Source organism: Burkholderia arboris (assembly GCF_038723655.1).
Lineage (GTDB): Bacteria > Pseudomonadota > Gammaproteobacteria > Burkholderiales > Burkholderiaceae > Burkholderia > Burkholderia arboris.
Genome location: NZ_CP109822.1, coordinates 1,021,767 through 1,077,456, shown reverse-complemented (window position 1 = coordinate 1,077,456; position 55,690 = coordinate 1,021,767). Strand labels below are relative to the sequence as shown.

The 55,690-nt window shown below is 67.3% G+C and carries 53 protein-coding genes and 1 pseudogene (2 of these 54 only partly in view); 24 read left to right on the top strand and 30 right to left on the bottom strand.

All coding sequences use genetic code 11. From position 1 onward, the window contains the following. Positions 1-163: the start of an SDR family oxidoreductase gene (locus OHZ10_RS22180; protein WP_174992814.1), read on the bottom strand. Its footprint begins 584 nt before the window's first position; 163 of the gene's 747 nt are visible here — the first part of the coding sequence; it begins with the start codon at positions 161-163; the stop codon falls past the left edge of the window. A gap of 236 nt (positions 164-399) precedes the next feature. Here OHZ10_RS22180 and OHZ10_RS22175 point away from each other — a divergent pair, with 236 nt between their 5' ends. Further along, positions 400-1,485, top strand: a complete 1,086-nt coding sequence (locus OHZ10_RS22175; protein WP_342705801.1) for a DUF1176 domain-containing protein — start codon at positions 400-402, stop codon at positions 1,483-1,485. 140 nt (positions 1,486-1,625) lie between these two features. On the opposite strand, the gene OHZ10_RS22170 is transcribed toward OHZ10_RS22175, so the two are convergent. The 5 genes from OHZ10_RS22170 to OHZ10_RS22150 all read right to left on the bottom strand — a co-directional run bounded on the left by OHZ10_RS22170 (position 1,626) and on the right by OHZ10_RS22150 (position 7,248). Then, positions 1,626-3,086, bottom strand: a complete 1,461-nt coding sequence (locus tag OHZ10_RS22170; protein ID WP_342705800.1) for an amidohydrolase family protein — start codon at positions 3,084-3,086, stop codon at positions 1,626-1,628. Positions 3,087-3,188: 102 nt separating this feature from the next. Continuing rightward, positions 3,189-4,667: a sodium:solute symporter family protein gene (locus OHZ10_RS22165; RefSeq protein ID WP_174992817.1), complete on the bottom strand. Its 1,479-nt coding sequence runs from the start codon at positions 4,665-4,667 to the stop codon at positions 3,189-3,191. Continuing rightward, positions 4,664-4,876 carry a DUF3311 domain-containing protein gene (locus OHZ10_RS22160; protein ID WP_059237520.1) on the bottom strand — a complete coding sequence of 71 codons (213 nt, stop codon included), beginning with the start codon at positions 4,874-4,876 and terminating at the stop codon, positions 4,664-4,666. The genes OHZ10_RS22165 and OHZ10_RS22160 overlap by 4 nt, the downstream gene beginning before the upstream one ends. 39 nt (positions 4,877-4,915) lie before the next feature. After that, positions 4,916-6,040, bottom strand: coding sequence for a porin (locus tag OHZ10_RS22155; protein ID WP_155627294.1), 1,125 nt, complete (start codon positions 6,038-6,040; stop codon positions 4,916-4,918). Between the two features lie 302 nt (positions 6,041-6,342). After that, positions 6,343-7,248 (bottom strand): IclR family transcriptional regulator, encoded by a 906-nt coding sequence (locus OHZ10_RS22150; protein ID WP_342705799.1) that lies wholly within the window; start codon positions 7,246-7,248, stop codon positions 6,343-6,345. 294 nt (positions 7,249-7,542) lie between these two features. On the opposite strand from OHZ10_RS22150, the gene OHZ10_RS22145 reads away from it, so the two are divergent. Genes OHZ10_RS22145 through OHZ10_RS22115 form a run of 7 tightly spaced genes read left to right on the top strand, consistent with a single transcriptional unit; the run spans position 7,543 to position 14,364 of the window. Then, positions 7,543-8,625: an ABC transporter ATP-binding protein gene (locus OHZ10_RS22145; RefSeq protein WP_174992819.1), complete on the top strand. Its 1,083-nt coding sequence runs from the start codon at positions 7,543-7,545 to the stop codon at positions 8,623-8,625. Beyond that, on the top strand, positions 8,626-9,609 hold the full coding sequence (locus OHZ10_RS22140; RefSeq protein WP_342705798.1) for an ABC transporter permease: 984 nt from the start codon (positions 8,626-8,628) through the stop codon (positions 9,607-9,609). After that, positions 9,606-10,400 carry an ABC transporter permease gene (locus tag OHZ10_RS22135; protein ID WP_174992821.1) on the top strand — a complete coding sequence of 265 codons (795 nt, stop codon included), beginning with the start codon at positions 9,606-9,608 and terminating at the stop codon, positions 10,398-10,400. The genes OHZ10_RS22140 and OHZ10_RS22135 overlap by 4 nt, the downstream gene beginning before the upstream one ends. Further along, entirely contained in the window at positions 10,400-10,747 is a 348-nt protein-coding gene (locus OHZ10_RS22130) for a (2Fe-2S)-binding protein (protein WP_174992822.1), read from the top strand. Before OHZ10_RS22135 ends, OHZ10_RS22130 begins: the two co-directional genes overlap by 1 nt. Further along, entirely contained in the window at positions 10,744-12,177 is a 1,434-nt protein-coding gene (locus tag OHZ10_RS22125) for an NAD(P)/FAD-dependent oxidoreductase (RefSeq protein WP_342705797.1), read from the top strand. Before OHZ10_RS22130 ends, OHZ10_RS22125 begins: the two co-directional genes overlap by 4 nt. Further along, positions 12,170-13,321 carry an NAD(P)/FAD-dependent oxidoreductase gene (locus OHZ10_RS22120; RefSeq protein WP_059237527.1) on the top strand — a complete coding sequence of 384 codons (1,152 nt, stop codon included), beginning with the start codon at positions 12,170-12,172 and terminating at the stop codon, positions 13,319-13,321. Before OHZ10_RS22125 ends, OHZ10_RS22120 begins: the two co-directional genes overlap by 8 nt. Further along, a complete protein-coding gene (locus tag OHZ10_RS22115; protein ID WP_059237528.1) occupies positions 13,318-14,364 on the top strand; it encodes an ABC transporter substrate-binding protein in 1,047 nt (348 codons plus the stop codon). Before OHZ10_RS22120 ends, OHZ10_RS22115 begins: the two co-directional genes overlap by 4 nt. A gap of 108 nt (positions 14,365-14,472) precedes the next feature. Here OHZ10_RS22115 and OHZ10_RS22110 read toward each other — a convergent pair whose 3' ends face one another. The 7 genes from OHZ10_RS22110 to OHZ10_RS22080 form a co-directional block, all read right to left on the bottom strand. Further along, positions 14,473-15,813: a serine hydrolase domain-containing protein gene (locus OHZ10_RS22110; RefSeq protein ID WP_059237529.1), complete on the bottom strand. Its 1,341-nt coding sequence runs from the start codon at positions 15,811-15,813 to the stop codon at positions 14,473-14,475. A 47-nt stretch (positions 15,814-15,860) separates the two neighbouring features. Then, a complete protein-coding gene (locus OHZ10_RS22105; protein WP_256086705.1) occupies positions 15,861-16,271 on the bottom strand; it encodes a BON domain-containing protein in 411 nt (136 codons plus the stop codon). A 40-nt stretch (positions 16,272-16,311) separates the two neighbouring features. Beyond that, entirely contained in the window at positions 16,312-17,370 is a 1,059-nt protein-coding gene (locus tag OHZ10_RS22100; RefSeq protein WP_342705796.1) for a porin, read from the bottom strand. A 110-nt stretch (positions 17,371-17,480) separates the two neighbouring features. Further along, complete coding sequence (locus OHZ10_RS22095; protein ID WP_059237531.1) at positions 17,481-18,779, bottom strand: MFS transporter; 1,299 nt, start codon at positions 18,777-18,779, stop codon at positions 17,481-17,483. Between the two features lie 44 nt (positions 18,780-18,823). After that, positions 18,824-19,987, bottom strand: coding sequence for a CoA transferase (locus OHZ10_RS22090; RefSeq protein WP_342705795.1), 1,164 nt, complete (start codon positions 19,985-19,987; stop codon positions 18,824-18,826). Beyond that, positions 19,984-21,171 carry an acyl-CoA dehydrogenase family protein gene (locus OHZ10_RS22085; protein ID WP_059237532.1) on the bottom strand — a complete coding sequence of 396 codons (1,188 nt, stop codon included), beginning with the start codon at positions 21,169-21,171 and terminating at the stop codon, positions 19,984-19,986. The genes OHZ10_RS22090 and OHZ10_RS22085 overlap by 4 nt, the downstream gene beginning before the upstream one ends. 13 nt (positions 21,172-21,184) lie before the next feature. Beyond that, entirely contained in the window at positions 21,185-22,738 is a 1,554-nt protein-coding gene (locus OHZ10_RS22080; RefSeq protein WP_059237533.1) for an AMP-binding protein, read from the bottom strand. A 101-nt stretch (positions 22,739-22,839) separates the two neighbouring features. On the opposite strand from OHZ10_RS22080, the gene OHZ10_RS22075 reads away from it, so the two are divergent. After that, entirely contained in the window at positions 22,840-23,730 is an 891-nt protein-coding gene (locus OHZ10_RS22075) for a LysR family transcriptional regulator (RefSeq protein WP_059237534.1), read from the top strand. 145 nt (positions 23,731-23,875) lie between these two features. Next, positions 23,876-25,213, top strand: coding sequence for an MFS transporter (locus OHZ10_RS22070; protein ID WP_340625274.1), 1,338 nt, complete (start codon positions 23,876-23,878; stop codon positions 25,211-25,213). 11 nt (positions 25,214-25,224) lie between these two features. On the opposite strand, the gene OHZ10_RS22065 is transcribed toward OHZ10_RS22070, so the two are convergent. Both OHZ10_RS22065 and OHZ10_RS22060 read right to left on the bottom strand, forming a co-directional pair. Beyond that, the gene (locus OHZ10_RS22065) at positions 25,225-26,235 is read right to left on the bottom strand and encodes a 3-hydroxybutyryl-CoA dehydrogenase (RefSeq protein WP_342705794.1); all 1,011 of its coding nucleotides are present in this window, start codon (positions 26,233-26,235) and stop codon (positions 25,225-25,227) included. Then, positions 26,232-27,338: an NAD/NADP-dependent octopine/nopaline dehydrogenase family protein gene (locus OHZ10_RS22060; protein WP_059237537.1), complete on the bottom strand. Its 1,107-nt coding sequence runs from the start codon at positions 27,336-27,338 to the stop codon at positions 26,232-26,234. Before OHZ10_RS22060 ends, OHZ10_RS22065 begins: the two co-directional genes overlap by 4 nt. A 149-nt stretch (positions 27,339-27,487) precedes the next feature. Here OHZ10_RS22060 and OHZ10_RS22055 point away from each other — a divergent pair, with 149 nt between their 5' ends. Both OHZ10_RS22055 and OHZ10_RS22050 read left to right on the top strand, forming a co-directional pair. Further along, positions 27,488-28,456, top strand: coding sequence for an AraC family transcriptional regulator (locus OHZ10_RS22055; RefSeq protein ID WP_342705793.1), 969 nt, complete (start codon positions 27,488-27,490; stop codon positions 28,454-28,456). Continuing rightward, positions 28,453-29,490 carry a LysR family transcriptional regulator gene (locus OHZ10_RS22050; RefSeq protein WP_059237539.1) on the top strand — a complete coding sequence of 346 codons (1,038 nt, stop codon included), beginning with the start codon at positions 28,453-28,455 and terminating at the stop codon, positions 29,488-29,490. Before OHZ10_RS22055 ends, OHZ10_RS22050 begins: the two co-directional genes overlap by 4 nt. Before the next feature lie 26 nt (positions 29,491-29,516). Here OHZ10_RS22050 and OHZ10_RS22045 read toward each other — a convergent pair whose 3' ends face one another. Next, positions 29,517-30,635, bottom strand: a complete 1,119-nt coding sequence (locus OHZ10_RS22045) for a porin (protein WP_342705792.1) — start codon at positions 30,633-30,635, stop codon at positions 29,517-29,519. A 410-nt stretch (positions 30,636-31,045) separates the two neighbouring features. On the opposite strand from OHZ10_RS22045, the gene OHZ10_RS22040 reads away from it, so the two are divergent. Further along, entirely contained in the window at positions 31,046-32,443 is a 1,398-nt protein-coding gene (locus OHZ10_RS22040) for an MFS transporter (protein ID WP_342705791.1), read from the top strand. Between the two features lie 150 nt (positions 32,444-32,593). Beyond that, positions 32,594-33,583 (top strand): PDR/VanB family oxidoreductase, encoded by a 990-nt coding sequence (locus tag OHZ10_RS22035; protein ID WP_256086711.1) that lies wholly within the window; start codon positions 32,594-32,596, stop codon positions 33,581-33,583. Positions 33,584-33,608: 25 nt separating this feature from the next. Here OHZ10_RS22035 and OHZ10_RS22030 read toward each other — a convergent pair whose 3' ends face one another. Then, a complete protein-coding gene (locus OHZ10_RS22030) occupies positions 33,609-34,529 on the bottom strand; it encodes a LysR family transcriptional regulator (RefSeq protein WP_174992835.1) in 921 nt (306 codons plus the stop codon). A 139-nt stretch (positions 34,530-34,668) separates the two neighbouring features. Here OHZ10_RS22030 and OHZ10_RS22025 point away from each other — a divergent pair, with 139 nt between their 5' ends. From OHZ10_RS22025 to OHZ10_RS22015, 3 genes are all read left to right on the top strand, one after another. Beyond that, on the top strand, positions 34,669-35,952 hold the full coding sequence (locus OHZ10_RS22025; protein ID WP_342705790.1) for an aromatic ring-hydroxylating dioxygenase subunit alpha: 1,284 nt from the start codon (positions 34,669-34,671) through the stop codon (positions 35,950-35,952). Next, complete coding sequence (locus OHZ10_RS22020) at positions 35,949-36,452, top strand: aromatic-ring-hydroxylating dioxygenase subunit beta (protein WP_059237543.1); 504 nt, start codon at positions 35,949-35,951, stop codon at positions 36,450-36,452. The genes OHZ10_RS22025 and OHZ10_RS22020 overlap by 4 nt, the downstream gene beginning before the upstream one ends. Before the next feature lie 65 nt (positions 36,453-36,517). Next, positions 36,518-36,904: a tautomerase family protein gene (locus OHZ10_RS22015; RefSeq protein ID WP_059237544.1), complete on the top strand. Its 387-nt coding sequence runs from the start codon at positions 36,518-36,520 to the stop codon at positions 36,902-36,904. 44 nt (positions 36,905-36,948) lie between these two features. Here OHZ10_RS22015 and OHZ10_RS22010 read toward each other — a convergent pair whose 3' ends face one another. Next, positions 36,949-38,502 carry a sensor histidine kinase gene (locus tag OHZ10_RS22010; RefSeq protein ID WP_342705789.1) on the bottom strand — a complete coding sequence of 518 codons (1,554 nt, stop codon included), beginning with the start codon at positions 38,500-38,502 and terminating at the stop codon, positions 36,949-36,951. Between the two features lie 173 nt (positions 38,503-38,675). On the opposite strand from OHZ10_RS22010, the gene OHZ10_RS22005 reads away from it, so the two are divergent. From OHZ10_RS22005 to OHZ10_RS21985, 5 genes are all read left to right on the top strand, one after another. Further along, positions 38,676-39,869, top strand: coding sequence for an acyl-CoA dehydrogenase family protein (locus OHZ10_RS22005; protein ID WP_059237546.1), 1,194 nt, complete (start codon positions 38,676-38,678; stop codon positions 39,867-39,869). 100 nt (positions 39,870-39,969) lie between these two features. Next, positions 39,970-40,347: a hypothetical protein gene (locus tag OHZ10_RS22000; protein WP_011356094.1), complete on the top strand. Its 378-nt coding sequence runs from the start codon at positions 39,970-39,972 to the stop codon at positions 40,345-40,347. 8 nt (positions 40,348-40,355) lie between these two features. After that, positions 40,356-40,877: a nuclear transport factor 2 family protein gene (locus tag OHZ10_RS21995; protein WP_059237547.1), complete on the top strand. Its 522-nt coding sequence runs from the start codon at positions 40,356-40,358 to the stop codon at positions 40,875-40,877. A 31-nt stretch (positions 40,878-40,908) separates the two neighbouring features. Further along, positions 40,909-42,033 (top strand): amidase, encoded by a 1,125-nt coding sequence (locus OHZ10_RS21990; RefSeq protein ID WP_342705788.1) that lies wholly within the window; start codon positions 40,909-40,911, stop codon positions 42,031-42,033. A gap of 59 nt (positions 42,034-42,092) precedes the next feature. Then, the gene (locus OHZ10_RS21985) at positions 42,093-42,836 is read left to right on the top strand and encodes an SDR family NAD(P)-dependent oxidoreductase (protein ID WP_342705787.1); all 744 of its coding nucleotides are present in this window, start codon (positions 42,093-42,095) and stop codon (positions 42,834-42,836) included. Between the two features lie 241 nt (positions 42,837-43,077). On the opposite strand, the gene OHZ10_RS21980 is transcribed toward OHZ10_RS21985, so the two are convergent. From OHZ10_RS21980 to OHZ10_RS21930, 11 genes and pseudogenes are all read right to left on the bottom strand, one after another. Beyond that, entirely contained in the window at positions 43,078-43,296 is a 219-nt protein-coding gene (locus tag OHZ10_RS21980; protein ID WP_342705786.1) for a hypothetical protein, read from the bottom strand. Beyond that, positions 43,297-43,533, bottom strand: a complete 237-nt coding sequence (locus tag OHZ10_RS21975) for a hypothetical protein (RefSeq protein WP_342705785.1) — start codon at positions 43,531-43,533, stop codon at positions 43,297-43,299. A 102-nt stretch (positions 43,534-43,635) separates the two neighbouring features. Next, positions 43,636-43,782 carry a PAAR domain-containing protein gene (locus OHZ10_RS21970; protein WP_230950461.1) on the bottom strand — a complete coding sequence of 49 codons (147 nt, stop codon included), beginning with the start codon at positions 43,780-43,782 and terminating at the stop codon, positions 43,636-43,638. Between the two features lie 54 nt (positions 43,783-43,836). Then, positions 43,837-43,893: pseudogene (locus OHZ10_RS21965) on the bottom strand (PAAR domain-containing protein); the annotation flags it as partial. Between the two features lie 261 nt (positions 43,894-44,154). Then, positions 44,155-45,030 carry a DUF6708 domain-containing protein gene (locus tag OHZ10_RS21960; RefSeq protein WP_342705784.1) on the bottom strand — a complete coding sequence of 292 codons (876 nt, stop codon included), beginning with the start codon at positions 45,028-45,030 and terminating at the stop codon, positions 44,155-44,157. 4 nt (positions 45,031-45,034) lie between these two features. Further along, positions 45,035-45,889, bottom strand: a complete 855-nt coding sequence (locus OHZ10_RS21955; protein ID WP_342705783.1) for a DUF6708 domain-containing protein — start codon at positions 45,887-45,889, stop codon at positions 45,035-45,037. A 4-nt stretch (positions 45,890-45,893) separates the two neighbouring features. Continuing rightward, positions 45,894-46,796 carry a DUF6708 domain-containing protein gene (locus OHZ10_RS21950; RefSeq protein ID WP_342705782.1) on the bottom strand — a complete coding sequence of 301 codons (903 nt, stop codon included), beginning with the start codon at positions 46,794-46,796 and terminating at the stop codon, positions 45,894-45,896. Further along, positions 46,753-49,746 (bottom strand): T6SS effector BTH_I2691 family protein, encoded by a 2,994-nt coding sequence (locus OHZ10_RS21945; RefSeq protein WP_342705781.1) that lies wholly within the window; start codon positions 49,744-49,746, stop codon positions 46,753-46,755. Before OHZ10_RS21945 ends, OHZ10_RS21950 begins: the two co-directional genes overlap by 44 nt. Further along, the gene (locus OHZ10_RS21940; RefSeq protein WP_342705780.1) at positions 49,739-50,689 is read right to left on the bottom strand and encodes a DUF4123 domain-containing protein; all 951 of its coding nucleotides are present in this window, start codon (positions 50,687-50,689) and stop codon (positions 49,739-49,741) included. The genes OHZ10_RS21945 and OHZ10_RS21940 overlap by 8 nt, the downstream gene beginning before the upstream one ends. Further along, a complete protein-coding gene (locus OHZ10_RS21935) occupies positions 50,686-52,812 on the bottom strand; it encodes a type VI secretion system Vgr family protein (RefSeq protein WP_342705779.1) in 2,127 nt (708 codons plus the stop codon). The genes OHZ10_RS21940 and OHZ10_RS21935 overlap by 4 nt, the downstream gene beginning before the upstream one ends. A gap of 562 nt (positions 52,813-53,374) precedes the next feature. Continuing rightward, positions 53,375-53,779, bottom strand: coding sequence for a hypothetical protein (locus tag OHZ10_RS21930; RefSeq protein WP_155627218.1), 405 nt, complete (start codon positions 53,777-53,779; stop codon positions 53,375-53,377). 11 nt (positions 53,780-53,790) lie between these two features. Here OHZ10_RS21930 and OHZ10_RS21925 point away from each other — a divergent pair, with 11 nt between their 5' ends. Next, positions 53,791-54,123, top strand: coding sequence for a hypothetical protein (locus OHZ10_RS21925; protein ID WP_059237557.1), 333 nt, complete (start codon positions 53,791-53,793; stop codon positions 54,121-54,123). Between the two features lie 373 nt (positions 54,124-54,496). On the opposite strand, the gene OHZ10_RS21920 is transcribed toward OHZ10_RS21925, so the two are convergent. Then, entirely contained in the window at positions 54,497-55,132 is a 636-nt protein-coding gene (locus OHZ10_RS21920; protein WP_174992842.1) for a response regulator transcription factor, read from the bottom strand. A 353-nt stretch (positions 55,133-55,485) separates the two neighbouring features. Between OHZ10_RS21920 and hpaC the strand changes: the two genes are divergently transcribed. Next, a protein-coding gene (gene hpaC / locus OHZ10_RS21915) for a 4-hydroxyphenylacetate 3-monooxygenase, reductase component (RefSeq protein ID WP_059240803.1) crosses the window boundary here: on the top strand, positions 55,486-55,690 show its beginning. 341 nt of this gene lie beyond the right edge of the window; 205 of the gene's 546 nt are visible here — the first part of the coding sequence; the start codon lies at positions 55,486-55,488; its stop codon lies beyond the right edge, outside the window.

The window sequence follows — 55,690 nt, the reverse complement described above, 5'->3', positions numbered from 1 at the left end:
CGATCGCGTTCTCGCCAAGCTCGGCCTTCACATGCTCGAACACGGCCTCGTCGCGGCCGGTAACCGCTACCCGGGCGCCCTCTGCGATGAACAGCTTCGCCGTTGCGAGGCCGATGCCGCTCGTGCCACCCGTGATCAACGCTGACTTGTTCTTGAGCCTCATCTTCCGTTCCTTTTCATGTCGTGAATGGATCAGCCGAACGTTCACAACGCAATCGCGTTTGTGCGCTGTCCCGGCTTGATCTGCCACTGAAGTATGGAACGTGAGGCAAATGGCTCAAAGGTCGTATAACCCTCGAAAAACGCCACCCGATTCGAATGGACGCCGCATCGACCTGCTTCATCTCCGGTACGCCACTTGCGTTACGATGCGCTTCATCCTCAACTCCGCAGCAGGACATGAGCACTCGTTCCATCAAGGCACGCGCCGCATTCATGGTTTTTATCGCGATTGCAACTGTCCCGCTCGTCGCCGTCGCAACGCCGCCTCGGGAAGGCAACTCACCGAGCTACGACACCTACAAATCGTGGCTGGTCGCCTGCGACAACGGACTGACCTGCGAGGCGAAGGGTTTCGCGAGCGGCGGCGAAGCCCGCGCAGACTTGCGCTTCATTCGCGCGGCCGGGCCAAACGGCTCGCTCGAAGCACGTCTCTATATCGAAACCAACGCGAGTATCGATCCGGATGAGCTGCGTGTTGACGGGGCGCCGCTGCGGCTGGACGCGTCGGCCTGGAACGTGAACACCGACCTTGCCAACAACCTGGCGACTTTGTCGGTCACGCAGCCTGCGGCCGTCGCCGCATTCGTGTCACGACTTCGCAACGGCACGAAGCTTCAGGTCGGCTCGGATGCAAGCGCCTTTGTTCCCCTCGACGGCATGGTCGCCGCCCTCTTGCGCATCGATGACCGGCAGGGACGTATCGGCGGTGTGACCGCATTGATCCGCAAAGGCCCTGCACCCGCCTCCCAAGTCCCGCTCGCACCGTCGCTGCCGCTCGTACCGACACGGAAGATCACTTCGCGGCTATCCGGGCAGGAGGAACAGAACCTGATCGCGCGCACGAAACGTGTCCGGGACGCCAGCAGCTGCGAAGAGAATGCGTCACCGCATCTCGAAGAGGCCGCGTATGCCCTCGACGCACGCAAGGCGCTGGTTTTCCTACCCTGCATTCAAGGCGCGTACCAGGGATCGTCGAACGTGTTCATCGCCCCGCGCACGGGTGGCGGCGCACCGGAGCCCGTCAAGCTGAACGATGCTGCGGAGGGCGCTTCGGACGCGTTGCTGTTCGAACCGAACTTTGATCCGGCTACCGGCACCCTGTCGACTTTCGGCAAAGGGCGCGGGCTGGCCGATTGCGGCTTTCGGACCGAATGGATCTGGGATGGCCACGCGTTTCAGATGTCGTCGGCAGCCCGGCAAGAAACGTGTGGCGGCGTTGCGCCGGGTGACTGGCCCACCCTCTATCGGTCGCGAAAGAAGTAAGGCAATAATCGCCTTCGATGACGGGCGCGGCCGAACCGGCGACCGCCAGACCGGCCCCGTATCGACCTACGGCGGCCCGATTGCGCTGCGGCCGCCGCATGCCGGATCCGGCGATACGCCAGCCGCGCCGGCGTGACCGCTCAGTAGTGGCTGCGCCCCCACAGCGTCTTCGGCTCGTCGAGCAGATGACGCAAGCCGCTGCGCTCGATCATCGTTTCCGCAACTTCGTTCACGCGCTCGAGAATCTCGCCTTCATCCACCGACAGCACGCGACGGTCCTCCATCAGCACCCTGCCGCCGACCATCGTCATGCACACGTCGGCCGCGTTCGCGAAGCACGTCACGCGATACACGGGCATGTTCATCGGCATCATGTGCGGCCGGAACAGGTCGACGAGAATGATGTCCGCGAGCTTGCCGGTTTCGAGCGAACCGATTTCGTGATCGACCGACAGCGCCTTCGCCGCATCGATCGTCACCATCTCCAGCACCTTGCCGTGCGGCAGCACGTCCGGATCGCGGAAATGCCGGCGGTGATAGTGCATGCACTGCCACATGTGGCGGAACATGTCGTAGCCGCGATCGGGCGCCGCGCCGTCCGACGCGATCGCCACCGTCACGCCCGCGTCGATCAGCTCGGGCACCGGGCAGCGCCCGATGATCGACATGATCGCGCTCGGGTTGTGGATGATCGCGGTGCCCGTCTCCACGCATGCCGCGATGTCGTCGTCGGTCAGGTCGATGCTGTGCGACATGAACGACGTCGGCCCGAGCAGCCCCAGCTCGCGATGCGCGAACGCGAGCGTGCCCGCGCGGTGGCCATCCTGCGTGAACGTCAGCCCGCGCCCGCGCGCAAGCGCACCGTAGCGCGCGGCCTGGTCGCGGAAGTCGCGCTCGTACTGCGCAAGTTCCGGGTCGTGCTCGGGACCGTACACGGGCAGCGTCAGCGCGATCCGGATCCGGCCGTCGGCATCGCCGTGGCATTCGTCGACGATGCGCTCGCACACGTCGTACATCGTGTCGAAACCGATGTCCCGCGTCTCGCTGCCGTCCGGCGTGTGGCGCGTGTACGCGCGCGGCGCGGGCGGACGCGACGGGCCGACCGCGACGATCGAGCGCGTACCGGTGCGCACGACTGCGTCGCAATGGCGTCGCGCATAGACCGGATCGTCGACGCGCATGATCGAATTGCCGCCGCCGAGCAGCGACACGCCGGTCGTCACGCCGGCCTTCAGCCGTTCGAGCGCGGCGAGATGCGATTCGGTTTCCCAGAATGCCTCGTCCGACGCGCGCGTGTAGATCGTCTCGGCCGCGGCCGACCACGCATCGCCGTCCGCGCCGCCAATCGTGCGCAGCATCGCGTGGCCCGCGTGCGCATGCGCATCGATCAGGCCCGGCAGCACGGCCTTGCGGCGTGCGTCGATCGTGCGCGTCGCACGGTAGCGCGCCTGCAGTTCTTCGGTGCTGCCGACGGCGACGATGCGATCGCCCTCCACGGCAACCGCGCCGTTCTCGATCACGCGCCGCTGCGGGTCCATCGTGATCACGCAGCCGTTCGCGATCAGCGTGTCGATCGCTACGCGCTTGTCTTCGGTCGTCATGACGTGTAGTCCTGTTGTCGTTCGATTGAGCGGGGCGCCGTCAAACGGCCAGGCCGCCGGGCGGCTGCCCGGCGGCCTGACCGCGAAACGGCGAAGCAACTGTCACGCGGAGCGCACCGGCGCCGCGACACGGGCCTTCAGCTTGCGCTGCACCGTGCTGATCGCGATGAACACCACCGCGTTCACGGCGAGCGCGACGAGCCCGGGGTTGATCGACGTGAACGTGCTCGACGCGCCGGGGAACAGCGACGCGAGCGTCACGCCGTAGTAGTTGGTCATCGCGATCACGATCGCACCGGCGACGATGCCCGCGAACGCGCCCTCGCGCGTGCCGAACGGCCGCTTCAGGAAGCTCGATGCGAGCATCGGCACGAGCTGCGTGAGCAGGCTCGACGAGAAGATCGCGAGCGTCACGAAGGTTGCGCCGCCGCGCAGCACGAAGTAGACGACCACCAGCGTGAAGATCGGCAGCGCGATCCGCGCAACGCGCGTCACTTCGCGGTCGGTCGCATTCGGCGCGAAGCCTTCGCGATAGATGTTGCGCGCGATCGTCGTCGATGCGTTCAGCATGATCAGCGAGCCCGGCACCAGCGCGGTCAGCAGGCCCGTGCCGCCGACGACGCCGACGAACCATGCGGGGAACGTCTGCTTCACGAGGCGCAGCAGCGCAAGATCGGTCTGCGCGCCTTCGAGCCCGTGCACCGTCATCACGGCCGCGAAGCCGACGAGGAACAGGAACGCGATCAGCACCTGGTACAACGGCATCAGGATCACGTTGCGGCGCAGCGCGCGCTCGTCCTTCGCGACGTAGATCGCGGTGAAGCCGTGCGGATACAGGTAGTAGCCGAGCGACGTGAGCAGGATCGTCGAGTTGTACCAGCTCAGGTTGAAGCCGTGCTCGGGCATGCGCAGCAGTTCGGGATGCGCAGCATCGATCTTCGCGAACATCTCGCCGAGGCCGCCGTAGTAATGCATCGGCAGGTACAGGCCGAGGAAGATCGCGATCGCGAGGATCAGCACGTCCTTGAAGATCGCGATGCTCGCCGAGCCGTGAATGCCCGACACGACCATGTACACGGCCATCAGCGTCGCGGCGATCCAGATCGCGGCCGATTGCGGAATCAGCCCGTACGACATCTCCGACACGATCACGCCGAGCCCGCGCAGCTGGATCATCAGCAGCGACACCATCGCGAACACCGCGACGATCGACACCAGCACGCCGATCGCGCGGCTGTCGTACTTCGACGCGAAGTAATCGGCGAACGACACGAGGCCGCGCTCCTTCGCGTAGCGCCAGATCGCCGGCAACATCCAGTAGCCGATCACGAACGCGAGGCAGCCGTACGACAGGATGTAGAACGCCGGCACGCCCTTGCTGTAGGTCCAGCCGCTCGCGCCGAGGAACGAGAACGTCGAGAACGCCTCGCCGGCCATCAGCAGGAACGTGAGCAGCGAGCCGAAGCCGCGCCCGCCGACCGCCCACTGTTCGAGCGTGAGCTTGCGGCCGCGGCGCGCCATCACGCCGATCGCCAGCGCGAATACGGCGAACGCCGCGATGATGATGATCGAAGCGTTCATCGCGCGTCTCCCGTGCGGCCGTTGCGGTCCGCGTCGCGCTCGTCGAGATGGAACAGGATCGCGAGGATCACGGCAGTCGCCGCCATCCAGATCAGGTTCCAGACGAGCAGGAACGGCAGCCCGAACAGCAGCGGACGTGCCTCGGCGAGCGAGCCGCCTGCATACATCCCGACGAACGGCAGCGCCGCCAGCAACAGTTTGAATTTCATGTGAGTCTCCTCCGGAAGACGCGCGAACGCGTCAGGACATCAGAACTTCGTGCGGATACCGGCCACCACCGCCACTTGCGACGTCGTCGACGACGGGCCGTCGGCGCCCTCGATCCACGCGTTGCCCACCGACGACGACGCCTTCTGGTAGAAGCCGTTCACGTACAAGTCAGTGCGCTTGGACAGCAGGTACTGCACGCCGGCCGACACCTGCTGATAGTGTCCGCTGTCGCCGCTGCGCGCGACCTTCGTATACGTGTAGCCGCCGGCCGCCATCAGTGCGGGCGTGATCATGTAGCGCAGGCTGCCTTCGTAGTTGTTGAAGCGCAGCGCGCCGCCCGTCGCCTGCCCGAAATTCGAGCCCGTATACAGCAGGCCGAGCGTCGCCGGCCCGATTGCGTAGCTGGCGCCCGCACCCCAGATCTGCTGGCGCACCGCGCTCGACAGGCCGGCGCCGAACACCGATGCCGACGCGGGAAAATAATTGTCCGACGCGACGGCGCCCGTCGCGCTGCTCGCCGGATGGTTCACGCGCGTGTAGGCAGCGCCCGCGTTGAGCGGCCCGTTCACGTACGTGACGCCCGCGCTCCAGGTGTTGTCGTTCGCGAAGCCGGTCGAGTTCGAGAACCCGTACATCAGGTTCGCCTGCAGGCCGGCGATCGTCGGCGAGATGTACTTGACCGCGTTGTTGGTGCGGAACGTGTTGTTGATGTCGTCGTTGTCGAACGGGTGCGTCGAGTACTGCGCGAGGAAGCTGCTCATCTGCAGCGAACCGAGGATGTCCTGCGTCGAGTTGTACTGGCGGCCGAGCGTCACCGCGCCCCAGTTCGCGCCGCTCAGGCCGACCCATGCCGACCGGCCGAACATCCGGCCGCCCTGCCCGAGCGCGCCGTTCGCGACGTTGAAGCCGTTTTCGAGCCTGAAGTTCGCCTTCAGGCCGCCGCCGAGATCCTCGGACCCGATCAAGCCCCAGCGCGGGCCCGACTCGTTGCCGCCCGTGAACTGCCACAGCGAGTGGCCCTTCGCGTTGTTCGTATAAGTCACGCCCGCATCGACGATCCCGTACAGCGTCACCGTCGACTGCGCGTGCGCGGCGCCGGCGAACAGCATTGCGACCGCGGCGCCCAGTGCGGCGCCCGTCTTCCCACCCATCATTCGCACCATCTCCATCATCTCCTCTCCAAACCTGCTCATCGATGTTGTGTTTTATTGATCCTGCCCATACGCGCCGGTCGGCTTGTCTAAGCTTGGCTGGATGGTATCCAGCCGTAACCGCATCAAGAAATGAAATGTTCAACTGGCCATCAGTTGAAAATCGAATGAGGGCGATGAAGGGGAAAATGCGCGGGGGTCAAGCGACCCCGCAAGAGAAACGAAAGCACGCAGGCCGGCTGGACGCGGTGCGTTTTGATCTGACGTGAATGACTTGCGTAAGCAAGCTGACGAAACGGCGACGCGCGACGCCGCTATACGGTTTTCCCTGATAGCCCGTGCATCGGCCGCCGCAACGCGGCGTCGAACGGGTTGGTGCGCGGCCCGATCGCGTCGGCCTGGCGCCGCAGCAACTCGACGACCATTGGCATCCGGTCGTCGCCGAGGCGCGACGCGAGCGTGCCGACACTCAATGCGCCGACCGGATAACCGGTGCGATCGAGGATCGGCACCGCGACGCCGGCCATCCCGTCGAGCACGCCGCTGTTGCGCCCCGCGTAGCCGAGCTGCCGCACGCGTTCGATCTCGGTGCGCAGGTACACCTCGTCGAGCACGCCGTAACCGCGGATCCGCGGCACGTTGAAGCGGATCACTTCCTCGCGCTCGGCTTCGGGCAGGAACGCGAGGATCGCGAGGCTGCCCTGCCCGACGCCGAGCGCGATGCGCCCGCCGATGTCCCCGGTAAACGAGCGGATCGGGAACGGCCCTTCGCACAGGTCGAGACACACGGCGTCGAAGCCGCTCTTCACCAGCAGGAAGATCGTCTCGCCGAGGCTTGCGCACAGCCGCAGCAGCCCGGGACGGCACAGCGTGCGCATGCTGCTCGGGTTGCCGGCCTGCGCGGCAAGCGCGAAGAAATCGACACTCAGCCGGTACAGCTTCGACTGCTCGTCCTGCTCGACCATCCCTTCGGCGATCAGCGATTGCAGGATCCGGTGTGCGGTGCCCTGCGTGAGGCCGACGGCCTTCGCGAGATGCGTGACGCGCACGCCGTCCTGCTGCATGCCGGCCAGTGCGCGCAGGATCGCGAACGCGCGCTGCAGCATGCCGGTGCCCGGTGCGCCAGCCGCATCGGTCGCATCGGTCGCATCGGCGGCGTCCTCGCCCGCGCGCGGCGCGCGTGCGGCCCGCGACGTTCCGGTCGAATGGGGTTCCTGCATGCCGGCTCTCCTCGATGATTTCGTTGAACGGAATACGGTCACCGCCATTGTCGTCCGGCCGAAATCTCGCGGGCATCCGGGTGTGCACGGGATTGACGCGGCCGTTTCGCGGCCTGAACGCCCTTCATCCAACGGAACGATTTGCACGCGATTCCTCCGTCCGTTCCGCTCACCGGAATTTTTCCAAAATTCCTCCCGTTGAGCAGAATTCGAAATTGACGCTCCGAAATATGGCTGGCTAGAGTCCGCCACATCGGTACACCGGCCACGCGGTGTGCGAACCCGGAGCTTCCCATGTCGTTTCTCACGCTTACGGATCTGACGAAAACCTTCGGCGAGCTCACCGCCGTCGCCGACGTCAACCTGTCGGTCGAACAAGGCGAATTCGTGTCGCTGCTCGGGCCGTCCGGCTGCGGCAAGACCACCACGCTGCAGATGATCGCGGGCTTCGTCGACGTCACGCGCGGCCGCATCGCGCTCGACGGGCAGGACATCACGCACCTGAAGCCGAACCGGCGCGGGCTCGGCATCGTGTTCCAGAGCTATGCCCTGTTTCCGCACATGAGCGTCGCCGAGAACGTCGGCTTCGGCCTCGACATGCGCGGCGTCGACAAGGCCGAGCGCGCCGAGCGCATCCGCGCGGCCCTCGCGCTCGTGCGTCTCGACGCGCTCGCGCACCGCTTCCCGCGCGAGCTGTCGGGCGGCCAGCGGCAGCGCGTCGCGATCGCGCGCGCGGTCGTGATCGAGCCGCCGGTGCTGCTGCTCGACGAACCGATGTCGAACCTCGACGCGAAGCTGCGCGAGGACATGCAGTTCGAGCTGCGCGCGATCCAGCGCAAGATCGGCACGACGACGATCATGGTCACGCACGATCAGTCGGAAGCGTTGTCGATCAGCGACCGCGTGGTCGTGATGGAAGCCGGCCGCATCACGCAGACCGATACGCCGTACCGTGCGTACGAGCGCCCGGAAAACCGCTTCGTGTCGCAGTTCATCGGCAAGGCGAACCTGCTGCCCGGCACGGTCGTCGCGCACGACGGCGACGCGATCCGCATCGACCTCGGGCACGACCTCGCCGAGACGGGCCGTACCGCGCACCTGCCGCCGCGCGAGCGCGACGTGTGCGTCGGCGATGCGGTGTCGGTCTGCATCCGTCCGGAAAAGCTGCGGCTGTGCGCGCCCGATGCGGGCCGCTTCGCCGCGACCGTCACGAGCCGCTTCTTCCTCGGCAGCCAGTGGCTGTACCGCGTCGACAGCGCGCTCGGCGAAGTGCTCGTGTGCTGCCAGAACGAAGGGGCGGAGCCGCTCGCGGAAGGGGCGCCGGTCGGGATCGACTGGCACAGCGACGCGGTGCGCGTGATGCGCCGGGAGGCCTGAATGGGACAGCCTACCCGCCCGCTCCCGGCCGACGGCGCGCCGGCCGCGCTCGCGCAGCCGGCTGCGGTGTCCGCCGATGCCGTGCCGGCACGCGCCGCCGCCGCGCACCCGATGCGCGCGACGTGGCGCGCCCATGCGCCGCTGTGGCTGATGTGCGCGCCCGCGTTCGCGCTGTTCGCCGCGCTCGTGCTCGTGCCGCTCGCGATGACGTTCATGCTGACGTTCTACCGCTTCGACCCGGCCACCGGCCCGATCGCCGCGTTCCAGTTCGGCAACTACGCGGAAGTGCTCGGCTCGTCGTACTTCCACACGATCTTCGCGCGCACGTTCGGTATCGCCGCGCTGACGACCGCGATCTGCGTCGCGATCGGCACGCCGGAAGCGTACGTGCTGTCGAAAATGCGCGACCCGTGGCGCTCGCTGTTCCTGCTCGCGATCCTCGCGCCGCTGCTGGTGTCGGTCGTCGTGCGCGCATTCGGCTGGAGCATGCTGCTGAACACGAGCGGGCTCGTGAACCAGGCGCTCGGGCTCGCCGGCCTCGGGCCGTACAAGCTCGAATACACGACCTTCGCGATCGTGATCGCGCTGGTGCACGTGATGCTGCCGTTCATGGTGATCCCCGTGTGGACCGCGCTGCAGCGGCTCGATCCGCAGACCGAGCATGCCGCGCTGTCGCTCGGCGCATCGCCGTTCACGACGCTGCGCCGCATCGTGCTGCCGCAGCTGATGCCGGGCGTGCTGTCGGGCAGCCTGATGGTGTTCGGGCTGTCGGCGAGCGCGTTCGCGATTCCGGGCCTGCTCGGCGGACGCCGGCTGAAGGTCGCGGCCACGGCCGTCTACGACGAATTCCTCGGTTCGCTGAACTGGCCGCTCGGCGCGACGATCGCGGTGCTGCTGCTGGTCGCGAACCTCGTCGTGATGCTCACCTATTACCGCGTGCTCGAACGCCGCTACGCACGCAGCCTCGGAGGCGCATCGCGATGAGAAAGAACGGCCCCTTTGCCCTCGCCTTCCACACGCTCGTGATCCTGTTCGTGCTCGCGCCGCTCGTGATCGTCGTGCTCGTCGCGTTCACGCCCGACGAAACGCTGACGCTGCCGACCCACGGGCTGTCGCTGCGCTGGTTCCGCGCGATCCTCGACTACCCCGACTTCGTCACCGCGTTCTTCAACAGCGTGAAGCTCGCGTTCGCGTCGGCGACGCTGTCGCTCGCGATCGCGCTGCCGGCGGGCCTCGCCATCGGCCGCGCGACGTTTCCCGGTCGCGCGTTCCTGAACGGGCTGCTGCTGTCGCCGCTCGTGATTCCCGGCCTCGTGCTCGGCATCGCGCTGCTGCGCTTCTTCGCGCTGATCGGCGCCACCGGCTCGTTCGCGTGGCTCGTGCTCGCGCACATGATCGTCATCACGCCGTTCGTGATGCGGCTCGTGCTCGCGTCCGTCGCGGGCCTCGATCGCAGCATCGAGCAGGCTGCGTGCTCGCTCGGCGCGGACCCGTGGACCACCTTCCGCCGCATCACGCTGCCGATGATCGTACCCGGCATCACGGGCGGCTGGCTGCTCGCGTTCATCAACAGCTTCGACGAACTGACGATGTCGATCTTCGTCACGTCGCCGCAGACGGTCACGCTGCCGGTGCGCATGTACATGTACGCGACCGAATCGATCGACCCGATGATGGCGTCGGTGTCGGCGCTCGTCATCTTCATCACCGCCGGCGCGATGCTGCTGCTCGATCGCGTGTACGGCCTGAACCGCATCCTGATCGGCCAACACTGATGACGACTTCCGCTTCCCGCTCCACCGGCATCGCGAACGACGGCGCGCAGTTCGTGCGCGTCGCCGAACGCGAACGCGCCGTCGTCGCGTTCACGCTCGACGGCCACCCGGCGCAGGCGCTCGCCGGCGACACCGTGCTCACCGCGATTCTCGTCGCGCAGCGCCGCGTGCGCGTGAGCGAATTCAGCGGCCAGCCGCGCGCGGGCTTCTGCCTGATCGGCGCGTGCCAGGACTGCTGGGTGCGCACCGAGGCCGGTGCACGCCTGCGCGCATGCACGACAGCGATCGCCGAAGGCATGCGGATTCTCACGGCCGCCCGGCCGACGACGACCGGAGACGCGTCATGAGCACCGGACTGCAACCGGCGATCGTCGGCGCGGGCCCGGCCGGCGTACGCGCGGCCGAAGCGCTGGTCGACGCGGGGCTGCGCCCCGTCGTGATCGACGAGAACGCGCGCTGGGGCGGACAGATCTACCGGCAACCGCCGGCCGACGGCGCGTTCGCGCGCGGCAAGCGCACGCTGTACGGCTTCGAGGCCGCGAAGGCCGACGCCGTGCACCGGACGATGGCCGCGCTGCTGCCGCATGTCGACTACCGGCCGAACACGCTCGCGTGGTCATGCGGCGCAGGCCGCGTCGATACGCTGCAGGACGGCCGCGAAGTGACGGTGCCGTACTCGCACCTGATCATCGCGAGCGGCGCGACCGACCGCATGCTGCCCGTGCCGGGCTGGACGCTCGCGGGCGTCTATACGCTCGGCGGCGCGCAGGTCGCGCTGAAGGCGCAGGGCTGCGCCATCGGCCGGCGCATCGTGTTCGCGGGCACGGGCCCGCTGCTTTACCTCGTCGCCTACCAGTATGCGAAGGCCGGCGCGCAGGTCGCGGCCGTGCTCGACACGAGCCCGCTGCGCCGCCAGGCCGCCGCCGCGCCCGCGCTGCTGCGCATGCCGTCGACCTTCGCGAAGGGGCTCTACTACATCGGCTGGCTGCGCACCCATGGCGTCGCAATCGAAACGGGCGTCACGCTCGAGCACGTGCTCGGCGACCAGCACGTCACCGGGATCGCATGGCGCGCTGCCGGTGACGACGCACAGCCGCGCCTGCTCGACTGCGACGCGCTCGGCCTCGGCTTCGGCCTGCGCTCCGAAACGCAGCTCGCCGATCTCGCCGGCTGCCGGTTCGGGTTCGACCCGCTCAATCGCACGTGGCTGCCCGAGCGCGACGCGGCCGGCCGCACGTCGGTGCGCGGCCTTTACGTCGCAGGCGACGGCGCGGGCATCGCGGGCGCCGACGCGGCCGAAGCATCGGGCCGGCGGGCAGCGCTCGCGTTGCTCGACGACGCCGGCATCGCGTCGCCCGCGCCATCCGGCAAACCCGATGCGGCGGCGCTCGAACGCACGCTCGCGCGCGTCGGCGCCTTCCGCGCGGGCCTCGAAGCGGCGTTCGCGCCGCCGGTCGAGCAGGCCGCGCGCTGCCCCGACGACACGATCGTGTGCCGCTGCGAGGAGATCGACGCGGGCACGCTGCGCCGCTGCGTCCGCGGCGGTGCCGCGACCGAGCTGAACCGGCTGAAAGCGCTGACGCGCGTCGGAATGGGCCGCTGCCAGGGCCGCATGTGCGGCGACGCCGCCGCGCTCGTGCTGGCCGCCGCAACCGGCCGTCCGCTCGCCGATGCCGGCCGGTTGCGTGCGCAACCGCCCGTGAAGCCGTTCCCGATCTCGGCCGCGCTCGCGGGCGACGATGTCGCGACGATTCCCGACGAGGCGCGCGATGAGTGAGATCCGGCATTACGACGTCGCGATCGTCGGCGGCGGCCTCGTCGGCGCGTCGGCGGCACTCGCGCTGACGCGACGCGGCTTGCGCGTCGGGCTGTTCGAGCGGCGCGACTGCGGCGCGCAGGCGAGCGGCGTGAACTACGGCGGCGTGCGCTGCCAGGGCCGGCCGGCCGAGCAATTGCCGCTCGCGCTGCGTGCGCGGCGCATCTGGGACCGCCTGCCCGAACTGATCGGCATCGACGGCGAATTCGTCGTGTCGGGCCACCTTCGGCTCGCGCGCAGCGACGCCGATCTCGACGCGCTCGACGCCTACGCCGCGCTCGCCGGCGAACACGGCTTGCCGCTACAGGTGATGCGCGGCGATGCGTTCCGGCGCCGCTATCCGTGGCTCGGCCGCGCGGCGCTCGGCGGCTCGCTGTGCGAGACCGACGGTCACGCCAACCCGCGCCTCGTGTCGCCCGCGTTCGCGCGCGCGGCCCGCGCGGCGGGCGCGGACGTGTTCGAGCACACGCCCGTCGACGACGTTCACCACGACGGCACGCACTTCCACGTTCAGTCAGGCGGCCGCGCCTGCACCGCGACGTGGCTGATCAACTCGGCCGGCGCGTGGGCGAACACGATCGCCGGGCGCTTCGGCGAAGCCGTGCCGATGGAGCCGATCTATCCGAACATGTGGGTGACCGAACCGCTGCCGCCGTTCATCGCGCACAACCTCGGCGTCTACGGCGGCGGCGTGTATGCGCGGCAGGTTGCGCGCGGCAACTGCGTGATCGGCGGCGGGCGCGGCCGCGGCGACGGCGAATTCGGCCAGCCGTCGGTCGATACGACGCGCGCGGTGATGCGCGACGCGTGCGCGCTGCTGCCCGCGCTGCGCGATGCGCTGCTGATCCGCACGTGGAGCGGCGTCGAAGGCTGCACGCCCGACCACAACCCGATCATCGGCACGAGCCGCACGACGCCGCGCCTGCTGCATGCGTTCGGCTTTTCCGGCGGCGGATTCCTGCTCGCGCCGGGTGTCGGCGACGTGCTCGCCGATCTCGTCACGACCGGCGAAACCGCCACGCCACTCGATGCATTCTCGATCGGCCGCTTCGTCCGCGAAGCTGTGCCGGCCGCCCCTTTCCGTCAAGAGGAGACCCAACGATGAAACTGCTCGGAACGATCGCGGCGGCCGCCGCGCTCTGCATCGCAGGCGCCGGCGCGCCCGCGTTCGCGCAAACGAAGACGATCTACGTCGGCATGAACGGCGGCCCGATGGAGAAGGCGTACACGAGCCAGGTGCTGCCCGACTTCGAGAAAGCGAACAACGTGAAGGTGGTCGTCGTGCCCGGCACGTCGTCGGACGTGCTCGCGAAGCTGCTCGCGAACCGCAACAAGCCGCAGATCCACGTCGCGTTCCTCGACGACGGCGTGATGGCGCGCGCGGTCAGCCTCGGCGTGTGCCAGAAGCTCGACGATACGCCGGTGCTGAAGGAGCTGTACCCGTTCGCGCGGATGAAGGACGACATCGGCGCGGGCGTGCAGCTCGGGATGACCGGCATCGCATACAACAAGAAGCTGTTCGCCGAGAAAGGCTGGACGCCGCCGACGTCGTGGATGGATTTCGCCGATCCGAAATACAAGGGCAAGGTCGTGTTCCAGTCGGCGTCGAGCAGCACGTTCGGGCTGCACGGCTTCCTCGCGATCAACCGGCTGCTCGGCGGCAACGAGCAGAACGTCGAGCCCGGCTTCAGCAAGTGGGCGAGCACGGTCGGGCCGAACGTCGTCGAGTACATCCCGAACTCGGCGAAGATCTCGGAGATGGTGCAGACCGGCGAGGCCGGCCTGTTCCCGCTCACGCCCACGGGTGTCGGCGACCTGCAGGACAAGGGCATCCCCGTCGCGTATGCGAACCCGAAGGAAGGCCCCGTGCTGCTGCTCGTCGACCTGTGCGTGGTCGCGAACAATCCCGATCCGCAGCTCGCGCAAAAGCTCGCGCAGTTCCTGCTGTCGGCGCCCGCTCAGACGAAGGCCGCCGAGGCCGGCAAGCAGATCCCGACCAACCGGCTCGCGAAGATGCCCGCGGCGATGCAGCAGAGCCTCGGCAATGTCGACGATCTCGTGCGCAAGGTGACGGTGGTCGACTGGACCGCGATCAACGCGCGCCGCGCGCAGTGGGATACGCGCTGGAACCGGCAGATCGAGCGCTGATCCCGCACGGGCACCGGCACCGGCACGGGCACGGGCACGGGTGCGGGTGCGGGTGCGGGTGCGGGTGCGGGTGCGGGTGCGGGTGCGGGTGCGGGTGCTGCGGGTACGTTACCGCAACCGCTCGGCGAGCGCGCGCGCAACCATGCTCAGCGCGTCGCCGCGTTCGAGCGCGGCGCGCGGCCGGGCGGCGTCGCCGTGCGCATCGAGCGCACGCGGCGCGAAGTCCGGCGACGACGAGAACTTGACGATCGTCAGCGCGGACTTCGGATCGACGAGGATCGACTGGCCGAAGCGCCCCGCCGCCGCGAACGAGCCGTCGCCGTCGTTCACCTGATACCAGTAGTCACGATACGCATAACCGTCCTTGCCGGGCACGACGTTGCCCTTCGCGAACAGCGCCGCGTTGTGCGCTGGCTGCAGCGCGGCGCGAATCGTCGCGGCGGGCAGCGTGCCCGGCGCACCGCCGAGCCCGGTGCGCACGCGTTCCGCGAAGCGCGCGGCATCGCGCAGCGTCGTATACAGCCCGCCGCTCGCCATCGCCATCGCGTTGCGGTCCACGGCGACGTATGCATCGTCTTCCGCGAAATCGCGCCACAGCCACCGCTCGACCAGCGCGCTCCACGACTGCCCCGTCGCGCGCTGCATCGCCCACGCGACGGCTTCCGGCGAGCCGTTCTGGTAGAACCACATGCTGCCCGGCGCCACCTCCGGCACGCGCTGCACGGTCCGCAGGAACTCGACGATGCTGGCCGGCGCGCCTTCGCGGTGCGGCACCAGCCCGACCGCGCCGAACAGGCCGAGATCGGGCGGGATACCCGGCGTATAGGCAGTCGGCACTTCCATGTCGAGGTTCTGCTGCAGCGTTGCACTGCCGAACGGCGTGTCGGCCAGTTCCGTCACCGTGCGCGACAACGGCGCGCCTGCGTCGAGCACGCCGGATTCGATCATCTGCGCGGCGAGCAGCCCCGTCACCGATTTCGTCATCGACGCCCATGCGTGCGTCTGGTCGGGCCGGAATCCGTCGAAATAGCGCTCGTAGACGATCCGGCCACGCTGCAGCACGATGAAGCCGTCGGTATGCGTCGCGCGCAAATACGCGTCGAGCGTCAGCGTTTCGCCGCCGATCGTCAGGGGCAGCGCGTCGAGACCGGGCGCCGGCTGCTCGGGCAGCGGCATCGGCGCAGCCGCGTGCCGGATGCCGGCCGTCGGCGCGAGCAGCCGCGTGTTGCTCAACGCCCAGCGCAGGCTGGCCGGCGTGAACGCGTTTTGCTTGTTGACGAGCTGGTCGGCCGGTGGCGGGAAGCCCTGCATCATGCCCGCAGGCGCCGCGCCATGGGTCGGCGCGGCCGGTGCAGCGGTCGCGGCGAGCGCGAGCCCGCCCGCCAGCATGAAAGTGCCGGCAAGCCGGCGGCTGCGTCGGGTCGCTGTAATGCGTCGATGAATTCGCATCGAGTCATGCCTCGTAGTGGAAAAGAATCGGGCGATGCGCCCGGACATTACGGCTGCTGGCCGTCGATACGCAACAGGTTCGACACCGACGTTACGCCGTCGACGCCCCGCGCGACCATCGCCGCAAGCGCCACCTGCGACGTATCCATGACCGAGCCCGACAGCGTCACGCTGCCGTCGCGTACGCGCACGAGGATGCGCGTCACGTTCAGGTTTTTCGTACGGGCCAACGCCGTGCTGACGCGACGCTTCAGCTTGCGGTCGGCCGCCTTGCGTTGCGACGGCGACAGGCCGGCCGGTGCCGGCGCTTGCGCTTGTGCGGATTCCTGCGCCACCGGAGCCGCCGGAGCCGCCGAAGAGGGAGCCGCCGCACTCGCGGCATCGGGTTGCGCGCAGGCGGTGATGCTCCAGCACGCTGCCATCAGCAGCGCTGTAGCCAGTCGGAATGAAGTACGCATGATCGGATCACGCTCCTTGAAAGCCGTTGATAGGAAAACCTCAGAACTGCGTCATCAGCCCGATCGACACACCGGTCGTCGCACTCGCGCCGCGCCGCAGGTTCAATGCCGTGATCGTCGCCGGGTCACGCATGTAGGCGCCGGTCATCCCGTTGCGGTCGACTTCGACATACAGCTCGGTGCGCTTCGACAGGAAGTACTCGGCGATCGCATAGGTCGTCAGCTTGTGGCCGTCCGCGCCCGACACGTTGCCGAGGTTGCGCGCGCGGTCGTAGAACGCGGCCGCGCTCAGCTGCAGCGAAGGCAGCGGCTGCACGACGACGCCGAACGACGGGATGTCGTCGCGCCGCGACGGCGCACCGGCCTTGTTCGCCCGCACGTTCAGCGACGCATAGCTCAGGTAGAAGCGCGCGCGGCCGAGTTGCAGCGTGCCGCCCGCCTGGATCGTCTGCGCGGATTGCGAGCCGTCAGGGCTGTACGTCTTCGCATACGACACGCCGCCCATCAGGTCCGAATACGTGTACATCGCGGCCGTCGAATAGCTGGTGCCCGCATGCGCGCTGCCCGCGACGCCGCCGGGCGAATAGTTCGCGCCGAACCGCAGCCCGCCCACCTGCCCGAGATACTTGACCATGTTGTTGAAGCGCGAATCGAGCGTGAAGAAGTTGCCGTCGAACAGCACGCCCGGCTCGACCGCGAGCGACTGCCCGCGCCCGCCGAGCGGATCGAGCGCGATGCCGAGATCCTCCGCGACGTTGAACTGGCGGCCGAGCGTCACGCGGCCGAAATCGCCGGTGAGGCCGACATACGCGGCCTGCGAGAACAGCGTGCCGGACGTCTTCATCGCGCCGGTGCCGCTGTTGAATGCGCCGTCGAGCACGAACAGCGCCTTCAGCCCGTTGCCGAGATCCTCCCGGCCGCGAATGCCGAACTCGTTGCCCGCGATGATGTTGTTGTTGAAGCCGACCTGGCTGCCGCCCGGCAGCCCGTTGACCCAGCGCACGCCGCCGCCGATCCGGCCGAACAGCGTCACGCTCGACTGCGCATGCGCGCTCCCGCACAGCGCGCCGACCAGCGCCGCCGCGATCATTTTCTTCATGTCTCCTCCTGCCGCGTCGTCGCGCGGCGTATCGTGGTGCTGCTACCGTCGAAAGGCGCCGCCCGGCAAGCAGGCCGCACGCCGAAAGCGATGTGACGCGATGCGCGGTGCTAGCGGCCGCACGCGCCGACCGGCGGCGCGGCGTGTTCCGCGTCACCGGCGAGGCGCCGCAGCGAGCGTTGCGGATCGAGGCACCAGGCGCCGAGCGCGCCGCAGGCGATCAGCACGACGCCGCATACGATGCTGGCCTGTTCGAAGCCGTGCGCGACCGACGCGCCGGCCCCCTCGATCAGCATCCCGGTAATGACCGGCGCGCCGAGGCCTGCGAGCGATGCGAAGCCGTTGCTGAGTGCGAGCACGCCGCCGCGTTGCGCGTCCGGCGTCACTTCGGCGAGCATCGCGGGGCCGATCGAGTACATCGTCAGCGTCAGCCCGCTGCCGAGCGTCAGCAGCACGAGCTTCGCCGCGCGCGGCATCTCCGGTACCGGCAGCAGGGCCAGCATCGCGCCGGCGATCGCGAGCGTAACCGCGATGAACGTGCCGCGCCCGTGCCGCGACGGCATCCCGCGTGCGAGCAGCGTTTGCGACAGCCACGCGAGCGCGAGGCTGAGCGGCGACGTGACCGCGACGAACAGCGCGAACATCCGGCCGGCCTCGTGCGGCCCGAAGCCGAGCCCGAGCTGCAGGTAGGTCGGCATCCACGTGAGCGTCATCGCGAGAATCCAGTTCGCCGCGAAGTGGCCGAGGAAGTTGCCGAGCACCGTGCGGTCGGTCAGCAGCCGCCCGTACGGCACGCGGTCGCCGCCGGCCGTGCGTGGCGCCCGCGACAGCGTGCCCTCCTCGCCGACCACGGCCCACGCGATGCACCACACCACCCCGAGCAGCGCCAGCACCGCGAAATTCGCGCGCCAGCCCCAGTGCGACGTGATGACCGGGATCGAGAGCCCCGCGATCAGCAGGCCGAGCGCGCTGCCCTGGTGCAGCAGCGCGACGGGGAGGTTGCGCCGCGTATCGGGAAACCACTTGTAGATCGCGTGCGTCGCGACGGGCGACGCGGGCCCTTCGCCGATGCCGAGCAGCACGCGGCACGCGATGACGACCCAGATCGAGCTTGCGACGAGCATCGGCAGTTGCAGCAGCGCCCACGCGGCCGCCATCGCGAACAGCAGCCATTTCGCGGGCCAGCGGTTCGCGGCGATGCCGCCCGCGACCGCCGCGACCGCGAACAGCCAGTTGAGGCTGCCGCCGATCACGCCGAACTGCGTCGGGCTCAGATGCAGGTCGCGCATCATCGGCACCGACACGAGGCCGAGCACGACCTTGTCGAGAAAATTCACCAGCATCATCAACGCGAGCATCGTCGCGATGGACCACGCCCGTCCGGGGCGGTATTGCGCGCCATTCGTCATGGCTGTCTCCTGTTTCGTTGTCGTGGGCGGCCGGGTGCGTCGCGCTACCCGCCACCGTGCTCGCCGGGTGCCGGCACATGGTCATCGCCGTCCGGCAAGCCGAGCGAGAACTTCACCGGGAAGCGCACCGCGAGCGTGTGGTCTGCCGCCACCTCGCGCGCGACGCCGCGTGCCCGCACGTGCGGGTCGTCGAATACCTCGCCGGCCACCGGCACGCGCGACACCGGCAAACCGAGCGCGCCGAGCACGCGCATCCAGCCGTCCAGCGTGCGGGTCTCGAACGTCGCGCGCAGCAACGCGCCGAGTTCGTGTCGATGCGCCTGCCGGCCCGCGCGCTGCGCATAGCGCGGGTCGCGCAGCGCCGGATACGCGTCGCCGAGCGCATCGGCGAACGCGGCCCAGAACTTGTCCTCGAACGTCGCGAGCACGATGTGCCGCCCGTCTGCGGTTTCGAACAGGTCGTTGTCGGGCATCACCCAGCGTGCGGTGTCGGGCGTATCGCGGCCCGTGCGCAGTGCCCACGCGGCCGGGGCGGTCCACGCGAACATCGCGTCGTGGATCGACACGTCGAGGTGCTGGCCGGCCCCGTTCGCGCGTGCGCTCATCACGGCAACCGCGAGCGCGAGCGCCGCATGCATGGCGGCCGCATGATCGGCGAGCCGCACGCGCGGCCGTGCAACGGCGTCATGCAGTTGCGCGGGCACCGACCAGTAGCCGGCATCGGCCAGAAAGTTCAGGTCGTGGCCGGGGCGATTCGCATACGGGCCGTCCTGCCCGTAGCCGGTGATCGAACACAGCACGACGCGCGGGTTCGCACGGGCCAGCGCCGCGTAATCGAGCCCGAGCCGCGCCATCACGCCCGGCCGGTTACCTTCGACCACCGCATCGGCATCGCGCACGAGATCGAGAAAGCGCGCGCGGCCGTCGGGCGTCTTCAGATCGAGCACGATCGAGCGCTTGCCGCGGTTGAACTGCGCGAACGTGTCGGCGCCGAACTGCCGCAACGTGTCGCCGCCCGGCGGCTCGACCTTGATCACGTCGGCGCCGAGCTGGCGCAGCAGCGCGCACGCATGCGGCCCCGGCAGCAACTGCCCGGCGTCGATGATCCGCACGCCGCGCAGGCACGACCAGGCGGGCGCGTGGTCGTCGCCGGCCGGCCACGCGTCGGGCAGGTCGCATGCGCCTTCGATGTCATCGCGAGCCGTCATGCTTCGCGCCCCGCGCCGGACGGTTCGAGAATCGCCTTCGCGATCGCGTTGCGCTGGATTTCGCTCGTGCCGGTCAGGATCCGGAACATCCGCAGCTTGCGGAACGTCTGCTCGACCGGGTGGCCGCGCGTCACGCCGACGTTGCCGTGAATCTGCACCGCCTTGTCCGCCACCTCGAAGCAGCGCTCCGACACGTACAGCTTGCACGCCGATGCCGTCATTCGCAGGTCCGCGCCCGCTTCGGCCAGCGCGGCCGTGTGCGCGATCATGCTTTCGCACGCCCACAGCGCGGCGGCCATGTCGGCGAGCATGTGCTGGATCGCCTGGAAGCGCGCGATCGGCCCGCCGAACTGCCGGCGCGTGCGCGCATGATCGAGCGACGCACGATACGCGGACATCGCGAGACCGAGCATCGTCGGGCAATGCAGCAGCCGGTTCACGTTGATGCGCGACATGCCGAGCCGGAAGCCGTTGCCGACGCCGCCGAACACGTTCTCGCGCGGCACGCGCACGTCGACGAAACGGATGTCCGCGTCGATGTGCTGGCCCGACATCGGCACGTACTCGTGCTCGACGCTCACGCCGGGCAGGTCGAGATCGACGAGCACGGCGGTGATCTGCGGCGGCGTCGTGGTCGCATCGGTCACGCACATCACGATCGCGAAATCGGCGAACGGCGCGCCGCTGATGTAGTGCTTCGAGCCGTTGATGACGAGCGAATCGCCGTCCTCGACCGCCGTCGTGCGGATGCTCATCGCGTCCGAGCCCGAGTGCGGCTCGGTCAGCGCGAAGCACGTCGACTTCTCGCCGCGCATCACCGGTTTGAAATAGCGTTCGAGTTGCGCGGGCGTCGCGTACTTCAGCATGTTGCCGATGCGCGGCGGCCCGCCGAGTTCGCCGAGCACGTGCGGCGCGAGGGCCGCGCCGCATGCGGCCAGGTCGGCCTTCAGCGCGCACACCTCGGCGATCGACAGCCCCTGTCCGCCGATCTCGACGGGCAGGCTCGCGGTGTAGAAGCCGAGCGCGGCCGAGCGTTGCCACACGCGGCGCAATACGTCGCGCGGCCACACGTCTTCCGAGTCGAGCCGCAGCTCGCGCTCGATCGGGCGCAGTTCGTCGTCGACGAAGCGCAGCACGGCCGCGCGCAGCGCGACGAATTCGGGGCGTTGCAGATGATCGAACATGGTGGTGTCTCCTTCAGTTGACGCGGCGCGCGACGCCGTGCCAGTACTGCTCGCGTACGAGCTTGCGGGCGATCTTGCCGCTGGCGTTCTTCGGCAGCTCCGCGACGAAATCGACGGCGCGCGGCAGCTTGTAGTCGGCGAGCAGCGCGCGGCAATGCGCGACAAGATCGGCGGCCTGCGCGTCGCGGCCGGGTTTCAGCACGACGACGGCCTTCACGGCCTCGCCCCACTTTTCGTCGGGCACGCCCACCACGCACGCCTCGAGCACGTCCGCGTGCCGGTACAGCGTCGCCTCGACTTCCGTCGGGTACACGTTGAAGCCGCCCGAAATGATCATGTCGTTCTTGCGGTCGACGAGGTAGATGAAGCCTTCGTCGTCGGTGCGCGCGAGATCGCCCGTATGCAGCCAGCCGTCGACCAGTACCTCGCGCGTCAGCTCCGGCGCGTTCCAGTACCCCTGGAACACGTCCGCGCCGCGAATCACGATCTCGCCGATCGCGTCGCCGTCGACTTCGCGCCCGTTCGCGTCGACGACACGCACCTCCGTCTCGCCGAGCGGCCGGCCGCACGACGCGAGCCGCGCATGATCGGACAGCAGCGCGTATGCATGATCGGCGATGCTGAGGCGCGTGACGCCCGACGTCGACTCGCTGGCGCCATAGCCCTGCGACAGCACCGGGCCGATGCGCGACCACGCCTCCTCGATGCGCGCCGGCGCCATCGGCGCCGCGCCGTAGCCCAGCACCTTCAGGCTGCGCAGGTCGGCGTGCACGAGGTCCGGCTCGTTCAGCACCATGTTGATCATCGCCGGCACCATGAACGCGTGCGTGATGCGCAACCGCGCCACGTCGGCGAGAAAGCGCGCGGGCTCGAATGCGTCGAACAGCACGAGCGTCGCGCCACAGAACAGGTACGGCTGCATCAGCATGCCCGACGCGTGCGTGATCGGGCCGATCAGCGCGAGCCGGTCGCCGGGCTGCGCGGGGCGGTCCATGCCCAGCACGATCTTGCGCAGCGACGCGAGCCGGTTGCCGTAGCTCTGCATCGCGGCCTTGATGCGCCCCGTCGAGCCGGACGAGAAATGCAGCACCGCGAGATCGTCGATGGCCGGCGCGTAGTCGGGCGTCGCGCTGCTGCCCTGCGCGAGCAGCGTTTCGTAATCGAGGTAGCCTTCGGTCACGCCGTCGATCGACACGAACCGCTCCACCGACGCGAAGCCCGGCGAGTCCGGTGTGTAATGCGTATAGCCGCGGCCGCCGATGAACGCGACGGGCGTGCAGTTGCCGACGACGTCGGCCGCCTCGGCCGCCGTGAAGCGCGGATTCAGCGCGGCCTTCACGAGGCCGGCCTTGTACAGCGCGCACTCGATCTCGACGAGTTCGATGGTGTTGCGGGCCTGCACGGCAATCCGCTCGCCGGGCGCGAAACCCAGCCCGCGCAGCGCATTCGCGAGGCGGGTCGAACGCTCGTCGAGCTGGCGGTACGTGACGGCGCGGTCGCGATGCAGCACGGCGGGCTGGTCGCCCCAGTAACGGGCCGCGCGCCGCAGGAAGTAGGCGAAGCTCAAGCGAATTCTCCTGGTCGAACAATGCCGCCAGTCTGTAAGATGCACAGGCATCACCACAATGCATCATTGGCTATAAAGTCATAACTCATTGGAATTCCCTGATGGATACGCGCGATCTGGAATACCTGCTGGCCGTCGAACGGCACGGCAGCGTCGGCAAGGCTGCCGACGCGTTGGGCCTGTCGCAGCCGGCGCTCACCAAGGCCATGCAGCGGCTGGAAACGCAGGTCGGCGTGACGCTGTTCGAGCGAACCGCGAGCGGCATGACGCCGACGCCGGCCGGTGCGCGGTTCGTCGCGCGCGCGCAGCGGATCGCGCTCGAATTCGACGATGCGATGCAGGAGATGCGCGCGATCCGCGGCGGCGAGCAGGGCGTCGTGCGGATCGGCTACTCGCCGACCGTGCCGACCGCGCTGGTGCTCGGCGCGTGCCGGCAACTGATCGGCGAACGGCCGGCCGCGAAGCTGCGGCTGCGCTGCCGGCTCGCGCGCGAGTTGCTCGATCTGCTCGCGGCCGGCGAGCTCGATCTCGTCGTGGCGCCCGCGCCGATTCAGCCTGACGCGACGCTCGTGCGCGTCGAGCTGTTCAGCGACCGCCTGTCGGTGCTCGCCGACGAAGCGCATCCGCTGCAGCGCAAGCGCAGCCTCACGCTCGCCGATCTCGTCGACCAGGAATGGCTGCTGCCCGAAACGACGCTGCCCGTGCGGCGCCAGATCGACGACGCGTTCCGCGCGCGCGGCCTGCCCGGCCCACGCCTGCGAGTCGAAACGGATTTCGGCAGCACGTCGCTGCTGCACCTGCTGCGCGGCACGCCGCTGCTGTGCGTCGGCGGGACCGAGGCGCTCGATCAGCTCAACGGACTGCGCGCGCTCGACCTGCTGCCCGGCGAACTCGACCTCGGACGGCGCATCGCCGCGATGCATCGGGCGGGCGCGTACCTGCCGCCGCTGGTGCAACGCATCGTCGCGCTGCTGCAGGCGCGCGTGAAATAGCCGCCCGCACCTGCCGCGACCATCATTTGCGGGAGTGATGACACTCCCCTTTTTCTGCGGATTTGACCGGGAAGGCGGTGCCGACAACACTAGCCCGCAGTGCCGCACAGACGGCGCGTGCCCGCCTCCCCCTTCAGAGTCCGCCATGTACCCGACCGACACCGTGCAATCCCCGAGCGCCGCCCGGCCGCTCGCCGACCGGCAACTGCGCCGGATCGTCATCGCTTCCGTCGCCGGCAACGCGATGGAGTGGTATGACTTTTTCGTGTACGGCACGGCCGCGGCGCTGGTGTTCGGCCACGTGTTCTTTCCGCCCGGGGCCTCGCCGCTCGCGGGCAGCCTCGCCGCGTTCGCGGCGTTCGCGCTCGGCTTCGTCGCGCGGCCGCTCGGCGGGATCGTGTTCGGCCACGTCGGCGATCGCTACGGGCGCAAGGCGTCGCTCGTGTGGACCCTGCTGATCATGGGCGCGTCGACCTTCGCAATCGGCCTGCTGCCGACCTACGCGCAGGTCGGCCTGTGGGCGCCGGCGGCGCTCGTCGTGCTGCGCCTGCTGCAGGGCGTCGCATCCGGCGGCGAATGGGGCGGCGGCGTGCTGATGATCAGCGAGAACGCGCCGCCCGAGCAGCGCGGCTATTACGCCGCCTGGAGCCAGCTCGGCGTGGGCGGCGGCTTCGTGCTGTCGTCGGCCGCGTTCCTCGCCGCGCAGGCGCTGCCGGACGACGCGTTCCGCACGTGGGGCTGGCGGCTGCCGTTCCTCGCGAGCATCGTCATCTTCGCGATCGGCATTTATATCCGCCGCCACCTGCCGGAAAGCCGCGACTTCGAGCAGGCCGGCAAGCGCGGCAAGCATGCGCATCTGCCGATCGTCGAGTGCATCCGCCGTCACCCGAAGGAAATCCTGCTCGCGATGGGGCTGCGCGTGGCCGAGAACGGCGGCGCGTACATCTTCCTTGCGTTCTCGCTCGTCTACGGCAAGTACGTCGGCATTCCGAACGGCGTGATGCTGACCGGCGTGATGATCGCGATGATCGTCGAGATGGGCGCGATGCTCGCCTGGGGCAGGCTGTCCGACCGGATCGGCCGCAAGCCCGTGTACCTGATCGGCGCGCTGAGCCTCGTCGCCTGTGCGTTTCCGTTCTTCTGGCTGCTCGATACGCGCGTGACGCCGCTCGTGTGGCTCGCGCTGACGGTCGGCACGGCCGTCAGCCACGGCGCGATGATCGGCACGCTGCCCGCGCTCGTCGGCGAGCTGTTCAGCACCGAGGTGCGCTACTCGGGCGTCGCGCTCGGGCACGAAGTCGCATCGATCTTCGCGGGCGGGATGTCGCCGCTGATCGCGACCGCGCTGCTCGCGCGCTATCACGCGTCGTGGCCCGTGTCGCTGTTCCTCGTCGCGCTCGGCCTCGTCACGGTCGCCACGCTGTGCGTGATGCGCGAGACGCGCACCACGCACGCCGACGGTTCGCGCGGCGACGCCGCATGACCGGGCGACGGTCAGCGCCCGGCGGCGTGCCGCGCGCTGTCGAACGCCGGTGCAAGCCCCAGGTGATCGAGCAGCCGCGCGAATTCGCCGAGCCGCTGTCGCATGTACGCGGGCACGTCGACGTCCGCATAGTCATGGAAGCCGGTGCCCGTGCGCACGCCGTCGCGGCCGGATTCCATGTTGCGTACGACGCTCGCGGCCGGTGCGAAGCGCGGGCCGATCTCGCCGGCCAGGTACGTCGACGCGTAGTACAGGATGTCGCAACCGCCCCAGTCGATGAATTCGAGCAGCCCGAGCACCGCGAAGCGCGGCCCGAAGCCAGTACGGATCGCCGTGTCGATATCCTCGGCGCTTGCGACGCCCTCCTCGACCATCCGCGCGGCTTCGTTCATCGCGAGCGCCTGGATGCGCGGCACGATATAGCCGGGCGCCGGCCCGCAGATCACCGGCTGCTTGCCGACGCGTTCGAGCAACGCGGCGAGTGCGTCGACGATGGCTTGATCCGTCGCAGCGCTGCGGCTGATCTCGACGAGCGGCATCAGCAGCGCGGGATTCAGCCAGTGCGCGTTCAGCATCCGCTCGGGGTGCGTGACATGACGCTGCAGCTCGGTGACGACGAACGTCGACGTGGTCGACGCGATGGTGGCGCGCGCATCGACGTGTTCGCCAAGCCAGCGCAGCGCCCCGGCTTTCGCATCGAGCACTTCGGGCAGCGCTTCGAACACGATATCGGCGTCGCGCACCGCGTCTGCCGCGCCGCCGTACGAGACGAGCGCGATGCGTGCGACGACAGCGTCGGCCTGCGCGGCATCGATGCGGCCGAGCGCGATCTGCGCGTGCAGCGGCCGTACCATCTCGTCACGGGTCCGCGCGTCGAATGCCTGCCAGCCGGCCGCGTCGCGCGGCTTGAAGTCGATCAGCGTCACGTCGAGGCCCGCAAACGCGAACACGAGTGCGATCCCCTGCCCCATGCGTCCCGCGCCGAGCACATGGATGCGCGTCACATCGGCGGCCGCCTTCATGCCGAGTACCCCGCGTCGAGCAGCGCGCGCAGCGCATCCTTCGACAGCGCCGCCAGCCCGAGCCGCTCCAGCGTGCGCCCTTCCGCATACAGCTCGCGCACCGCGACCGCGCTCGCGATGCTCAGCAGCCCCTGTGCGACCGGCGTCGGCACGCCGGCCCAGCGCCCGCACGACACGATGAACGACAGCCCGAGGCGGGTGTCTTCGAGCATGTAGCGATGCGTACGCAGATCGATCTTCTCGCGCCAGTCGCCGCTATCGGTCAGCTTGCCGTGCGCGCCGCGCCCGTACATCCACTCGTCGCCTTCGGTCGCGTAGTGATCGGCGAGCGGGAAATGCGGCGCACGGTAGCCAAGCGCTTCGCGCACCGCGATGCGTTCGGCGTCGAGCGCATTCGTCACGCGGCGGATCGACGGTTGCGTGCCTTCGTGATGGATATCCCACGCATCGAAGTGTTCGAGCGGCCCCGCGTTCATCAGGATCAGCGGCGGATGGATCACCGGGCCCGCGTTCATCAGCGCGCCGGACAACGCATCCTCGACCGGCTCGACCGACGGATAGCCCGCGCGCAGCACGTCGAACGCCCAGCCGGCCGCGCTCGCCGGAAACACGCCGGTCGGCAACCGCGTCGCGTATGCGCTGATCACGACCTCGTTGTCGCCATGCTTGCGCACGAGGTACGGCAGCGTGCCCGTTTCGGCGAACGCGACACGCGAACGGTTGCCGGCGTCGGCCGCCGCACGCGCGAACACGATGCTGCCGAACGTGCCGGGCGGCAGGAACACGACCTGCCCGTCCTCCAGCAGCGGCGCAACCTGCGCGGCGAGCGCATCGTGCGACGTGGCCGGCAGCGGCACCACGACGAGCTGCGCGCCGCGCAGCGCGGCCGCGAGATCGTCGGTCAGGCGGATCGCGCCGGGCGCGTCGCCGAGCGGCACCGTCCGCTTGCCGCGACAGTCGGTCACGTTCAACACGCCCAGCTCGCGCAGGCGCGCGTGCGGCTCGCGGTCGCGCCGCCACCACGTCACGTCATGGCCCTTTTCGAGCAGGTCGATCGCCGCCGCATGGCAGCCGTGGCCGCCGCCCAGAACACATGCCTTCATCGTTTTCTCCCGGTGATTGAGTGTTTCCGAGACTACGCGGCCGCCCTCGCCGCGTCGCTTCAAAACGCGCAACGACACGCCCGTTCGCGCAACGCAATCGCGGCGCGGCGCATGGCGCCGCGCCCCTGCATCCGCTACGAGGCCTATCAATGGACATCGCCCTTTCCCGCCATGCGCCGAACCGGCTCGGCACGCTGCAGGCGCCCGACGAAGTCGAACGCGCGGTCGCACACCGGCTCGGGCCGCACCGGATGGCCGCTCACGGCCGCGATCCGTTTCATGCGGAGCTGTACGAAGTGCCGCTGCACCACGGCGCGCTGCTCGAACTCTGCTACGGCCGCGAAACGCGCATCGATTTCGGCGACGATGCCGATCACTTCCTGTTCAGGCTGACGCTCGCGGGTGCATGCGAGCTTCAGGCCGGCAGCGTCGTCGCATGCGCAGGCCCCGGCGAGCTGACCGTGTCGTCGCCCGCGCTCGCGAGCCGCCTGCGCACGAGCCCCGATTGCCGCAACCTCGTACTGCGGCTCGAACGCGGCGCGCTCGAACGCAAGCTGCAGGACATGCTGCAGGCGACACTCACGCGGCCGCTGCAGTTCGATCTCGCAGCCGGCGGCGCGGGCTCCGCGTTCGTGCTGCCGACCTTCGAATACCTGTGCCGCCTCGGCGCGCAGCCGGGCATCGGCACGGCCTCGCCGGTGTTCGGCGCGGACCTCAGCGCGTGGCTGATGTCGCTGCTGCTAACGCACCTGCCGCACGCGTACAGCGACGCGCTCGCACGCGGCACGCCGCCCTTGCCGGCGCACGTGCGCCGCGCGTGCGACCACGTCGATGCGCATCTCGGCGAACCGCTCGCGCTCGCCGCGCTCGCAACGGTCGCGGGTGTCGCGCCGCGCACGCTGCAGCACGCGTTCCGCGCGTTCCTGCACACCACGCCGGCCGCGTACGTGCGCGAGCGCCGGCTCGCCGCGGTGCACGCGGCGCTGCAACGCGGCGACGCGCACAGCGTGACCGACGTGCTGATCGCGCACGGCATCCACGGCTTCGGCCATTTCGCGAAGGCATATGCGCGGCGTTACGGCCACGCGCCTTCCGTCACCGCGAGGCAGACACGATGACGCATCCCGCAACCGGCCGCCCCGCGGCCCCGGCCCGCGCCGAACCTTCAACGAAGGAGGCCGACTCATCGAACGGCCTGCGCGTGCAGGATCTCGATCTCAACCTGTTGAAGACGTTTCGCGCGGTCTACGAGGAGCGGCACGTCGGCCGCGCGGCGTTGCGGCTCGGCGTCACGCAGCCGTCCGTCAGCCACGCGCTCGGCCGGCTGCGGCTGATGTTCCGCGACGCGCTGTTCGTGCGCACCGGCACCGGCGTGGAGCCGACGCCGCGTGCGCAGCGGCTCGCGATCTCGGTCGACAAGGCGCTTGCGATCCTGCAGGACGTGCTCGACGAAGGCTCGCGCTTCACGCCCGACAGCACGCAGCGCGTGTTCCGCCTGCACATGAGCGATTTCGCGGCGAGCGCATTCCTGCCGACGCTGCTCGCCGCGTTCGACCGGCGCGCGCCGGGTGCGGTGATCGAGACGCTGCACGTCGACGAATGCCAGCTCAACGTCGCGCTCGAATCGGGGCGCATCGATTTCGCGCTCGGGCATTTCGCCGATGCATCGAGCCACTTCCAGCGCACCGCACTGCTGCACGAACGTTGCGTGCTGTTGATGCCGCGCCGCACCGCCCAGCGCGTCGGCTTGCCCGACGATTTCGTGCTCGACGGCGCGGCACCCGACGCCCTGCGCTTCGTCGCGGTCACGTCGCATCCGCAGTCGATGCAACTGCTCGAACGGCACGAACTGATGCCGCGCGTGCGCGCGGCGCTGCCCGATTTCATGGTGGTGCCCGCGTTGCTGCAGGACGGCGACTACGCGCTGATCCTGCCGGAGACGATCGCGATCACGTTCGCCGCGCGGCAGCCGTGCGTGCTGTACGAGATCGCGGGCGCCTGCGAATGGGCCGTCAATGCGTACTGGCACCGGCGCTTCGACGCGGACCCCGGCCACCGCTGGCTGCGCGCGCTGCTGCTCGAACTGTTCAATATCGGCGAGCAGGCGCCGTTCGACGCATGGCTCGCACCGCAGCCGCCCGCCTGCGCGTAGCGGCGCAAGCGGGCCCGCCGACACACCTAGAACGACGTGAGGATGCCCGCAACGATCGAGCTCGCGGTCGCGCCCGGCTTGGCGACCGCGACGCCGCCGCCCGCCGCGCCGTTGACGACGAAGCGCGCATGCGCGCCGTTGCGCACCATTGCGGCGCCCGTGTACAGCACCGTGCGCTTCGACAGCGGATAGTCGAAGCGGATGCCGTACGAATCGGCGTTGCCGTCGCTGTCCGCGATCTTCCGGTAGTGACCGACGCTCAGCAGCAGCGACGCACGCCCGATCGGCACCGTCGCGCTCAGCTCCACGATGTCGCTGTGCGGATACGCGCTCTGGCTGTCGATCGCGGTCGCGACGTCGGGGCCGCCGCGATGGCGCATGTACAGCGCGGCGACCTTCACCACGTTGAAGTCGTACGAGATCGCGCCGAGCGTGTAGTTGCCGTTTGCGGCCGGGCTCGTGTCGCCGAGCGCGGACGCCGCCGCCGGGCTGAACTTCTGCTGCATGTAGTCGACGTCGACCGACAGGCCGCCGCGCACGTAGTTGATGCCCGCGCCATACGTATCGCCGAGCGTCGCCGGCTGTCCGGCCGCGCCGTTGGTGCCGCGCGCGGCCATCGCGCGCAGCAGGAAGCCCGCGTAGCGCGGCGACGTGTAGCGCATCGAGTTGCGCACGCGCAGGAACGCCGGCCCGACGAAGTTGTTGGTCGCGTTGCCCCATGCGAGCCCCGCGCCGAGGCCCGGCAGGCTGTACGTGACGAGCGTCGTATGCACGATCGTGTAGAGCTCGCCGAACTGCACGCCGCCGAACGGCCCCGTGATGCCGACCCACGCTTCGCGGCCGAACAGCGCGCTGCTGTTCGACAGCGCACCGCTGCCCGCGTTGAAGCCGTCCTCGAGCTTGAAGATCGTCGCGTAGCCGCCGCCGAGATCCTCGACGCCCTTCAACCCCCACTGCGACGCCCACAGGTTGCCGCTGCCCACGCGCGTCACGTGGTTCGGCCCGGCGTTCGCGTATTCGATCGCGGTGTCGATGCGGCCGTAGAGCGTCACGCTCGATTGCGCGGCCGCCGGCAGTGCGATGCACGCAAGCAGCGCGACAAGCGGTACGGCAAGCCGGTCGGCCCGCCCGTTCGGTTGGTTCATGTTCGTCGTCCCGTAGAAGTGCCGGCGCCGTTCGGCGTCGCGCCGCGTGGTGTGAAGCGCGTTCGCCACAGGGGGCCAACGCTGCCGATAAAAAACGGGCCGAGTCTAGGAACGACAATTTCGGACGTCGACGCAATGCGCTCTATAACGCTTATAGATGCGCCGCATGAGGCGCGCGCGCCCCGCCGCACGCGTGCTGCGCGGCGGGGCGCGCGCACGGTCTCGGTGTTTTCTTTATCCGGGTCGGTAAATGTCCGTGTGGCGCCGCTGTCACTCCGGCTATGGCGGCCGAATTTGGCCGACTACGCTGCGTCTCCGATCGTGTCACCCGCACGCTTTCGCGCCGCGACGGCGCCCGGCCCGCAAGGCCGCTGCCGCGCATTTCCACCGCCCGCTCCTGGAGAATCCGCATGTCCGCATCCACGGCCCGCGCTGCCGACGGCAAGCGCTATACGTACGAATGGTATGTCGTCGTCATCTGCATGCTCGCGTACGTCTTTTCGTTCGTCGACCGCCAGGTCCTCGTGCTGATGATCGAACCGATCAAGCGTGACCTGCACCTGTCCGACACGCAGTTCAGCCTGCTGAACGGCTTCGCGTTCTCGCTGTTCTACGCGGTGATGGGGCTGCCGGTCGCGTATCTCGCCGACCGCTATGCGCGCCCGCGCATCATCTCGATCGGCATCGCACTGTGGAGCGTCGCGACAGCCGCGTGCGGGCTCAGCCAGCATTTCGTGCAGATGTTCATCGCGCGGATGGGCGTGGGGGTCGGCGAAGCCGCGCTGTCGCCCGGCGCGTATTCGATGCTTGCCGACTACTTCCCGAAGGAGAAGCTCGGGCGCGCGATCGCCGTGTATTCGCTCGGCTCGTTCATCGGCGGCGGCGTCGCGTTCCTGATCGGCGGCTACGTGATCGCGCTGCTCAAGCATGCGAGCGCGTTCACGCTGCCGGTCGTCGGGCAGGTGCACGCGTGGCAGGTCACGTTCCTGATCGTCGGGCTGCCGGGGATCCTGGTTGCACTGCTGTTCGCCGCGACCGTGCGCGACCCGCAACGCAAGGGGCTCGCGCAGGATCGCTCGGGCGCCGTGCGGCGCGTGTCGATGCGCGATTCGCTGCGTTTCGTCGGCACGCATCGCGCGACCTTCTGGTGCCACTACCTCGGTTTCTCGTTCTACGCGATGACGCTGTACTGCCTGCTGAGCTGGACGCCCGCGTTCTATATCCGCCGCTTCGGGATGACGGCCGTCGAAGCCGGCTACACGCTCGGCATCGTGCTGCTGGTCGCGAATACGGCCGGCGTGTTCTGCGGCGGCTGGCTCAACGACTGGCTGCTGCGGCGCGGCCGGGCCGATGCGCCGATGCGCGCCGGTGCGATCGGCGCCGCATGCATGGTGATTCCCGCGACGCTCTTCACGCAGCTCGACAGCCTGCCCGCGTCGCTGGCCGTGCTGGTCGTCGCGATGTTCTTCGCGTCGTTCCCGATGCCGACGTCGACCGCCGCGATGCAGACGCTCGCGCCGAACCAGATGCGCGCGCAGATCTCCGCGCTGTTCCTGCTCGTGTCGAACCTGATCGCGCTCGGGATCGGCACGACCGTCGTCGCGCTGTTCACCGATCGCGTGTTCGGCACACCGGCCGCGGTCGGCCATTCGATGTCGATCGTCAACGTCGCGGCGGCCACGCTCGCCGCGCTGCTGCTCGCCGCCGGTTGCCGGCACTATCGCCGCAGCCTCGATCGCGAACGCGGTCACGCATCGGCAGCGGCACCGCTGGCCGCCGGTGCGGGCGACGCGATCGCCGCGCGTTGAGCACCGACGGCGGCCCAAGCATTATCCATCCGACTGATTCAGGCATCGCTTTTTAATCGATTTGATTTATGCGACGCCCCTCCCTATTCTCGATCGCATGACGGCGCGGGCTCTGCCGCGCCGCTTTCCTCCTACCCCACGGAATTTCCCATGCAAGCGAACCGCCACCAGGTCCGGATCGACGCGCTGATCGACGCGGCGCAGGACATCCGCTGTTTCCGGGTTTCGCGCATCGACGGCCGGCCGTTCGATGCGTACGAACCGGGCGCCCATATCGACGTCACCGCGCCGTCCGGCATCACGCGGCAATACTCGCTGTGCGGCAACCCCGACGAGCGCGGCAGCTACCTGTTCGCGGTGAAGAAGGAAGCGCAGTCGCGCGGCGGCTCGCGTTCACTGCACGACGACGTGGCCGTCGGCGCAGAGCTGTCGATCGGCACGCCACGCAACCTGTTTCGTCTGACGGATGACGCGAGCGAGCACGTGCTGATCGCGGCCGGCATCGGCATCACGCCGCTGCTGTCGATGGCGTACGCGCTGCACAAGCGTGGCGCGCGTTATCAACTGCACTATTTCGCACGCAGCCGCGAGCACGCCGCCTTTGTCGACGCACTATCGGCCGAGCCGTTCGCGTCGCACGTCACGTTCCACTACGGCGTCGAGCCCGATGCGCTCGCGGCCGAACTCGGCCGCTGCGTCGCGTCGATCGATGCGCAAGCGCATGTCTACACGTGCGGCCCGGGGCCGTTCATGGATGCGGTCGTCGCGGCCGCCGCGACGTGTGTGCCTGAAGACGCGATTCACCTCGAACGCTTCGCTGCAGAACCCGTCTCCGCCGATGCGGGCCACGCCGAAGCCGGCACCGGCCCGGCCGACGGCTTCGAAGTGCGGCTGCAGCGCAGCGGGCAAACGGTGCGCGTCGCGCCCGACACGTCGATCGTCGACGCGCTCGCGCGGATCGGCATCGAAGTCGATACGTCGTGCGGCGAAGGCGTGTGCGGCACGTGCATGGTGCCCGTCATCGACGGCGAGCCCGATCATCGCGACCACTGCCTCAGCAAGGCCGAACGCGCGAGCAACACGGTGATCTGCTGCTGCGTGTCGCGCTCGCGTTCGGCGGTGCTGGTGCTCGATCTCTGAAGCGGCCGGCGCGCGCCGGCTGCCGTCACGCGTCGTCGAAACGCTCGACGATCTCGGCAAGCAGCGCGCGCATCCACGCATTGCCTTCGTCCTCGTGGAAATGCTCGTGCCAGTGCATCGTCACCGGTGCGGGCGGCAACGTGACGGGCAGGTCATAGAGGCGGAATGCGTTGTCGCGGTTCAGGATCTGCGCGAGCCGCTTCGGCAGCGTCGCATAGAGATCGGTGACCGACAGCACGCTCGGCAGCGCAACGAAATGCGGTACTTCCAGCGCGATGTTGCGGCCCACGCCCTGCGCGCGCAATGCGTCGTCGAGCGCGTGATGGCTGTGCTCGACCGACTTCACGTTCACGTGCGCGGCGCGCACGAACTGCTCGAGACTCAACACAGCGCCGGCCGGCAGCCCGCGCCGGCGGCCCGTCATGCACACGTAGGTTTCCTCGAACAGCACCTGGTGGCGCGTGCGCGGCATCAGTTCCGGCAGGTTGCCGATCGCGAAATCCAGCCGGCTCGCACGCAACGCCTCCTCGATCTCCTCCACCGGCAGCGGCTGCACGCTCAGCGTCACGCGCGGCGCGCGCTCGCGCAGCGCCTGGCAGATCGCCGGCAGGTACGCCATCTCGCCCGCATCCGACAGCGACACCCTGAACGTGCGCGTGCTGGTGGCCGGATCGAAGCGCTCCGCGTAGCGCAGCGCCACGCGCACCATGTCGAGCGCCTTGCCGACGATCCCCGCGAGCTCGAGCGCGACCGGCGTCGGCTGCATGCCCGCGCGCGTGCGCACGAACAGCGGATCGTCGAACAGCGTGCGCAACCGGCCGAGCGAATAGCTGACGGCCGGCTGCGACAGCGCGAGCCGCTCGCCGGCCTTCGTCAGGCTGCGCTCTTCGACGATCGCCTGGAATACGCGCAACAGGTTCAGATCGAGATGATCGACCGACGTCATCGTTGCCTCCATTATTTGCCGTATTTATTGACTGGCTAATTTTAGATCAATTTGACGGATATATAGCATGAGACGAGACTGGGTACTCGATACCGCGCATGACGCGGCCCGATTTCGCGACTCTTTCCCCACGACGACGATGAGCGACATTTCCTACCAGACGATCGACACCCGCGCGTTGCACGGTCTCGCGCAGCCCGACCGCATCGCGCCCGCGATGTATCACGATCCCGCGCTGTTCGAGGCCGAGCTCGACCGCATCTTCTACCGCACCTGGATCTGGGTCGCGCACGAGAGCGAACTGCCGAACCCGGGCGACTTCATCACGACGATGATCGGCCGCCAGCCGGTGATCGTCGTGCGCGACAAGACCGGCGAGATCAACGTGCTGCAGAACCGCTGCCGCCATCGCGGCGCGACCGTGTGCGAATCTCACAAGGGCAACGCGAAGGGTTTCACGTGCCCGTATCACAGCTGGTCGTATGCACTCGATGGCACGCTGCGCGCGCTGCCGTACGGCGACGGTTATGAAGGCGTGTGCGAGAAACGCGACCTGCCGCTCGTGAAGCTGCGCGCCGGCGTGTACCAGGGGCTGATCTTCGCGAGCTTCAACGACGACATCGAATCGCTCGAGGATTTCCTCGGCGGCGCGAAGCCGTGGATCGACCTGTTCATGAAACAGGGCGCCGGCTACCCGATCAAGGCGAACGGCGAACACAAGTTCAAGTTCAAGGGCAACTGGAAGATCCAGCTCGAGAACACGACCGACCTCTACCACTTCCCGGTCGTGCACAAGTCGTGGATGAAGTCGATCGACGACGAGACGGCCGCCGCGATCACCAGCTTCATGACGAGCGAGGATGCGTTCTGCCGCGGGCTCGGCAACGGTCACAGCCTCGCGGTGTTGATGCCCGAGCTGATCGACCTCGACGAAGACGACGGCGCGCCGCTGCCCGAGCGCTTCGCGCCGCTCGCGGCGAAGCTCGCCGAGCGCCATTCGCCGGAGGCCGTGCGCCGCATCGTGCGCTCGCTGATGGGCGTCGGCTTCAACCTGAACCTGTTCCCGAACCTCGCGCTGTCGATGGCGTTCTTCCGCGTGCTGCGGCCGATCGCCGCGAACGAAACCGAGATCCGCCACGTCGCGCTCGCGATGGACGGCGGCCCCGACGAAGCGAACCGCGAGCGGCTGCGCATCCACGAGCATTTCCAGGGCCCGTTCGGCTTCGGCAGCCCCGACGACGCGGAAGCCTGGGAGCGCGTGCAGCGCGGCGCGCACGCGGGCCCCGACGTGCCGATCCTCGTCAATCGCGGGCTGAACCGCGAGACGACCGCCGCAAACGGCGAAAAGACCGCGCATGCGACCGACGAGACCGGCATGCGCGAGGCGTATCAGCAATGGCGCAAGATGATGGAGCAACAATGATGGACGACCGCAACGCCCTCTTTTCCGAGCAGACCTTCGCCCGCGCGGTCGAATTCGTGTGGCGCGAAGCCGAGATGCTCGACCGCCGCGACTACCGCGCCTGGCTCGACCTGTGGGATCCGGCCGGCCACTACGTGGTGCCGATCGACCCCGACACGACCGATTTCGCGGCGACGCTGAACTACGTGTTCGACGACCAGGACATGCGCGAGAAACGCGTACAGCGGATGGTGTCCGGTTACTCGGCGTCGGCGACCGACGCGGCGCGCACGGTGCGCACCGTGTCGCGCTTCACGCTGGAAAGCAGCAGCGCCGGCACCGTCGAGCTGAAATCGGCGCAGGTCGTCGTCGCGTACAAGCGCGGCGTCGCGACGCTGTTCGCGGCCGACGTCACGCACAAGCTGCACGTCGATGCCGAAGGCGAGATGCGGATCGCCGGGAAGGTCGTGCGCCTGATCGACTCGACCGAAGCACTCAGCGCGATCGGCTTCCTGCTGTAAGCCGTGGCCGGTTCACCGCTGCACGCGCAAAGGTGAGCCGGCAACCTTCACCTTTCCGGACCACCATGCCCACACTCGAAGTTTTCCTGCCGGCCGGCCATGACGACGCGCGCAAGGCCGAGCTGATCGCCACGCTGACCGATGCGACCGTCGACGCGATCGGCGCACCGGTCGAATCCGTTCGCGTGCTGCTCAGCGAACTGCCCGCGACGCATATCGGCCTCGGCGGCCGCAGTGCTGCGGACGGCGCGCCGCCGTCGTTGCCGGTGATCGTCGCGATCCTGATCGCCGGCCGCACCGACGCACAGAAACGCGCGCTGATCGCCGCGCTGTCCGGTGCGGGCGCGAACGTGCTCGACGCACCGCTGCAGGCGACACGCGTGATCATCAAGGACATTCCGAACACCGACTTCGGCATCGGCGGCCAGACCGCGCGGGCGCTGGGGCGCTGATCGTGCGCCGCGCGTCGCCGCCCGGCCGTGACGCGACGCAGCGGTTACGCGTGCGTGCCGGCGAGCGGCAGCGTCACGCGGCAGTCGAGCCCGCCGCCGTCGGCCGGGCTCGCGGCGATCCGCCCGCCGTGGCGCGTGACGATGCTCTTGCACAGCGACAACCCGATCCCGTTGCCGCCGGCCTTCGACGACGAGAAACCGTCGAACAGCCGGTCGTGCGCATCTTCCGCAATACCCGGACCGTTATCGATCGCACGCAGTTCGGCATGCCCGGCCACGTTCGCCGTACCGAGCGTCAGCGTGCGCGGCATGCGCTCGCAACTGGCGAACGCCTCGATCGCATTGAATGCGAGATTCAGGATCACCTGCCCGATCAGCACGCGCTCGCAGCGGATCGGCAGCGGCATGCCGGCCTGCACGATCGCGACCGTCACGCCGGCTTCCTTCGCGCGCAGCTCGATGAAGTACGCGACGTCCGCGAGGATGTCGCGCAGGTCGGCGACCGCGACGGCCGGCTCGCGCTTCACGATGAACTCGCGCACGCTCTTGATGATCAGCGCCGCATGCTCGGCCTGCCGGTCTGCGCTGCGCAGCCCCCAGATCGCGTCGTCGACGGCGCCGTTGCCGTTCAGCCGCCGCACCGCACCCTCGATGAAATTGCGCACGGCCGCGAGCGGCTGGCTCAGCTCGTGCGCGATCACGCTCGCCATCTCGCCCATCGCGTTGTAGCGACCCGCGTGTTCGAGCAGGCGCGCTTCGGCGCGGCGCGCGTCCTCGATCGCGACTTCGTCGCTCACGTCGCGGAACTGCACGAGCAGCCCGTCGAGATCGCCTTCGATCTCGACCTGCCGGCACAGGATGCGCAGCCAGCACGACGAGCCGTCGCGCCGCACGATCCGGTAGCGCTGCGGCGCGGACGGGTACGCCGACGGCGCATCGCGCAGTTGTGCGACAAGGCGGTCGCGATCGGCCTCGGAGCAGTAGTCGAGCACCTCGCCGAGCGCTTCGTCGGCCGCAAGCCCGAGCACGCGGCGCCCCGACTCGCTGATGAACTGCACGCCGCCGTGCGGCGTCACGACCGCGATGCCTTCGTCGAGATCCTGCATGAATTCGCGCAGCCGCGCCTCGTAGCGGCGCAATTGCTGGCGGACCGCCTCTTCCGCGCTGATGTCGCGGAACTGCACCATCACGACGTCGTGCCCGCGCAGCGGCACGTAGGTCGCGGTGGCCTCGGACAGCATGTCGACGCCCGTACGCGATCGATAGCACCACTCGTACACCTGCGGCCCGTCGACGAGTGCGCGATCCCATGCGCTCACCGCGATCTCGCGCCGGTACTTCGGTTCGGGGCGCGTCATGTCCGGCGCCTTCAGCGGCAGCAATTCCTCGACGGAAAAGCCGAGCGCGATGCACGCGGCGCGATTCGCCCACACGATCGCCTTCGTCTGCGCGTCGTGCAGCAGCACGCAGGTCGTCAGCGCGTCGAGCAGCCGGTGGAAATCGTCTTCGTCGGGGAAACTCATGATCGGATTCGGGTGAAGGCGCGCAGCGTCGCGCAGCCGGAAACCCAACATAGCACCGGCGCGCGCCGATCGCATCTGAAGATTTCTTTAGGCCGGCACGGAACGTCACCAGTCGCGCGGCCCAACGCACCAATTGCTGCGTGTTTTCGGCGTTTCTAGACTGGTTGCATCGTCGTGCTGCCTGTCCGCAACCCGCACGGCACGCATGCCGCCCCGCATCCGAACCCTTATTCGCCCAGGAGACAACCATGCCGCAAGCCGCCCTCGCCATCGAACCCGCGCCGTCATCGCCGCCCGTGGCAGGCAGCGAGGCCGAGCAGTTGTCGCCGCTCGACGCGGCGATCGAAACCGTCGCCGCGCGCCGCGAAGAATTCGACCGCCTGTCACACGTGCCGCGCGACGTGATCGCGCTGTTCAGGCAGGCCGGCATCTATCGCGCGGGCACGCCGCGCCGCTTCGGCGGCGACGCGCTCGCGCCGACCGCGTTCCTCGACATGATCGAGCGGATCGCGACTGCCGACGGCTCGGCCGCGTGGGTCGCGAGCTTCGGCTCCGCGAACGTCTATCTCGCCGCGCTGCCGCTCGAGACCCAGGCCGAGCTGTACGCGAGCGGCCCGGACCAGGTATTCGCGGGCGGCCTGTTCCCGGTGCAGCCGGCGCAGGCCGCGCCGGGCGGCTGGCGCGTGAACGGCACGTGGAAATTCGCGAGCGGCTGCAAGGGTGCCGACTGGCTCGGCGTCGGCATTGCCGTGCCGGGCGCGCAGGATGCCGCGCCGAACAAGCCGCGCACGGCCGTGTTCCGTGCGGCCGATGTCGAGATCGTCGAGAACTGGAGCGTGGTCGGCATGCAGGGTACCGGCAGCCATGACTTGCGCGTGAACGACCGCTTCGTGCCCGAAGCGTGGACCTTCGTGCGCGGCGGCGAGCCGGCCGTCGACGAGCCGCTGTACCGCTACCCGACCGTTGCGTATGCCGCGCAGGTGCTGGCCGTCGTCAATCTCGGCCTCGCGCGCGCCGCGCTCGATGTCGTGAACCGGATGTCCGGCGGCCGGCAGACGACGACCGGCGCGCCGCGTCTCGCCGATCGCGCGTACTACCGCATCGAGCTCGCGAAGGCCGAGGCGCAACTGCGCTCGGCGCGCGCGTTCTTCTACGACGCGACCGACACCGTGTGGCAATCGATCCTCGCCGGCAACCCGGTGACGCCCGAACAGGTCAGCCTGCTGCGGCTCGCCGCGACGCAGATCGCACGCGAAGGCGCGAGCGTCGTCGAACGCGCGTACCGCCTCGGCGGCACGGCGGCGATCTATCGCACGCACCCGCTGCAGCGGCTGCTGCGCGACGCGATGGTCGTCACGCAGCACGCGTTTCTCGGCGAAGGCAACTTCGACGGCGCCGGCGCGGTGTTCACCGGTGTCACGCCGTTTCCCGGCTATCTGTAACCTGCGTCGCCCGAACGATTTTTAACGCGCATGAAGCCCATGCCGAAGCACCGTCGCCGGCCGCTTCATGCGCCCCACCGATTCCTCTGGAGAACCCGATATGTCCGATTCGAATCCGCTGCCGCTGCGCGTCCTGTTCTGCTGCGGCGTGTCGCAGAACTTCTTCGACCTGCCGCGCGAGAAGATCGGCGAAGTGTGGCAGGCGTACGGCGCGATGCTCGCGGCCGTCGAAGCGATGCCCGGCGTGCGCGTGCTCGGCGTGATGGACGACGACCGCCTCGTGGTCGGCCAGGCCGACGGCGCGCCGTGGACGTTCTACATCATGGCCGACGTCGCCGATTTCGACACGACGGTCGCCGTGTGCAACCTGTATCGCACGACGCCCGTCGGCGAATACAACCTGTGGCGCTACGGCAAGATCGAAGCACGCGTCGGCCGCGCGCTGACCGTGCCGCCGGCCGCGAAGCCCGCGGCGTGAGGCGTGCGATGACCGACCTGTCACCGGGCCTGATCGACGCGCTCGCGCAGCGTATGGCCGCACTCGACGCCGAGCGCGCGGTGCGTGCGACGATCACGCGCTACATGGCGCTGTGCGACGTGCCCGAAGACGCGGGCGACGGGCCATCGCTCGCCGAACTGTTCACCGCCGACGCCGTGTGGGAAGGCATCGGCCCGCAGTACGCGCAGAAGTTCGGCCGGCTCGAGGGCACGGCCGCAATCGTCGCGATGCTCGGCCGCTACCTGCCGCCCGATCCGCATTTCTCGGCGAACCTGCATTTTCTGACATCGGAGTCGATCGAGATCGGCGCCGGCAACGCGAGCGCGCGCGGCCGCTGGATCATGCTGCAAGCGTCGCGCTATGCAGACGGGTCGGCCGACCTGATCGCCGCGCGGCTGACCATCGATTTCGCGCCGGCCGCCCACGGCGCTGCGTGGCTGATCCGCCATTTCCGCACCGAGCGCGTACTCGACGGCCCGTGGCCGCTCGCCGCCGCGCCCCGGTCCTGATGCACTCCACCGCTTTCTCACGATACCGACCATGACAGGCTTCATCGACACCTTCACGCTCGGCGGCCCCGGCCCCACGATCGCGATCAAGGACACGATCGACATCGCGGGCCATCCGACCCGCGCCGCAAGCCGCGCGCTCGCCGATGCGCCGCCGGCCGCACAACACGCCGATGTGGTTCGCCTGTTGCTCGACGCCGGCTGGCAGATCGCCGGCAAGGCGAACATGCATGAACTCGCGTTCGGCATGACGGGCATCAACGACTACACGGGCACGCCGGTCAACCCGCAGGACGCCACGCGCATTCCCGGCGGCTCGTCGAGCGGCTCCGCGTCGCTCGTCGGGCTCGGCGCCGTCGATGCGGCGCTCGGCACCGACACGGGCGGCTCGATTCGCGGGCCGGCCGCGTGCTGCGGCGTGGCCGGGCTGAAGCCGACCTTCGGCCGCGTGTCACGGCGCGGCGTCGCGCCCGCCGACACGACGCTCGATTGCGTCGGGCCGTTTGCACGCGATATCCGCACGCTCGCCGCGGTGATGGCCGCCATCGCGCCGGGCTTCGATCGCGCACAGGCTACGGCCGCCGTGGCGGGCTGCACGGTTGCGCAAATCGCGGTCGAAGCCGATCCGGCGATCGCTGCCGCGCTCGATGCGGCCGTCCGCGCGTCGGGCCTGTACTCGCAGCAGGTCACGCTCGACGATATGCCGGCTTCGTTCGCGGCAGGGCTCACCGTCATCAACGCGGAAACGTCGCGCGCGTTCGGCCATCTGGTCGAAACCGGCCAGCTCGGCGTCGATCTCGATGCGCGCCTGCGCACGGCCGCGACGACGACACCTGCGGCACGCGCGGAAGCCGAGGCCATCCGCGCACGCTTCACCGCGCAGGTCGATGCGGCGCTCGAACACGCGGACGTGCTGGTGCTGCCGACGCTGCCCGCGCTGCCGATCACGCTGCGGCAGGCACGCGACGGCGTGTCGGTCATCGCGATGTCGTCGCTGATCCGCCCGTTCAACCTGAGCGGCCATCCGGCGCTCAGCCTGCCGCTGCCGATAGCAGGTTCGCCGCTGAAAGCCGGGCTCCAGATCGTCGGGCGCAAGGGCGCGGACGAACAGGTCTGCGCGGTCGCAGCGCACTTCGAAGCGGCACTCGCCGCCTGAACCACGACGCGGGCGCCGCTTCAACCGGCGTGCGCCCGCAAACCAGGGAATCACGCACCATGTCAGATCGAGTCGTCCTCGTCACCGGCGCCGCGCGCGGGCTCGGCGCCGTCATCGCCGAACGCTTTCACGCAGCCGGCTACCGCGTCGCACTGGCCGATATCGCCGCCGACGCCATTCGCGCGCATGCGCGCGACCTCGACCCGAGCGGCGAACGCGCGATCGCGCTGACGCTCGACGTCACGTCGAAACGCGATTTCGAAGCCGCGCGCGATGCGCTCGTCGCACGCTGGGGCACGATCGACGTGCTCGTCAACAACGCGGGCGCGTCGAAGGTCGTGCCGGCGATGGAGATCACGGCCGAGCAGTTCGACCAGGTGATCGACGTGAACCTGCGCAGCGTGCTGTTCGGCTGCCAGGTGTTCGGCCAGTATTTCGCGGAACGCGGCGCGGGCCGCATCGTCAACATCGCATCGCTCGCCGGCCAGAACGGCGGCTCGGCGACGGGTGCGCACTACGCGGCCGCGAAAGGCGGCACGCTGACGCTGACCAAGGTGTTTGCACGCGATCTCGCCGCGCAGGGCGTGACCGTCAACGCGATCTCGCCGGGCCCGCTCGACCTGCCGATCGTGTACGAAAGCGTCGCGCCGGAAAAACTGCGCCAGGTGCTGGCAAGCCTGCCGGGCGGCAAGCTCGGGTCGGCCGCATTCGTGGCGGATGCAGCCGTATTGCTCGCGTCGGGCGACGCGCACTTCGCGAACGGCGCGTGCTGGGACATCAACGGCGGGTTGTACATGCGCTGAGCGGCGGTATGCGCCGATTGCGCGGTGCCGACCGGTGCCGCGCGCGACGCATATGGGCGCGCTATCGAAAAAACTAAGAATGCCTACCTTACCTTCCCGGATCCACGTTGCCTCCGTGGCATAGAACTCGAATTCCATCTCTGCTCCCGTTGCATCAGCACACGCTCGCCGCCCTCGGCAAGCGCTAACGCGCGGACCTTGATCTTGCCTCTACTTTTGTGCGTCCTTCATGCCGTGGGCATCAGGATGCGACCGTAGGTGATGGCGGTGAGCGGTTGACGTTTTCACCGACCACCGAAGTGGCCCCAAGCACGGTAACGACGCCATCCGCAGACATCTTCAATGCCAGGTTGTGGCCCTCGATGAATAGACCAAGTCCGTTGCGCAAATGCAGGTAACTCATCACCGCGCCGACCACAAAATGCACGATATGCGAGATGGTTTCGAGCGTCTCCACCATTTACTGGCGCATGACTTGACTCAAATCACGGATCTCCACCCGACCGATTTCTCGGATGTTCCCGCTCATGCTGCCCGACTCAAACACGAGCACCTGCAGGCTATTCAGACCTTCGAACACGGAGTTGCCCTCCGGAAATCTGATACGCAGAAAGCTGGCGCCGCCGGTGTGGTCGTCCTTCGGGCCGTCGGCACCAGACTGCGTCATTCCCACCGATGGCTTATCATCGTTTTTCATTGCGACTCCTTGCCTGCATCACCGTTGGGCGATTCGTCATTCTTCGAGAGACTTCGATCACGGCAAGGCAATCTCTTGCCATGACTGCGTTGCCGGCGGCAGTCACTCCACCGTCCAGCCCTCTTCGCCTTCGATCAGGGTACCGCCATGGCTCGTGGTGTCGCCCTGGCGCGCCACGGGTTGCCCCTCGATGCTGGTGCCAGGCGAGCCGGATTCGATGACGGCGCCGCAACTGATGCGATCAGTCACACGCGCTACGGCACGACCGCCAACGGTGGCAGACGATGCGCCGCTCACGACGGTGCCCTCACCGTGGATGGGACAGCTGTGTCGATGACCGACAAGTACGACAGGGCGCATATCAAGCTCCTTTTGATGTGGACTACGACTGACTCTCTTCACGCTTACTGGCGAACAGGCGAATACCAGCAAAGATGCCGATCGCCAAAGCCGACTACGTTAGGTCGATCATCGACTTCATGGGTCGTCGCTTTGGGGCTGCAGCTATTCATGCCAGCGCACTCCTGAACAGAGTGAGTCGGCCGCTTGGAGACCGATGGGGTGATGGTGGATTCCAATCAGGATGACCGCGTTGTCTCATCCCGCGCAGCACGTTGACGCTCACTGCGTCAGTGCTTCCGCCGGTGGTGGGGCGCTGCGCACGTTGAAGAGACGGCATACCACGTACCAGCACAGGGCGGAGAACAGGTTGTAGGGGAACAGAATCAGCCACATCGGCAGCAGCCAGTTCTTCTTACCCTGTCGCTCGCCCGGCTCGCCGGTACGCCATGGCGCGTAGTGGCACCACGCTTCGGCCGGGGTGAGGCAGATGCGGTGCAGTGGCACGTACCACCAGTTGGGTTCGCCCGGCGGCGGCAACTGGTCGGGGCCCTTCTCCATGAACTGGCAGATGTACTCCCACACTTGGGCGATGTAGCGCGGGTCCGGGTCGTTGGGTGCATTGCTGTCGACCCACAGAACAATTCGTTCCTGCTCGTCACCGGGCGCTGGCCGCGGGCCGAAGGCCAACGCGAAATTCGTGCTGAAGGAGCGACCACCGAACTCGTTACGCACGAATTCGGCACCTTCGGTCTGTGCCCAGTCGAATACGATCAGGGTCTTGTTGCGCTGGTAGTAGACCTTGCGCGTCTTGCGGTTAAAGTAGAAGTTGGATAGCCGCTTGATGAAGAATATTCGGCACCACGTTAGAGCGGCGAAGAAACTTAGAAATACGGCCGAGCCTACGATGTACGTCCAGATTAAGAGATCGAAGCCAGGTAATTGAGGTGAATTTATTGGCAATTGAAAAAACATATAAACCAGAAATACGAACATAATGGTATTACCTGCCGTATACATCTTCCCCATGAACACCGAGTCCGCTACCCATGCGTTACGCAGACACAAGACATTCCGATCAACACTGACCAACTGATCGCGGATGGCCGGCGCCACACTGGTTCGCGCTTGTCGGGAAAATCGCCATGTCATCGCCATCGGTTCAACGCTCCAAGGCTTCTGCCGGCGGCGGTGCGCTGCGCACGTTGAACACACGGCACACCACGTACCAGCACAAGGCGGAGAACAGGTTGTAGGGGAACAGGATCAGCCACATGGGCAACAGCCAGTTCTTCTTACCCTGCCGCTCGCCCGGCTCACCTGTGAGCCATGGCGCGTAGTGGCGCCAGGCTTCGGCCGGTGTCAAGCAGATGCGGTGCAGCGGCACATACCACCAGTTGGGTTCGCCGGGCAGCGGTAGCTGATCAGGGCCCTTCTCCATGAACTGGCAGATGTATTCCCACACCTGGGCGATGTAGCGCGGGTCCGGGTCGTTGGGTGCATTGCTGTCGACCCACAGAACAATTCGTTCCTGCTCGTCACCGGGCGCTGGCCGCGGGCCGAAGGCCAACGCGAAATTCGTGCTGAAGGAGCGACCACCGAACTCGTTACGCACAAATTCAGCACCTTCGGTCTGTGCCCAGTCGAATACGATCAGGGTCTTGTTGCGCTGGTAGTAGACCTTGCGCGTCTTGCGGTTAAAGTAGAAGTTGGATAGCCGCTTGATAAAGAATATGCGGTACCCAGACAGCAAGATTGCAAATAAACCAAATCCAATGGTGCAAGCCAAAATGGTCCAGAAAAGTACCCCGAACCTTTCTCGCCCTATTAGCAACCAGCACAAATAACCGAACATCGGAATGTTAAGGGATGCATACATTTTAGATGTGAATACTGAATCTGCCGCCCACGGATTCCGCAAACACAGCACATCTCGGTCAACGCTGACCAACTGATCGCGGATGGCCGGCGCCACACTGGTTCGCGCTTGTCGGGAAAATCGCCATGTCATCGCCATCGGTTCAACGCTCCAAGGCTTCTGCCGGCGGCGGTGCGCTGCGCACGTTGAAGAGACGACATACCACGTACCAGCACAGGGCGGAGAACAGGTTGTAGGGGAACAGAATCAGCCACATCGGCAGCAGCCGGTTCTTCTTACCCTGTCGCTCGCCCGGCTCGCCGGTACGCCATGGCGCGTAGTGGCACCACGCTTCGGCCGGGGTGAGGCAGATGCGGTGCAGTGGCACGTACCACCAGTTGGGTTCGTCCGGCGGCGGCAACTGGTCGGGGCCCTTCTCCATGAACTGGCAGATGTACTCCCACACCTGGGCGATGTAGCGCGGGTCCGGGTCGTTGGGTGCATTGCTGTCGACCCACAGAACAATTCGTTCCTGCTCGTCACCGGGCGCTGGCCGCGGGCCGAAGGCCAACGCGAAATTCGTGCTGAAGGAGCGACCACCGAACTCGTTACGTACAAATTCGGCACCTTCGGTCTGTGCCCAGTCGAATACGATCTGGGTCTTGTTGCGCTGGTAGTAGACCTTGCGCGTCTTGCGGTTAAAGTAGAAGTTGGATAGCCGCTTGATGAATAAGATGCGAAACCAAACAAAAATACCAATTAAGGCAGGAAATATCATGAATATCGAGTAAAGCAACAACAGGAAGGCATTAACTCGTTCCTCACGAAAAACCAAGAATGTGGTGACAAAAACAAAAACAAGTGTCATGGAGATATACATCTTGGCCGTAAACACCGAGTCTGCCGCCGTCGGATTCCTCAGACAGAGAACATTCCGTTCAACGCTGACCAACTGATCGCGAATAGCCGGTGGCACGCCGGTTCGCTGCTGATGAAAAAATCGCCACTCCATCGACATCGGTTCATCGCTCCAATTGAAATTGCTCTTTTGCCTGCGCGCTTTCATCCAGACCTTGATTGGGTTTGTAGTCGATGGTCAAGGCCATCCGGTCGACCTCCCTCACTTCCTTTTTGTAATGCAGGACCAAGCCGCTGGGTGTGTCGTAACAAGTCGGGTTACCAGCCACGCCGCTGTTACCTTGCTCCAACCTATCGGACCAATGGCTTTGCCCCATGACGTAGCCACGCAGCAGGACTGTGAATTCCACGGTGGTCGTAGTTGGCGGCACCTGGTTTGTTGCGATCCTGCCCCAGTTCGGGTAAGACCACTGCAACAGGTTGCGGTGCCAGGTACTGTCGATACCCTTGAGCCCAATGTTCTCGGCATCCTTCTGGGTCAGCAGCACAGGGGCGAAATAGGCGGTGTACCAAGCCTTGATTTCTTCCGCGACGCCACCGGAAAACGGCAGTAATTGCCCATTGGCGTCCAGCGTGCGTTTTTCACCATCGTTCTTGTGCGTGCCGAAGGTGCCGCGTGCTGCCCAGAGTTCGAGGGGGCTGTGGCGACGCGCATCTGCCAGGGAGTGGAGCCAAACCCCACCGGCGAGAACGACTGCCCCCGCCAGCACAATCGCAACTGCGGCCCAGCCAGCAACCGGCACCACGGCCGTCGGAGCCGCAATTGCCAAGCCGCCTTCAAGGATTGCCGCAGAACCAATTGCAACAAACGTCCCCCCTGCGAACGTCAATCCTGCTGCCGCGAGGTCCCCATGCTGGGCCTGACGAACTGTCTTTCCTGCATCAGACGCAAACCCCGCTAACATCGCCGGATACCCCAACAGCCGACTAAACAGCTTGCTGGTCACGAAATTTGTAACGCCGTTGCCAAATGCCATGCCGGGCGCGCTGACGGAATAGCGTAGCGCGAGGATCTTATAGCCGGAGCGCGCGCTGACGCCTACGGACACCAGCGCACCGCTCACGCCCAGGACGGCGGAAGCGAAACCCGCCGCGTATTCGAAGGACGGATCATCGCGCAGTTGCGCGTAAACAGCCTTGAGGGCAATAACGTTGAAGCAGAGCATGGCGACGTTCACGCCACCACCGGCGGCCGTGGTCCTCAGCGACGCCAGGTTTGGGCGTACCCGCTTGATTAACGTCTCCTCTACCGTGACAGTGCGGCTGCCCTTGACTCGCACTCGCTTGACCTCTTCGAAGTCGGCCATGCCGGACTTCACGAACTTGTCCACCTCTTTGCTGAGGGGATCTTCGAGCGGCTTCGACTTGGTGATGCCATAGCGTGCAGCAAGCAGGCCCAGGGCCTTCTCGGCATTGGCTTCGCCAGCGGCGGCCAACACCTGCTGACGCAGGTTGCGGCTGGCGTCCCAGCGGGTCTTGCCCTGCAGGCGCTTGAGCGTCACGGTGGTCACCACTTCGGCAGTGAGATCGGTGATGCCAGCGGCAGCCGGGAAGCGCCCTGCCAAATCTTCGATGACGTAGTTGGCGCCGCTCAGGAGCACGCCGACCGCATCGGCCTTGTCCTTGAGCGGGTTGTAAGGGGCAAGCGCAAGATAGAGGGGACTGTCGCGCTGGTCTAGCCAAGCGCTCAACCGCCTGAAGCGCGCATCCTGGTCATCTGTACCCGGCAGAGGCTGGCTCATGGGATGGAGCATCAGGGCCAAGGTGATTTCCAGACCCAGGGCGGACGACTTCTCGTCACGGTCGTAGGCGGCCAAAGCGGCCGCCAAGCTGGCGGGCTCGTCGCGGTGGCGTGGTTCTGCGGTAGCCAGCCATTGGTCGTGGTCGTCGCAGGCTTCGAGCGCGGTGCCCAGGTGCGTGCGCAATACCTTTTCGCGCTCGTCGCGTTGGGCCACGAATGCGAAGTACCGTGTGGTATCGATGCGATCGTCCAGGCGATGGCCGCTGGGCGATACGCCCTTGTCGGTGAGCACCTGGTAACGCAGTTCAGCGGGCGTCGCCCGGCGCTTGCCACCCACCTGCTTGCTTTGATGCTCCTCGCGCAGCTTGACCAAGTCGTCCAGCTTGGGCTTGTTGGCGGGGTACATGGCCCGAAGCGTTTGCTCCAGCAGCGAGGCGATCAGGTCCTTTTCGTGGAAGTCCTTGCTTTGTGCACTGAGTTTTTCCACATCCAGGCGGAAGCAGGCGGGCACGCTGGGCGCTTGGGGCTGATCCTTGCCCTGCCCCGTGGCGCCTTGGGGCTGCTGCGTCGGCAGAATGTCGTGCAGTTGATGCTGATAGGCGGCGACGGACAACCCAAGATCCAGACTGGTACCCTCGGCGTCGTTGAGCGCGACCACCACGGGCACCCGCGGCTGGGTGAAGCGATAGTGCTGTCCCTGCGCCACGAAGGTGCTGATGGGCAGATCGTCCTTGCTGGCGTGGCTGCTCCAGTTCAGGTCGCGGCGCTTGCTCTTGAGCTTGCAGTCTTCCACCCACTCGCTCAGCGCGCTGGCGGGCAGCACATGTGGCTGGCGCGAAGGTGACTTCTGTCCCGAGGTGAGTTCGGCCATGTCCAGTCGGCGCATGTGGCGCTGGCGCACGGCCAGGTTAGACGCGATCTTGGTGGTCATGGCGTTGGTCCACAGGTGCGGGCTGTAGCTGATCCAGACTTCTTCGGCGGTGTCCTGGCAGGTGTCGGCCCAGACCCAACCCATGCTGTCGCCGGTTTTGTAGCGGTCCTTGCGGTGGTACTGCTCGAGGCTGCGGTACTTGAGTTCCTTGTAGTGCCCTTCGCCATCGTATTCGTGGATGACCAGTTGTTCGCCCTTCGCCCCTTTCATGAACACATAGACGTAGCCCGGCCGCAGGGCACGCAAGGTGTATGCCGAGCGTTTGAGCGGCTTGAATTCCTTTTCCAGGGTGAAACCGGCATCGGCATAGCGATAGAGCGGCTCTTTGTCGTTGCGCGGCACAACGGCATAGCGAATCGGCAGGATGGGCACCCGCGAGCTGCACGAAGGGGCCGAGGACGAACCGCCGGCAGTGGGCTTAGTCACGAGAGGACTCCCTGATGTTCGTCAAGGCGGTGAGCTGGCGCACCCGCGCCTGCGGGGATTCGGTGAGGTCGTTGAGGATGGCGACGGCTTGTCTGTCTTGGAGCAACCAGGGATGGCGCGCCATCAGGTCGACGTAACGTGTCGCCACCTCGTCGTCGCTGATGTAGAGCTGGGCACCGACCTCCAGCAGTTGGGCTACCCATTGTCGGATATCGCCAAGGGAGCGATGCACGTGCTGCTGCAGCGCCTGGACGTCGTAGCTGCGGCTGAGCAGGAAGTGCTCGCGGGTGTTTGCATCGAAGCGGGCCCATTCGTGCGACCGCAAGGTGAACGGCGCGTCGTTGCCATCACGGCTGGGCGCGGCCGTGCGATCCAGGCGCATCCATGCCTGGACCGGCCCCCAGTGGGTACGCCATAACAGACTGGTCATGGGACCGAGCCATACGTTGCGCTGATCCTCGTCGAGGGCATCAAGCCACGCTAAAAGGTGGTGAGGCTGGATGTCGAGATTCGCCTGACTTTGGTCCGGCAAGTCTATCTGCACGAGGCTGCTGAGATGGGTGGCGAGTGTATCCAGATCGGCTTCGGCGCCGATGACCACGGCACCGCCAATGGGCGCCCATTCCGACAGCGCGTGCTGCATCAGCGCGGGCTGAGCGGTCGCATCCACCAACAAGGGGCCCTGGTCGTAGATATCGTCGAGCGAACCGCGCTGCCAAAGCCAGGCGCGATGCGGAAACGGGTCCCATGCCTGGACCAGATCCAGTGCACCGGGTGCGTAGGCCGGCTGCCACTCCCCCTCCTGCGGAGGTGGGCGGTAGACCGAGTTCTGCAAGGGCACGGTCATCAGCAGAAGATGGCGGCAGGCGCTATCGGGCAATGCATCGGCAGGAAGGTCTTGGAGCTGCCATGTGAGCAACGGCGACACAGGTAGATCGATCATTTCGCTCGACCTCCCAAACACGTGCAATCGGCGAGTGGGCAGGTGCCATCCGGGCGACGGCCGCACTGCCGATCAAGTGGCTTGCCGGCCGCCGGTGCGCTCGTGATGGCGAAGGGATTACTCGCTCCCCCGGTCTGCTGAGTGATCGGCCCCTTGGTACGAATCGTCACGCCTTCCAGCGTGATCCCGCCGCCATCGATGCGCACGGTGCCACCTGGGCCTTTGACTTCGAGAACCTCGGCGGCCCGGATTTCATAGATCTTGGTGCGTTGGCGAATGGCCTGCCCCGCCTCCAGTTCGGCACGCCCTTGCACGCGCTGCGTCTGATGCCCGCCGATGTCCACCGTGTGATCGGCAGCCGTCGTGTCGCGGCGGTGGTTGCCGACCTCTTCGATGCGGTCCTTGCCGGTGTGGATGGTGTGGTTGCGTCCGATGCCCAGGAAGTCGTCCTGCCCGATGTCGTGGCGACGGTCCTGACCGATGGTGACTTGCTCATCGTGGCCCACGGTTTCTTTGCGATCGTTGCCGATGGTGATCGTTTCGTCGTGCTCGACCTGCTCGCTGCGGTCGTTGCCCACGAAGGTGGTTTCGTCGTGGTTGACGTGGATGTTCTGATCGCGCTGCGCGTGGACGTAGATCTCCTCCTGACCCGCCTCGTCCTCGAAGCGCAGTTCGTTGTAGCCCTCGCCCTTGTGCGTCTGACTCTTGATCGTCATCCGCGTCTTGTGCCGCGGCAGTTCGTACGGCGGCAACTGCAGGCGGTTGTATGCCCGCCCGATGATGAGAGGCTGGTCCGGATCGCCATCCAGGTTGACCACGATGACTTCCTGCCCGATGCGCGGGATGGCCATGTGCCCCCACGTCGCGCCAGCCCAGTTCTGCGCAACCTGGATCCAGCACGAGCTGTGCTCGTCGTGCTTGCCCTCGCGATCCCATGGGAACTGCACCTTCACCCGGCCGAATTCGTCGGTGTAGATCTCTTCGCCTTCGGGGCCCACCACGGTCGCCGGCTGCGGGCCGTCGATGCGCGGGCGCGGCAGTGGCTCAGCGCGCCACTCGGCATCGTCCGGCACCAGCACCGCGTTGTAGCGATATTGCGTGCCTTGCTGCGCATCGGCGCTCTCCTCTGCCTGACTCGTGTATTGCTTACCGTGATGGACGATGCTGACCGGACGCCAGCCTCGATTCATGTCCTCGCGCGGGTGACCAGTGAGGTCGAAGGCGAAGCCCGACTGCAGGCGCGCATCGTCGCCGCTGACCAGCGCGATACGCGCGTCGCGGCGGTGGCCGCGCAGGCGGTCTTGCGTGAAAGCCTTGCCGCTGGGTTCATGCTTATAACGCCCCGGGTAGTCGTAGCGGGCGTAGCCGCGGCCTTGGTGACCGAGATCGGTGCCCTCACGCGGGTACTCGTGCGGGTAGCGCGGGCTCTTGAAGGTGTAGTCGCGCTGCACCTGGCGCGCGGTGCGCACATTCTCCGTATAGGCAAACGTGCGCAAGCTGGGCTGCGGACGGTCACCACCGGGCGTCGGGTTGTACAGCACCGGCTCGCCTTGCTGGCGACCGTAGATAAAGAGGCGGTCGCAGTGAATCAGCCGGTGACCGTCGGCCTTGTGCTGGAAGGCGTAGAAGAAGCCCTCTTCGCGCAAGATGCGTTCGATGAAGTCGTAGTCGGTATCGCCCGCCTGCACGCAATACTCGCGCGCGAGGTGCTCGGCGGTCACGCGCTGCTCGTAGTCCAGCGTCTGGCTATGCGCTTTGAGCACGGCCGTCGCTATGTCAGGCACGCTCAACGTCTGGAAGATGCGCCAGTCTGACGAGAGCTTCAGGCGCGCCAGGCGCGGCTCGATCACGGCAGAATAGCGAGTGCGTCGAAACCCTGTATCGCCTTGCACGAAACTCGACACCGCACCGTGCACGTAACGCACTGGCACGCCACTCTGCCAGATCGTGAGCAGGCCATTGCGGTCGAGCACCTGGCCGAAGTCGATAGCGGGATTCGCGCTGGCCAGTTCCACCTCCAGGTGGAAGGTCTCGGACAAGCCTTCGCGCAACGTGAATTCGACGACCTCAAACGGTTCGTCTCCAGCAGTAAAAGTAAAGCGCAGGTCGGATTGCGTGGGCATAGTTAAGCTCCCTGCCAAGACAAGCCTATCTCGTCATGCGTCGACGGATAGGCGGTGGCGAGTGAACGTCCACCGCACAAACCAGCTCGGCACCGCCGCCAACCCGGCTCATCGCAGGGAGCACCGATGGATTTCCTACCTTTCCCTGCGGAACAACTGTTCGTATTCGCGATATAGGAACACTCTTCTTTTTCCGTGCGATTTGTGCTCATCGTCTTGCGGGTCAGTCGGCACGCTGTTCCATCTGGACACGTTCAGTAGAGCGATCCTCCAGTCCGTCTCGCGTCAGTGAGCAACGCGATCGCTATCCTTCGAGAGTTGTCGATGGCGCCTGGCAGCGCGTGTTGGACGTCAACTAGCGATGGTCAGCCACTGCGACACTCGCGTCTATGGGACGAATCTGAAAATTGATTGCCATACGAAACGAGCGCCGTCCAACGGAACATGATCCTGAAGGGTCGATTTCCGATGCGTTTGCACGCGCTGATGAGCCTGGGCTGAAGCGGGCCGGGCCAGCGATTGACTGCCAATGAGCGGCAGGCTAATCGGGATGGTTGATGATCTATGGATGATCATCGATTTGAATGAAACAAGAATTCGCACCATCGAACAGGTGCGCGGCATACTCGACGGAACCGAGACGCTGGAATTTGTGCCCGCAACCGATGCCCGCGCGCGCTGGTCGTGGATCGCCTCGGTGCCGGGCCGGCTGCACTATCGCCGGCTCAAGCGCGCCAATCGCGGGCTGGTGTTGCACTACCTGCGCCGCTTCAGCGGTTTCAGTCGCGCGCACGTGAACCGGATGGTGCTGCGCTGGCTGAGCCGCGAGCAGCTGGTTCGGCCCCAAGGCGCGCCGTCGAACGCCTTTGCACGGCGTTATACCGACGCTGATCTGGATGCGCCGGCCGAAGTCGCGCGAGTACGGCAGGCTTTCGGGGCCGGCCATTGCGGCCGTGCTGCGGCGCATGTATCAGGTCTATGGCGACGAGCGCTGTGCGGCTGCAGCACTTGTCCTCGTCGCATCGGTACAACCTGCGCCGCGCGCCTGCCTACCTGGCTCGCCATAGGGTTCACCCCAAGATGCGCAGTGAGTACAAGGCCGCAGCAATCGCCGTGCGGCGGGCGCCTACACAGGCGAACCGCCCGGGCTTCATCGGCATCGACAGCCTGCATCAAGACAACCTGCATGGCCGGCGCGGTGTCTACGACATCAACGCGGTGGACTGCGTTACGCACTGGGAGATCTCCGTCGAACTTCACTGCGCCATCGACCTGCTCTCCATTGACGCGGAACGCCTCCGTCGTTTCTAGGCGAGAGAGACGGGACAACTCGGCGAGGATGCGTTCCAGCGCGTAACCACGCTGCTGTCGTCATGTTTTATTGGCGAGCAGGCCGAGATACTCGCCACGTAGTTGTTCCAATGAAACGGTAGGCTGCTGACGGACTGCCTCCTGGGCGGTCCGTCGTTCGCGATCAGCTTTGATCTTGGCGTCACGAATCTCCTGCAGCTACCGCAGGTGTTCGAGATTTCGCATCGCCGCAGATCGATCCAACTTATGGAGGTTATCGAAGTAGTAGGGGTCGAAATGCGACCAGGTCAAAAGCGATTGCAGAATCGCGCGAAACGGACCGAGACCGTTGTCTGGTCGTACTGCTAGCTAGCGGTCGCGTGCATGCCGACCGCTATCGCGACGACTCCCCGCCGTCGCCCCACACGACCATCACGTCGCGCACGAGCGCGGCGATCGACGTCGCGCCGAGCTTCTCCTTGATGCTCGCGCGATGCACGTCGACGGTCTTCACGCTGATCGACAGGTCCGACGCGATCTGCTTGCTGCCCTTGCCGTCCACGACGCCGCGCAGCACTTCCTTCTCGCGCGCCGTCAGCGCATCGAGCCGCTGGCGCAGCTCGCGGTGGCGCTGGCTCACCGCATGCCGCTGCTGTGCGAGCCGCAGCGCGCGCTGCACCCGTTCGAGCATCTGCTGCGAGTTGTACGGCTTCTCGACGAAATCGATCGCACCGTTCTGCAGCGCGCGCACCGACATCGGAATGTCGCCGTGCCCGCTGACGAAGATCACCGGCAGCGTCGCACCGCGTGCATTCAGTTCGGCCTGCACGTCGAAGCCGCTTTTCTCCGGCATCCGCACGTCGAGCACGAGGCACGCGGGCAGGTTCACGTCGAAGCGTGCGAGAAAATCGGCGGCGTTCGCGAACCCTTCGGACGCGATGCCGACCGATTCGAGCAACCACGCGAGCGACGTGCGCATGCCGCTGTCATCGTCGACGATGTATACGATCGGTGCGGGTGACGTCGTCATCGCGGGTGTCTCGCTGAATATCGGTATGGGTATCGCACGCGCTGCGCGAGAGGCCGGTGTCCGGCGTGCCGCGTGCGTCGTTCGCTGGGGGTGTGCGGCACATCATAACGAGCCGAAAACCCGCTGGAAACCCCTTCACGTGCCGCACGAACGCGTAATCGCGGTTTTTTTCGGGCGATGCGGCGCGCATCTAGGTAGAACCTTTAGACACGTTGGCGAGAATGCCATCTTCATCGTCAATCGTGCGAATGGTCGGCCGCATTTTCGCGACGTACGCTTGGGTCATCGTCGGCGATCCGGCGCTGCTCCGGCAGCGCTGCGCGATCGCCGCTTTCGTCCAATCAGGAGCGCCCATGTCTTCCACCACCGATATCCATCGACCGGCGCGCGTCGAACCGACCGACGCGCAGAAGGCCTTCCGCCAGGCGATGGCCCACCTCGGCGCGGCCGTCAACGTGATTACCACCGCCGGGCCGCACGGCCGCTGCGGAATCACCGCGAGCGCCGTGTGCTCGGTCACCGATACGCCGCCGACGCTGCTCGTGTGCATGAACCGGT

Excerpts from the sequence above, each read along its gene's own strand:
- OHZ10_RS22175 (WP_342705801.1), top strand. The coding sequence starts at position 400 with ATGAGCACTCGTTCCATCAAGGCACGCGCCGCATTCATGGTTTTTATC.
- OHZ10_RS22170 (WP_342705800.1), bottom strand. The coding sequence starts at position 3,086 with ATGACGACCGAAGACAAGCGCGTAGCGATCGACACGCTGATCGCGAAC.
- OHZ10_RS22165 (WP_174992817.1), bottom strand. The coding sequence starts at position 4,667 with ATGAACGCTTCGATCATCATCATCGCGGCGTTCGCCGTATTCGCGCTG.
- OHZ10_RS22160 (WP_059237520.1), bottom strand. The coding sequence starts at position 4,876 with ATGAAATTCAAACTGTTGCTGGCGGCGCTGCCGTTCGTCGGGATGTAT.
- OHZ10_RS22155 (WP_155627294.1), bottom strand. The coding sequence starts at position 6,040 with ATGGTGCGAATGATGGGTGGGAAGACGGGCGCCGCACTGGGCGCCGCG.
- OHZ10_RS22150 (WP_342705799.1), bottom strand. The coding sequence starts at position 7,248 with ATGCAGGAACCCCATTCGACCGGAACGTCGCGGGCCGCACGCGCGCCG.
- OHZ10_RS22145 (WP_174992819.1), top strand. The coding sequence starts at position 7,543 with ATGTCGTTTCTCACGCTTACGGATCTGACGAAAACCTTCGGCGAGCTC.
- OHZ10_RS22140 (WP_342705798.1), top strand. The coding sequence starts at position 8,626 with ATGGGACAGCCTACCCGCCCGCTCCCGGCCGACGGCGCGCCGGCCGCG.
- OHZ10_RS22135 (WP_174992821.1), top strand. The coding sequence starts at position 9,606 with ATGAGAAAGAACGGCCCCTTTGCCCTCGCCTTCCACACGCTCGTGATC.
- OHZ10_RS22130 (WP_174992822.1), top strand. The coding sequence starts at position 10,400 with ATGACGACTTCCGCTTCCCGCTCCACCGGCATCGCGAACGACGGCGCG.
- OHZ10_RS22125 (WP_342705797.1), top strand. The coding sequence starts at position 10,744 with ATGAGCACCGGACTGCAACCGGCGATCGTCGGCGCGGGCCCGGCCGGC.
- OHZ10_RS22120 (WP_059237527.1), top strand. The coding sequence starts at position 12,170 with ATGAGTGAGATCCGGCATTACGACGTCGCGATCGTCGGCGGCGGCCTC.
- OHZ10_RS22115 (WP_059237528.1), top strand. The coding sequence starts at position 13,318 with ATGAAACTGCTCGGAACGATCGCGGCGGCCGCCGCGCTCTGCATCGCA.
- OHZ10_RS22110 (WP_059237529.1), bottom strand. The coding sequence starts at position 15,813 with ATGCGAATTCATCGACGCATTACAGCGACCCGACGCAGCCGCCGGCTT.
- OHZ10_RS22105 (WP_256086705.1), bottom strand. The coding sequence starts at position 16,271 with ATGCGTACTTCATTCCGACTGGCTACAGCGCTGCTGATGGCAGCGTGC.
- OHZ10_RS22100 (WP_342705796.1), bottom strand. The coding sequence starts at position 17,370 with ATGAAGAAAATGATCGCGGCGGCGCTGGTCGGCGCGCTGTGCGGGAGC.
- OHZ10_RS22095 (WP_059237531.1), bottom strand. The coding sequence starts at position 18,779 with ATGACGAATGGCGCGCAATACCGCCCCGGACGGGCGTGGTCCATCGCG.
- OHZ10_RS22090 (WP_342705795.1), bottom strand. The coding sequence starts at position 19,987 with ATGACGGCTCGCGATGACATCGAAGGCGCATGCGACCTGCCCGACGCG.
- OHZ10_RS22085 (WP_059237532.1), bottom strand. The coding sequence starts at position 21,171 with ATGTTCGATCATCTGCAACGCCCCGAATTCGTCGCGCTGCGCGCGGCC.
- OHZ10_RS22075 (WP_059237534.1), top strand. The coding sequence starts at position 22,840 with ATGGATACGCGCGATCTGGAATACCTGCTGGCCGTCGAACGGCACGGC.
- OHZ10_RS22070 (WP_340625274.1), top strand. The coding sequence starts at position 23,876 with ATGTACCCGACCGACACCGTGCAATCCCCGAGCGCCGCCCGGCCGCTC.
- OHZ10_RS22065 (WP_342705794.1), bottom strand. The coding sequence starts at position 26,235 with ATGAAGGCGGCCGCCGATGTGACGCGCATCCATGTGCTCGGCGCGGGA.
- OHZ10_RS22060 (WP_059237537.1), bottom strand. The coding sequence starts at position 27,338 with ATGAAGGCATGTGTTCTGGGCGGCGGCCACGGCTGCCATGCGGCGGCG.
- OHZ10_RS22055 (WP_342705793.1), top strand. The coding sequence starts at position 27,488 with ATGGACATCGCCCTTTCCCGCCATGCGCCGAACCGGCTCGGCACGCTG.
- OHZ10_RS22050 (WP_059237539.1), top strand. The coding sequence starts at position 28,453 with ATGACGCATCCCGCAACCGGCCGCCCCGCGGCCCCGGCCCGCGCCGAA.
- OHZ10_RS22045 (WP_342705792.1), bottom strand. The coding sequence starts at position 30,635 with ATGAACCAACCGAACGGGCGGGCCGACCGGCTTGCCGTACCGCTTGTC.
- OHZ10_RS22040 (WP_342705791.1), top strand. The coding sequence starts at position 31,046 with ATGTCCGCATCCACGGCCCGCGCTGCCGACGGCAAGCGCTATACGTAC.
- OHZ10_RS22035 (WP_256086711.1), top strand. The coding sequence starts at position 32,594 with ATGCAAGCGAACCGCCACCAGGTCCGGATCGACGCGCTGATCGACGCG.
- OHZ10_RS22030 (WP_174992835.1), bottom strand. The coding sequence starts at position 34,529 with ATGACGTCGGTCGATCATCTCGATCTGAACCTGTTGCGCGTATTCCAG.
- OHZ10_RS22025 (WP_342705790.1), top strand. The coding sequence starts at position 34,669 with ATGAGCGACATTTCCTACCAGACGATCGACACCCGCGCGTTGCACGGT.
- OHZ10_RS22020 (WP_059237543.1), top strand. The coding sequence starts at position 35,949 with ATGATGGACGACCGCAACGCCCTCTTTTCCGAGCAGACCTTCGCCCGC.
- OHZ10_RS22015 (WP_059237544.1), top strand. The coding sequence starts at position 36,518 with ATGCCCACACTCGAAGTTTTCCTGCCGGCCGGCCATGACGACGCGCGC.
- OHZ10_RS22010 (WP_342705789.1), bottom strand. The coding sequence starts at position 38,502 with ATGCGATCGGCGCGCGCCGGTGCTATGTTGGGTTTCCGGCTGCGCGAC.
- OHZ10_RS22005 (WP_059237546.1), top strand. The coding sequence starts at position 38,676 with ATGCCGCAAGCCGCCCTCGCCATCGAACCCGCGCCGTCATCGCCGCCC.
- OHZ10_RS22000 (WP_011356094.1), top strand. The coding sequence starts at position 39,970 with ATGTCCGATTCGAATCCGCTGCCGCTGCGCGTCCTGTTCTGCTGCGGC.
- OHZ10_RS21995 (WP_059237547.1), top strand. The coding sequence starts at position 40,356 with ATGACCGACCTGTCACCGGGCCTGATCGACGCGCTCGCGCAGCGTATG.
- OHZ10_RS21990 (WP_342705788.1), top strand. The coding sequence starts at position 40,909 with ATGACAGGCTTCATCGACACCTTCACGCTCGGCGGCCCCGGCCCCACG.
- OHZ10_RS21985 (WP_342705787.1), top strand. The coding sequence starts at position 42,093 with ATGTCAGATCGAGTCGTCCTCGTCACCGGCGCCGCGCGCGGGCTCGGC.
- OHZ10_RS21980 (WP_342705786.1), bottom strand. The coding sequence starts at position 43,296 with ATGGTGGAGACGCTCGAAACCATCTCGCATATCGTGCATTTTGTGGTC.
- OHZ10_RS21975 (WP_342705785.1), bottom strand. The coding sequence starts at position 43,533 with ATGAAAAACGATGATAAGCCATCGGTGGGAATGACGCAGTCTGGTGCC.
- OHZ10_RS21960 (WP_342705784.1), bottom strand. The coding sequence starts at position 45,030 with ATGGCGATGACATGGCGATTTTCCCGACAAGCGCGAACCAGTGTGGCG.
- OHZ10_RS21955 (WP_342705783.1), bottom strand. The coding sequence starts at position 45,889 with ATGGCGATGACATGGCGATTTTCCCGACAAGCGCGAACCAGTGTGGCG.
- OHZ10_RS21950 (WP_342705782.1), bottom strand. The coding sequence starts at position 46,796 with ATGAAAGCGCGCAGGCAAAAGAGCAATTTCAATTGGAGCGATGAACCG.
- OHZ10_RS21940 (WP_342705780.1), bottom strand. The coding sequence starts at position 50,689 with ATGATCGATCTACCTGTGTCGCCGTTGCTCACATGGCAGCTCCAAGAC.
- OHZ10_RS21935 (WP_342705779.1), bottom strand. The coding sequence starts at position 52,812 with ATGCCCACGCAATCCGACCTGCGCTTTACTTTTACTGCTGGAGACGAA.
- OHZ10_RS21930 (WP_155627218.1), bottom strand. The coding sequence starts at position 53,779 with ATGCGCCGCAGCACGGCCGCAATGGCCGGCCCCGAAAGCCTGCCGTAC.
- OHZ10_RS21925 (WP_059237557.1), top strand. The coding sequence starts at position 53,791 with ATGGCGACGAGCGCTGTGCGGCTGCAGCACTTGTCCTCGTCGCATCGG.
- OHZ10_RS21920 (WP_174992842.1), bottom strand. The coding sequence starts at position 55,132 with ATGACGACGTCACCCGCACCGATCGTATACATCGTCGACGATGACAGC.